The organism is Puia sp. (assembly GCF_035546395.1).
Taxonomy (GTDB): Bacteria; Bacteroidota; Bacteroidia; order Chitinophagales; family Chitinophagaceae; genus Puia.
Genome location: NZ_DASZXR010000005.1, coordinates 227,025 through 284,695 on the forward strand (window position 1 = coordinate 227,025; position 57,671 = coordinate 284,695).

A 57,671-nucleotide genomic window follows, 5' to 3' on the forward strand; every position below is an offset into this window, starting at 1 on the left:
GCGTCGATCTCTGGACCTACACCGACGCCCAACACGGCAGCATCCACGCTGCATTCAACTGGCTCCTCCCCTACGCCCTCGGTCAACAACCCTGGCAATACCAACAGATCGGCGGTTATAATAAGGAAGACCTCTACTCCCTCCTCCTACAGGCCTACCCCGTCTACTCCGACACCAACTACCTCACCGACGCTCGCCTCATCCACCCCAACGGTGGCAACCCCATCACCGAGATTACCTGGGGCCACTGAATTTGGAATTTTTGTCGTATCTTCTCTCTGCACTCCCAAATTCCAAATCAAAACACTGCTTTATGAAACGACCTCTACCCGGCCTTGCCGCCGTCCTTGTTCTATTCGCTCTTTCTTCCAACGCCCAGGTTCCCGGCGATCCTCCCTTCCCCGGAATAGCCGCCGGAACAGCCGTCTCAAAATCCTCTTCTACCCTCAGCCCCGACCTGCAAAAGCTCGCGGGCGCCACAACAACAACAACCACGGCCAGAACAAAAGCCGTCACGGCCCTTACGAAACCCACCCCGCCCGGCATCGGTGACTTCACCCGCTACATGCAGATCCGTGGGAACAATATCCTCATCGACGTCACCGCAAAAGAAGACATCGCCACCGCCTCCGCCGAACTTCGCCAACTCGGCGCCACCATCACGTCCACCTATGGCCGCGTCATCTCCGCCACCATTCCCATCAGCGCCCTGGCAAAGCTCGAAGGCAGCAGCACCATCCGCTTCGCCCGCCCTGCCTACAAGCCAATGCACGTCGGCCACGGCGTCAACGGAATAACCGCCGCGCCAAAACCCACACCCGTCTTCAGCCAGGGGGATACCGCACAACTCTCCTGGCTCGCAAGAAAAAAATACAAAGTGGACGGTGGCGGCGTAAAAGTCGGCATCCTCTCCGATAGCTATAACAACCTCGGCACCGCAGCCGCCGGCGTCGCCGGCGGCGAACTCCCCGGACCCAAAAATCCCTTCGGCTATAAGACACCCGTCCAAATACTCAGTGACCTCGACAGCGGCGGCACCGACGAAGGCCGCGCCATGATGGAGATCGTCCACGACGTCGCGCCGGCCTCTACCCTCGCCTTCCACACCGCCGACAACGGCCAGGCCGACTTCGCTAACGGCATCCTCCGGCTCGCCAACCATGGCTGCCAGGTGATCGGCGACGACGTCTTCTACTACGCCGAACCCTTCTTCCAGGACGGCATCATCGCCCAGGCCGTCGACGAGGTGAAAAGCCGCGGCGTGGCTTATTTCTCCGCCGCCGGTAACGAATCGATCCGCTCCTACGCGAGCCCCTACCGCGCGACAAGCTTCGCCCCACTCGGGGCCGACTTCGGCACCGCCCACAACTTCAGCGGCCCCGGCGACCCTCCCCGCTACTTCCAGCCCATCTATATCCCCCCAAACGGCATCTTCATCACCTCCTTTCAGTGGGATCAGTCCTCCTTCACCGCAAGTGGCGTCGGCGACAGCACCGACATGGACATCTACCTGCTCGACGCCTCCGGCAACGTCGTCGCGGCAGGCGCCTCCGACAACCTCGCCAGCGGCGACCCCATCGAGGTCTTCGGCTATTTCAACGACACGAAGAACGTCACCTTCTACCTGCTGATCGTGAAATACGCCGGCCCTGATCCGAACAACCTGAAATACATTCTGTACGACGATCCTCTCTTCTATCTCACCAACCCGGCCATTCCCGGGATCCTCGCGCCCACCGTCGTCGGCCACACGAAAGCGGAAGGCGCAATCTCGGTTGGTGCAGCCTTCTATCTCCAAACCCCACCCTATGGCCTCGACACCCCCGCCGTGGAAGGATTCTCCTCCGTCGGCGGCGTCCCCAACTATTACGACATCGCCGGCAATCGCATCGCACCCCTCATCCGTAACAAACCCGACATCGTCGCCCCCGACGGCGGCAACACCTCCTTCTTCGATCCATTCGGCAACGGGGACATCGCCGAAGACGCCGACACCTTCCCCAATTTCTTCGGCACCTCCGCCGCAACACCCCATGCCGCCGGCGTAGCCGCATTGATGATCGACGCCCAAAAGCTCCATACCATCACCCCCGCACAGATAAAAGGGGTCCTCGAATCCAACACCCGGGACATGGATAACCCCTACACCGCGGGCTTCGACAAAGGCTTCGATTTCGCCACGGGCTACGGCCTGATAAAGGCGACCGACGCCGTGGGCGAAGTGAAATTCCCTAACAACTTCGTGCAGCCGCTAAAGATCCAGCCGCTCTGCTCCACCAACCCGGCCACCACCCGCAACTGGCAGATCACCAACCCCAACCCCTTCGAGGTCCCCGTCACCTGGTTCATCGTCGGCAGCAACCAGCACGGCAACTTCACCGTGCAACCCGGCGACACCACCTTCTCGACACCGACACTCGCCATACACAATGTGCCACTCCCCATGGTCGCGGTCATCAGCTGGCAGGATAACTTCGACCTGCCCCGCCTCGACCTCGCCTACAGCTCAAAGGCCGTCTGCGGCAAGGACGCCGTCTCCGCGGCCAACAGCGACCAGCTCGACGCAACCACGGCGACCGCCAGGTCCCTTACGCCCGATGCAAAACCGGCCCTCGCCGAAGTCTTCCCCAACCCCTCCACCGGCGTCTTCCGGCTCTACCTGTCGTCGGATAAACCCCAGGACATCGTCCTCAACCTCCTGGGCGCCGATGGCCGCCAGTTGCAAACGCAGCGCGTATCCGCCGCCATGGGCGTTATCGATATCGATGCCTCGGCCTACCGCCCCGGCATCTACTTCCTGAAGGTGATCCAGGGTGGCGAGGTCAAGACCATCAAACTCATCAAACGCTAATCACCAAAACAAACATAGCCGGCCTCAGACGAGGCCGGCTTTTTTTTGACCATTCGAATTGCTAATGCGAACCTTTTGCTATATAAAAATCGTTAAAGAGCACCGTCTCATCCCGCAGATCCCCCGGGGTATTCAAGCTCCGGTAGATTCCCCACTTGGGCCGCACAAACGTCGTCCCATTCCGCCACATGTCGATATTCGTATTGCTGTACGACAGCAACACCGAATCATCACTCAGCCGTTTTATCGTCAGGCTGTATGAACCCGCCGTCGCATAAACGATATGCTCCTCCGCCCGCACCCAGGCGCCCTTGAACGGCGCCAGCGGCACCTGCAACACCGTCCCCAGGCTGGTCGCGCCGCTCGACCCGGTATGTATCACCTGCATCTTATCCGGCGTCCCCTTCCGCGGCGTCAATGTAATAATAGGCGCCCCGTCATCCCCATCCCCCGCCTTGATCTGGTGGATATGCGTAAAATTCTTCGAAGCCTGGAATCCCGGATCCAGCTTGAAGATCCACGCATGCGTTAGCGTGTCCCCAAGGAAGCCCTTCAGACTGTCCGGGGAAGGCCCATACGTCTTGATCTCATTGCGCTGCCGGTCAAAAGCCACACACCGGTCATTATCCGGCGTGACATGTATGTAAAAGGCAAATACATAGCAATGCAGCGTGCTGTCCCACACTTCCGCGATATGCCGGCCAAAGTCCGGATGCGAACAATCCGGCACCTCTTCGGCCGTTCCACCGAGCACGCTATCGATCAGCTCATACGTATTTCCCGGCCCATCGGCCCGCAATAACACGCCGTGTTTGGGTTTCAGCTCCATAAAGAATTTGCGGCACGAGAACACCACCGCCAGCAGGACCAGCGGCAGTCCATAGACAAGCATCTTTTTCATATTGAAAGGTTTGATTTACTTGGTATCCTTCCATCCCGGAACATCCCTCACCACCAACCCGGATACATCGTCCGTCACAAACGGCGGCCGCGCATCAGCACTCATTGCACTTACCTCCACCCCCCGCAGATGCAAACCTTTCACATGCCGGAAAAAAAATCCATACGCAGGCATCACTCCCCACCGGTACGGCTCAGGATAATCCTTCTCGAACTCCGGCACGGCACGCTTACCCATCTCCGCCGTCCCCCCACCCTTATAGTAAATCCGGATATCACTCATCCGCAGATCCTCGATCGGATGACCCGGCAATCCGCTGATGATCGACCCATGCCGCCAGTCGGCATTATACACGACAATATTGCTAAGGATGATGCGCCGGCAGACGCCAATTTTCATGCTGTCCGGCGCCCGCATCCTCGCCCCCAGCCGGATAAAGATCGGCGCATTCACGATATCCCGCATCGTGATATTGCTGATGGTCACATCCTCCAGCATCCCGCCATCCACCGTCTCCAATGCCAACCCCCGGGAATAATCAAATACACAATTAGTGATCGTCACATTCTTAAATCCTCCATTCGACTCCGTCCCCATCTTGATCCGCCCCGTCGTCGTGCTGTCCGAATATTTTTTGTAGGTACGGGTAAACGTCCCATCCAGCAGGCTCCCCAGATCATACCCGCTCACCTGGCAGTTGGTGATCGTCACATTCTCACATGCCCTGGCATACCCAAGCCCAAAAGAACTCTTCAGGCAGATGCCATCGTCAAAAGGCGAATTCACCGTACAGTTCGACACCCGGACATTCTTGCAGCAATCGATATCAAACCCGTCCCGGTCCGTATCGACCTTCATATTATCGATCGTCAGGTTGTCCACCCCCGTCGCAAGAATGGCGAAATGCCCCCCATGCAACACGGACACATCCCGGATGATCACATTATAACAAAGCTTCAGCGCGATCGCTTTATTGCCTCCTCCTTCAGGAACATTGGTGCTCCGCGTCAGCCCCCGCCCCCAGATCCTCCCAGGACCAAGAATGGAAATATCATGCAGCCCCTCACCATAGATCAGGCTGTTCATCCAGTGGCTATGCCCGAAATCCTGGTATTGAGAAAAAGCATTCGGCTCCGGCAGATCATAGCCCTTCCTGTTCACCGGCTCCGCGGCGATCAAAGTGGCGCCCTGCTCGAGGTACAACGAGATGTTGCTCTTCAGATGAATGGTATAAGAAAGATAGTTGCCCGCCGGAAAATACACCTGCCCCCCGCCCGAAGCCGTCGCCGCCTCGATCGCCCGCTCGATGGCATCCCGGTCGTTATGCACGCCATCCCCCGCCGCCCCGAATTCCCGGACATTATACACCGCAGTCCCCGACGGTTCGACAAACCGCGCCAGCCAGCCGCCCCCCGCCGCCAGGTCCAGCCCGATCACATCGGATGGCTCGTATGACACCTTCCGTCGCACCATCCCTTCGATCCCCCCCGAAGAATCCGTCCTTCCCCCTACCGAATCCATCGCCACAAACGCATCCATCCTCCCCTTCAAAAAGCTCAGCGGGATCTTCACCTTCCTCGCCGCCGCCCCATTCATCACCGCCACAAACCACTCCTTCCCCTTCCGTCGCGCAAATGCAGCCAATTCTCCAATCTCCGACCCCGGTAAAACCACCGTCTCATCATACGAAGAAGGAATAGCCCGAATAATATCCACCGCCGGGCTCGCCAGCAATTTCTCCGGGTTCGCCGCATAGGTCAGCATCGGCTCGCCGCCCAGCACAACGGCGCTCGCCAGTTGATGAACGACCGACGTATTCCTCCGCCGCTCCCCAAAATGCACCACCGTATACTCGGCCGGCCCCGCCAGCAGGCGTGTAAAAGGGATCGTCGTTTCATGCGTCGCCCGGTCCGCCAGTTTGCTCGACTCCATCCCCCGCACCGCCTCCCGCGTCATCTCGTTCGGCCAGGTGCGCGACAATCCCGTCGGCTTGTTGCTCCCATGAAAGTCCACCAACAGATGCAATGCCGCCGTCTCCTCGAGGATAGCATCATAGAGGTCGATCACCTCCTTCGCCTCGTGATCAAAGAAATCGATCTTTAACCCGGCAACCCCCAGGTCATGACAACGGGTAAATAACTCTCTCCGCACCACCGGATCATGCAACTCCTTACTATGCACCCAAACCCAAACTCCAACATGCCGCTCCCGCGAATACTCCACAACATCCTTTATCTGCTCGTCGGTCCACTTCCGCCAGAACCCTTCCAGGATAGTATACTCAAAGCCCAGCCGGGCCGCCTCGTCCGACCAATATTTCATCACCTCCGGCGTACCTTCCCCACCGCCATCCAAATATTTCCAGACGGCCCGGCCCGGCCGCAGCCACGCCTCATGAACCCCCGCGGGAAAAAGCTTCGCATCCGGCGCCGGACAAAGATCATGCACGATATCTGAATTCACCAGCTCATTCAGATCCCTCCCGATCATCATCACCCGCCAGGGCGTTGTAACAACACCCCTCACCACCGCCGGCTTAGCCAGCCGCGCCACATCCTCCGCCGAATACCGCAGCACAAAAGGATGGGAAGCCGGCTGGTGGTTCGCCAGTCTCACCACCAGGCCGTCTTTCCCGTCAGCTTGCAACACCATCCCGGGATAGCGTTCCAGATCAGCCTCCGTGATTGCCATATAAAACCCTGTAGCCGTTTTCAATGTCGCAGGCGGCGCAACCCATTCCCCTTCCGCCACCTCCGCCAATTTCTTTCGGACATGTGTGCCCTCGTAATGCCCGTTGATATCGTGATACCAGAGGGTCGCATCCCCCGGCAACCGGAAAACAGTCGCCTCATCCGGCACCCGCTCCACGCCCGCCGCCCCGGGGACAACCACCCGAAACGCCGCACCGTCATTGAAAACCCTTATTTCAACCGAGAAAAGGGCCTTACCCTTCGCCACATCGACCACCAGCCCATTGCAGTTGTTCACCGCCGGGGTGTGAACCCCCACCCAGTCATATTGCTCATGAATACCAAACTTCCGGCTCCCCTTCACCACCACCCCTTCGGTCAGCATCCGCCCATCCAGCAGGAACCTCAACGGCGAGGGTTCCACCAACGATTGCCCCCCCGCCTCCACCGAGAACTGCAGGTCCCCGCCCCCTGCCTTCAACCGAAAAGAAACCCGCCCGTCCGGGCTGCTCACGACCAATCCCTGTCCAATTACAGAAAAACAAACAAGATGAGCCACGATCATCGCGGCAAGCAATTTTTTCATAGTTGCAATTGAAGAAATTAACCAAAACCCCCGGCCCGCTCAATTGGCAAAGTATTCAACTATTCTGGCATACCTTTCCGTAAACGCCTAAAAAACCGGAAGTTTGACTAAAATAGACAGCCATGCATAAACTCCTTCTCATCGCCACCCTCCTCCTCACCGTCGCAGGCGTCAATGCGCAATCCGCCGCCAACGCCCAAAGCGACTCCGACCCCGCCACGCTCGTCCGCCGCGTTGCCGACCATATCCTCCAGACCACCACCTACCGCTTCGTCAACAGCAAAACAAAGGAAAGCTATCCAACCACAAAAGGTCTCACCTCGTCCCCGGACATAAAAGCCGAAAGCAAATACACCAAATGGCAATACGTCAACGGCGTCCTCGCCGTCGGCATGATGCAAACCGCCGCCGTCCTCAAAGACACCAAATACTCGGACTATGCCCGCAAAAACTACGACTTCATCTTCAGCAATCTCGATTACTTCAAAAAGCAATACGAATCAGGGACAAAGACCGTAGAATGGCGACCGGAAATAAACATCGGTTCCCTCGACGACTGCGGCTCCATGGCAGCGGGCCTCCTCGACGTCTATGCCCTCGACAAAAAACAGGAGTACATGGACTATCTCCAAAGAGTCGGCGATTATATAAAGAACAAACAGGTCCGATTCCCCGACGGTACCCTCGCCCGCAACAACCCCCGCAAAATGACCCTCTGGGCCGACGACCTCTACATGAGCGTCCCCTACCTCGCCCGCATGGGCAAGACCACCGGTGACAAGTCCTATTTCGATTTCGCCGTCCAGCAGGTCGAGGCCTTCAATCATTACATCTACGACAGCCTCACCGGCCTCTATTTCCACGTCTTTTACAACGACGAGAACACCAACGGCGTAGCCCGCTGGGGCCGCTGCAACGGCTGGGTAGCACTCGCCCAAACCGCCCTCCTCGACGGCCTACCCGACAACGATCCTCGCCGCCCCCATCTGCAAAAAATGCTCCTCCGCCAGATCCTCGGCTTCTCCCGCTACCAGGACAGCACCGGCATGTGGCACCAGCTGCTCGACAAACCCGACAGTTACCGGGAATCCTCCGTCACCGCCATGTTCATCTACACCGTCGCCCATGCGGTCAACAAAGGCTGGATCAACCCCCGTTACCTCTCCATCGCCCTCAACGGCTGGGACGGCCTCTCTCATTACGTTACCTCCGACGGTCAACTCACCGACATCTGCATCGGCACCAACGTCGAAGAGAACATCCGCTTCTACTATGCCCGCCCCCGTGAGACCAACGATACCCATGGCCTCGGCGCCTTCCTCCTCGCAGGCACCGAGCTCGTCCTCGCAAAAGAAAAGACCCATTAACGGGTCTTTTCTTTTAAAAGTATCGCTGCATCGCAGCTTCGTTGCGGCGCTAGTTCCACAACGGATCACTCATCGGCCCATACGCCGGCCCCGACGTCACGGCCTGTATCTGCGAAGTAGGTATCGGTCGCAACGTATCCTTCGGAACGATATTGAATCGCCCATCCGAATTATGCGCCTTCACCCGCACCAGCAGCTGGTGCGTCCGCACCAGGTCCCACCACCGCACCATCTGACCGCACAACTCCCGGCTCCGCTCGTCAAGAATAAAATCGGGCGTAACATCCGCCGCTGTGATATCCATCGCCGCCACATTCCCCGTCGGATACGCCGCCCGTTCGCGAACCGTGTTGATATACCCTACAGCCGCAGGCAGGTTACCCAGATTCATCGCCGCCTCCGCCGCAATCAGGTAAGTCTCAGACAGAGTCCAAACAATGACCGGCCGGATCGACGGCGCATTCATATCCGGCCGCCTCGTATCGACGTATTTCTTCATATAAGGCCCCATCTGGATATTGTATTTGCGCGGCGGCATCAGCAGATACCGGGTCGCAGCAATTTTCGCATCCGGCACATCGACACCCGGCATATAGCACGCCGTGTCCCCCAGGACAAATTTCGGCTTCCCCGCCAATGACGGGTCGACACCCGCGGGTACCGGGTTAGGCCACTTGGGAATGCCCGCCGCATTGTTACAATACCACACCGTCTGAAAGGTCTTGCTATAGCGCGTATCGTTCGTCCTCTCCCTGAACACCGTATCCGTCAGCCACCGCGTCGGCACCGCCCGGATATAAGGCCGCCCGTCGAGGATATCCCGCTGCATCCCCGGCACAAAGGTCTCGTACTTGGGTACCCACATATGCACCAGCACATTGTCGTTCCCGCTGCTGTTCTGCGTCGGCGATCCATTGTACGCCAGCGCCGCGGTATGCTGCACGGTCCACAACACCTCCTTATTGCCCTCATTCCCCTCCTGGTACACGGACGCAAAATCCGGCAGCAGCCCCAACCCCAGCGCAGCACTGCTGTTGATCAACCCCGAAGCCATCGAAAATGCATTCTGATAGTCATCCGAATGCGCCGCCGGCGAACTGGCCCGGGTCAGATACACCTTCGCCAATAAATGCCGCGCCGCAGCGGCCGTCGCCTTCCCCGGTAACACCCCGCCCTGCACCGGGCTGGACGGCAATCCCGCTATCGCGTCGGTCAGGTCCTGCACGATAAAATCATAGACATCCGATATCGGGTTGCGCTGCGCCGCCGTCGTCGGGGTCGACTGGAAATGCTTGTTCAACGTCACCGGCCCCCAGAACTGCACCAGCACAAAATAATAATTCGCCCGCAGGAACTTCGCCTCCGACACCATCTCCGTTACCTTCGCCGCATCGATGCCGGCGATCTTCGGTCCATAGTCCACCAGTCCATTGCAGTCATTGATAAATGTGTAACAGGAATTCCAGATGGGTGACAGCTTGCCGTCCGATGGCGTATACCCACTGCTGTAATAGTTGATATTGTTCCCCGTCCCGTCATTACCCGTAATGAATTCATCCGTTCCGATACAGGTGGTCGTAAAAAGGTTCTCCGTTCCCCACAGGTTCCGCATGCCCCCGTATGCCGCATCCAGCCCCGATTGAAAGCCCTGCGCCGTGGAAAAGAAGTCCGGGGTCACGACGGAATTCGGATGTTCATTCAGCTGTTTATTACAGGCCAGCAGCAACAACAGCGCCATCGAAAAAAATGCACCAGTATGTTTCATCGTAAAAAGATTTAATTGAATTAAAAACCGACATTCACCCCAAACAACATCGACCACGTGGAGGGAGTATTGAGATTATCCGTCGTGCCCGTCAATTCCGGATCGATGCCATGATACTTGTTCCGGTAAGGCGAGAAAAGGATGAAAGGGTCTTTCGCCGTGGCAAAGAATCTCACCGATCGCACGCCGATCGGCTTCACCAGACCCATCGGCAACGTATAGCCCAGCGTCATGCTTCGGATCTTCAAAAAACTCCCGTCGAAATAAGCAAAGGTCGAGTGATACGGCGGGTTCGTCTGCGCCGAATTCGCCGCCGACCAGCGATTGGTCGGGTTCTGCGGAGTCCAGTAGGATACGTTGACATTATTGTAATTCCCCTGCATCGTGCTGGCAAACCCCGCCCCAAACAAGGCCGACTCGATCGTCCCCCCCATCCGGGCAAAAACCACCACTGTCAGGTCGAATCCCCGGTAAGCAAACCGCTGCGTCATACCCCCTTCCCACCTGGGCTGCGGCGTACCGACCACCATCTGGTCGCCCGCATCGATCGCCCCGTTATGATTCCGGTCCAGGATCTTGGCCTGACCGATCACCGACTTATTTCCCGTGATCGTCTGCCCCAACGCCTTGGCATTCGCCGAATCCTGCGCCGTCGCCTGCCAGATACCCGCCCGTTGATAATCATAGAACGAACCGATCGGCTTTCCCACGAACCACTTGTTGGCCAGGTCGGCCGGCTTCCCATCCAGCGTCGTATTGATGCTCGGCAAAAGCCGCGTGATCTCCCCTCTGTTGATATAAAAGTTCACATCCGCCGACCAGCTGAACCCGTGGTTCGTATGCGCGGAGATGATCTCCCCCGCCAAATGGATCTCCACCCCCTTATTCTCACTCTTCCCGATATTGGTGAGTATCGTCGAAGGAATACCGGAGGACGCGGGCAAGCTCACCGGCATGATCATATCCCGCGTATAGGAATGATACAGATCGATCGACCCCGAAAGCCGGTTCTGGAAAAATCCGAAATCCACCCCCGCATTCGCCGTCGCCGTATATTCCCAGTTCAGGTTGGGATTGGGCGCCGCATTCGGATACAACCCCGTGGTATTCGTCGAGCCATAATTATAGGTCTGCGCCGTCAACGAGCCCAGCGTCTGGTAAGGATTGATCGCCGGGTTACCCACTTCCCCATAGCTCGCCCGCAGCCGTAAATTGCTGAGCAGGTTCTGACTCATCAGGAATTGCTCTTTGATCGCATTCCAGGCCACGGCCGCCGAGGGAAACACATGGTATTTGTTTCCGGGCGCCAGCTTGGATGACCCATCCGACCGCATAGTCAGGGTCACCAGGTACTTGTCGTTGAAGGTATAGTTCAACCGGCCCATATAGGAAATAAGCGTCCAGGGCAGCAGGTTGTTCTTATTGGCATCGCTGGTGCTGTTGGTGGCCTGGAAGTTCGCGCCAAGCGCCGGGTTGTAATACTGCGCCTGGTCCGAAAGCACCCCGGTATAGTCGAAGGTATTGTTCTGGATGCTGTATTTCTGAAAACTGTACAACCCGGTAAAATTGATCCGGTGCAGTTTAGCGATCGTCTTATCGTAGATAAGCAAATTCTCCAGCGTATAGCTCGTCGTTAAAGTCGTAGCATTCTCCGCCGACGACTGCACGCCCAGGTTGTTGGTGCTATACCGCCCGTGGAAATTCCCATACACATCGTTCCTTACCTCCGCTCCTCCATTGAACCGGTACTTAAGGCCCTTGACCGGGCTGAACTCCACATACACCGTCGAGAATGTTCCCAGCCGGTTCCGGTTCTCGACCGAATTTCCAGGCAAAAAGTCCGCCAGCGGATTCCACACCTGGTTGGCGCTGCCCGGCAGGAAATTGTTGATCAGCTTTCCCGTGCTGTCGTAAGGTGTCACCAACGGGCTGGCCCGCAATGCCTGCCCCATCGGGTTGACGCTCTCCCCCCGGGTGATCGTATAGGTGTTCAGCGAGCTAAGACCGATCTTGAAAAAATTCCCAAGTCGTTGATCCACACTCAGCTTCAGCGAATACCGGGTAAACTCCTGGCCCGGGTAGACACCCTTCTCGTCATAGTAACCGGCCCCAAGCGCATATTGCGTATTATCCGTGCCCCCCGAAACGCTCAGTTGATGGTTGGTGTTGATCCCCGTTCGATAGACCAGCTTCTGCCAGTCCGTACTGCGACCCAGCGCGATACCCTGACGCTCCTCGGGCGCCAGCGCGATCAGCGAACCATTGATCAGGTTCGGATCATTCGGGCCCGTATACACTCCCGGGTTACCGATAAATGTGGCCCACTTCTTCAGTTGCAGATACTGCGGACCGTTCATCATCGGGTACTCGCCAAGCCATTTGGAAAACCCCGCATAGCCGCTATAGCTGACCCGTGGCTTCTCCCCAGCCCGTCCTCGCTTCGTGGTCACAAGGATGACACCGTTGGCGCCGCGCGACCCATAGATGGCCGTGGAGGAGGCATCTTTCAAAACCTCCACCGACGCAACGTCGTCCTGGTTGATGTCGTCGATACTCCCCTGGAAAGGAATGCCGTCGACGACAAACAGCGGGTCGTTGCCGGCCTTGACCGAACGCGTGCCCCGGATAAGAATGGAAGGCGATTGCCCGGGATGGCTGTTTCCCTTGCTCTTCTGGATATCGATCCCCGCCGCCTGCCCCTGGATCGCCTGCGAGAGATTGGCCGAAGGGACATCCTGGATGGCCTTCTCGCTCACCGATGCGATCGAGCCGGTCACCTCCGATTTTCGCCGGGTACCATACCCGACGACGATCACCTGGTCGAGATCATTGCGGCTCTCCTCCAGCCGGACGGCCAACATCGGCCAATCGGCCGCACCAACCTTGATCTCGCGGTTCGCAAAGCCCGTGTGCGAAAGCACCAATGTGCTGTTGGCCGGCGCCGACAGTTGGAAACTGCCATCGGTTCCAGTCGTCGTGCCTCGTTTGGTCCCCTTGACGACAATCGAGACCCCTGTCAACGCCTCACCCCTGACACCGGTGACCGTTCCATGAATCGTGACCGAAGGAATCTGCGCAAAAAGGGAAAGGGAAAAAAACACCGTGAGCGTAAACACGGCAGCAGTCCTGAGAGGCTTCATACGAGCAGTTTTAATTGAAAAAAAGCAATCCGTTACTCCTGCAACTAAGCGATATTTCCGCATCGTTGCTTGCGCACAAATTGCTTTTTACTCAACTATTTTGGCAGCTCGACCTTGATTACCGTCGCCATCGCATCCGGCGCCGTAGCGGGAACGTCAATGACCAATCCATCGGCGCCGCTCTCCGTCTTCAGCACACTGCCGCCGGCCAGCAGGCTCGCCCTCTTCACGGGTCCGGTAACACCGGGCACCACCAGCTTCCCACCCGCCGGCCAATCAAAAACATGTAAGTAATACACACTTCCCTTTACCGTACACCGGCCCCATGGCAAGGGTTGCAATGGACTCTTCTGCGTTCCGTAGATCGCCTCCCCATTCACCTTCATCCACACCCCGATCGCCTTCAACGCATCGATGCTCGGCTGTGGGATCTCCCCCTCCGCCGTAGGACCCACGTTCAGGAGATAGTTGCCCCCTTTGGAAGCGATATCCACAAGATTATGCACGAGGGTCGAAGGCGTCTTCCAATTATGATCCGAAGCCTTGAACCCCCAGGTCCCATTCATCGTCATACAGGTCTCCCAATCCTTTCCATCCAGCTCGCTGAGATTGGGGATCTTCTGCTCGGGCGTCTTATAGTCGCCCGGAAAATCGGGCCGTTTCAACCGGTCGTTGGTGATTATTTTGGGTTGCAGCCTCAGTTGCGCCTGCAGTTTTTCCGCATACGCATCCGTCATCCCCGTCGGCGTATCCCACCACAGCACCGCAACATCGCCGTAGTTGGTCAGCAACTCTTTCACCTGCGGCACCGCGACCTTGTCGATATAATCGCCCATCGAATCCGTCGTCTGCGCCGGGTCCCAGTGTCCATTATGCGCCGCGGTATAGGCATCGATCGTCGCCGAATCGGGATTTGCCCAACCTTCCGAGGTCACCTTGCGCGAAGCCGCACCGCCCGGGTTGTTCCAGTCCTGCGCCTGCGAATAATAGAATCCCAGCCGGATCCCATACTTCTTACAGGCCGCCGCCAGCGGTTTCAAAAGATCCTTCCCATAGGGCGTCGCATCGACGACATTCCATCGGCTGGCCTTGCTGCCAAACAACGCAAACCCATCGTGATGCTTGGCCGTAATGACGATGTATTTCATCCCCGCATCCCGGGCCGTCCGGACCCACGCATCCGGATCGTATTTGACCGGATTGAACCGCTTCGCCGTCTTCTGATATTCCGCAACGGGGATCTTCCCCCGGTTCATGATCCACTCCGCCGCCTTCCCGATCGTATGCCCATCATATTCCCCCGCCAGAACGGCGTACACACCCCAGTGAATGAACATCCCGAACCGCGCCTCCCGCCACCACGCCATCCGCTCATCCCGCGTCAACCGCTGCGGGAACCCACTCGTCACCACCAATAAAAAACATCCGACAAACAAAAGTTTTTTCATATGAAGATCAATTTTTTGACACACTCCTTAATATAGCCTCCAGGTAATAGTAATCCGCATAGTTCAAGGGCACATCCACCTCCGTATTCGTCGGCTTCCCACCCGTACTATGCAAAAGAATAAACCCCTTGTCCGTCCCCACCGGCGCCCGGTAATATTTCGTCAGGTTGGACAAGATCGTATCCGCCGTCGCCCGGTACCAACGCCTGAACCCACTATACCGCGACAGCTCATACAATCCCGACGCCAGCACCGCAGCGGCCGAAGCATCCCTCGGCTCGGCATCGCCAGGCACAGCCCCCATCCCGCCCACCGGCTTCCCCGTTCGGGGGATACCCGGCGCATCATAATCCCAATAAGGCACCTTATCCACAGGCAACCGGGGATGATGCAAAATAAATTCGGCAATATGCTCCGCCTGCCGCAAATACCGCGGATCATGCGTATAGCGGTAACACATCGTATAACCATACAACCCCCAGGACTGTCCCCGCGCCCAGGCGGAAGAATCACTGTACCCCTGCCAGGTCATCTTCCGCCGCACCTGCGCCGTCACCGTATCATACTCCACCACATGATAGCTGCTGTAATCCTTCCGGAAATGATTTTTCATCGTCGTATTCGCATGGCTCACCGCGATCCGGTAAAAAGAAGAATCCCCCGTCAACCGCGTCGCCTCAAACAATAGTTCCAGGTTCATCATATTGTCGATGATCACCGGGTACTGCCATAACTCCCGGTGATGATCCCAACTGCGGATACACCCGATCTTTGGATTGAACCGCGTCGACAACACCCGGGCCCCGTCGATCATCACCTGCCGATATGTCGGATCCTTCGTATATCGATACCCCAGTCCAAAACTGCAATCGATCTTGAGTCCCATATCATGCGTCGCCCCGTTCGTCTTCTCCCGCTCCATCGGCGCCGTAAACTGCCGCGCCAGCCGCCCCCACTCCTCGCTGCCCGTATAATGATAAAGCATCCACAGCTCCCCCGGGAAATATCCGCTCGTCCAATCCCGCGACGCCACCAGTTTCAGCTTCCCATTCTCGATGGTCCGCGGCGAAAAAGGCAGATCCACACCCACAACCTTTACCGAATCAATTTCTTTAAGCATCACCCTCGTCTGCTTCTCCACATCATCCATCACTTTCAGTCTATCGATCCAAATCAGCGGATGCCGCACCGGCAGATTCCTTATCACCTCCGCATTCTCCGGCTGATGATCCAACCTTGCCCACGTCTCCAGCCAATCCTTACGACCAAACGCCTCTGCCCCGAACACCAACGCCGGCTGCGCCACCGGCCACTCCTCCCAGTACATCACATCATGCGCAAAGGGCCACCGGCCCTTATCGGCAATAAACGGATACATGAATTCGATCCCCTTTTCGATCGATCGCCCATCCGGCGTCGTAAACCTCCACAGATCATCCCCTGGTGTCGACAGCAATTGACAGATCGTCGCCATCGCATCCAGGTTGAACAAAGAATACCCATATGGTTTCGTTCGCTTCAACTCCAAAGGAAAGCTGCCATCCGCCGCCATCTGGTTCGGCAGCAACACCTTCTTATACCGCTCCCGGCAAAATTCCATCAACGAGTCATTCCCCGTAAATCGGGCAAAGGCCGCGACCTGCATCACCCAGCACGTAGAATGGTTGTTCAGCGTATTCATCTCCTGCACACCATAAGGATGCGTCGTCAGCCATCGCAGGTACCGGGCAAACCAGTCCTTGATCTTCGCCAACACCCCCGCATCCATAGCCCCCGATGCCTCCATCGCCTCCAACCCCTCCACCACTTCCATAAAATGGATCGAATCGATGATGCCAAAGTTCCTTCCCGTTACCCGCCCCTTGATGGCCTGCGAAAATTGCAGATCGGGATGCATCAGCGTCGCCGTATCCACAAACCAGGCCCGGCAGTGCAACAACGCCTGCCGGACATAACGGTCGTCATGCGTAAGCTTCCAGGCCGACGCCAGCGCCCCTACGATCCGGCTGAGCCGGATCATCGCCCGGCGATGATCATTGAAATTCTCCGGATTCGTCTGCCCATCCCGGTTGATATAGGGGCTGTCCGGCGATACCGGGTTCGGCCAGAAATAGTCGGCTTCCGAAAAGAAATCATGCCGTCCACCCGCACTCCGCGGCGAATGACTGGCCGTCACCGTTACCGGCCGCTCATTCATCGCCGCCGCAGCCTCCTTCAGCACAAAGGGCCGCAAAGTTTCGACAATATCCGGGTCCTGCGCCTTCACTTCCAAAAAAGCCGTCGGCATCCCCTCCGCCGAAACACTCACCACACTCTTCCCACCCCTCAGCACCACCCGGATCATCGACACCCCATTGAAGGCCTGCACCACTCTTGATCCTGTCGAAGTCCCCAGGTCATCCACCAGCCGCCCATCTCCCGCCTGTCCCCAATGCACAGTGGTAGCCGCATCAAGGCAAGGCACACCCTGGCCATCCAGCAATCGTACCCGCGCCAGCGCCGTATCTCCCCGCTGGTCCACTATATCCATCGCCATTCGGGCAGGTTTCCCCCATTTCTCCGTCTGATACGCAAGATCAAGCGAATCCCTTACAACCGCATCACCCCTCCGGGCAATCACCGTCAGGTGATTGCTCCCCCGATGAAACTTCACCGGCCACCGCAACCCTGCCGCCGGAAAATCCGCGGAATTGCGATGCCGCACCCCCGCACTCACGCCATTGACAAACAACTCCGCCTCGCCCGCATTCGAATACACCTTCACCATCCGCGTCTCCCCTTCCGCCCCCCAACGTACCGGCCAGCTATGCCCGTAGATATGCGCCATCAGCGCCGGAGCCCAATACGATTGAAATACATAGTATCCCTCCTTCGGCGTCCCATCCCGCTCCACAACGCCTTTCTGATTGACGTACGGCACGGGATTCTCCGGCCGCAACGGTGTCGAAAAGTCCTTGAAAACCCATTGCGCCGTCCCCGTCAGCCACGGCATTGTCGACTGCTCCTTCAGCGTCCAGTCAAAAAGATTACAGATATAGGTCTCGCTCCAGTCCCCATCCTTCGATACCCTCGCCGCTCCGCCGTACAAGGAAGCATCTCCCGCCCGCTCATCCGTTCCCTGCCCGCTCCGCACATCGGGCAACACCTTGTCGGGATTCTCCGAATGCCGCCCGGCATGACTGTCCCCACCCCACTCCATATGGATGAAATGCGGTACCTTCTTGAATTCCTCCTCCGTCGCAGCGGTATATTCGGTATAGATCCCCCGGTACCATCCCGCCCAGATCGACGGCGAATACACATCGGGAATATCCTTGCAAAAATCACAACGCCGGATCGCCGTCTTCCGCCCCGGATCGAGCCGGTGCGCGATCCCGTTCAACTCCGTCATGAATCCCCGGATTGCCGCCGTATCGAACCCCGGGAAATCCCCCGGCCAGTCATTCTCATTCCCCAATCCCCAAAGGATCACCGCCGGATGGTTATAATGCTGGCTGATCATATTGCGCATCATCCGCCGCGCCTGCTCCCTATACCGGTCTCCGCCAAGCCCACCCCGGCACCAGGGGATCTCCTCCCACACCAGGATGCCCAGGCTATCGCAGAGATGCAGGATGATCCGCGACTGCTGATAATGCGCCAACCGGACAAAATTTACACCCATCTCCTTCATTAGCACCATCTCCCGCCTCATCTCCTCCTCCGTCATCGCCGCGCCCTCCCCCGCCGCATCCTCATGCCGGCTCGTGCCCCGGATCAGCAGGCGCGAACCATTGAACAAAAAAGGCCCATGGTCCACAAAGGAATAACTCCTGAACCCGATATCCGTCGAATCCGTACACACCCCACCGTTAGCCCCATTCACCGTCACAAAAAGTCTATACAGTACCGGCCGGTCCGGCGACCACAGCCGGGGCGCCTGCACGGTCAACGTCCCCAACTCCGCCATTTCACTCACCACCTTCCCCTCAGCATCTTTCAACACCACCGAATACCCGACAACCGGCTCACCGGTTGGCCGGTACAGTTCAGCCCGGACCCCAACAAATCCATCCTTCCCCTTTACCCGCACATCCGCAAACAGCCCCGCAAACGACACCGCGGGAACATACACCAGGTCCACATACCGGTACAACCCTCCATACACCGAAAAGTCCGACATCGCCGACGGGATCCGCTCCAGGTCCCGGCTATTGTCCGTCCGGACCTCCACAGGGATCATCCCCCCAAAACGTCGCACAAAGGAACTGTCCCGCTCACAAGCCGCCACCGCATCCGTGATATCCACCGTCCACTCGTCATATCCACCTACATGGCCGCCCACCTTCGTCGTATACACATACACCTCTGTCGCCTGTCCCGCCCCCTCGAAACGCAACAACACCCTCCCCCCGGGATACGGCTGCCGTAATGCCAGCCGGGTCCGGTACCAGGCCGGCCCCTGGTAATAGTTGCCGTCCGGGTCCACCCCATCGCGCGCATTAACGCAATGCGGTAAACGCACCGCCCGCCAGGCAGGCACACTCTCCGGCCCCCCTTTAGGCACGGCCCGCACCGCCTCCCAAACCCCGCCCAGGTCCTGGCGGGTAAACTCCCAACCATCGATCAAACGTGTAGATTTCTGTGCCCGGACCCCGCTCAGGGCCACCGCAAAAAGGGCAAAAAGCAAAAAGCGAAGAGAATGGTTCACGTTGCAATAAAAGGATTTTAGCCAAAAAAACACTATCCCCAATTACCCATCTACTCCCCAATCTTACCATCCCGGCCCCGCAAGTGACCGATCCCCCTATTTTTACTCCACAAATTCCCGATCATATGCTCAACCGCATCCTCGTATTGCTGCTCGTCATCACAACCTCCGCGAACGCGCAAATGCCCGCCCGCGGCGACACCACGACGCCCTATATCCTCACCCCCGCTCCCGGACCCAACCCCCGCATCAACGGGGCAAAAGTCTTCGGCGTCCGGCCTAATCACCCCATCCTATTCACTATCCCCACTACCGGCGCCCGCCCCATCAAATTCTCCGCTGACCACCTCCCCAAAGGCGTCCACCTGGACGCTTCCACCGGCCGTCTCAGCGGCGCAGTCGCCAACCCCGGGAAATACACCATCACCCTCTCCGCCCAAAACAAGGCCGGCAAATACAAAAGAACCCTCGATCTCATCGTCGGCGAAACCATCGCCCTCACCCCACCCATGGGCTGGAACAGCTGGAACATCTACGCCACAAAGATCACCCAGGACCTCGTCGCCGCCAACGCAAAAGCCATGGTGACAAGCGGACTCATCGACCATGGCTGGAACTATATGAACATCGACGACTGCTGGCAGGGCGCCCGCGGCGGCATATATCATGCCATCCTCCCCGACTCCAGCATCTTCCCCGATATGAGCGCTCTCTGCAAACAGGTCCATGACCTCGGTCTGAAGATCGGCATCTATTCGACTCCCTGGGTCGAATCCTACGGCCACCACATCGGCGGCTCCGCCACAAACCCCGAAGGACGCTTCGAACGCACAAAGGAGAACATCCCCCGAAACAAGAAGCAGCTCCCCTATGCTATAGGCCCCTACTCCTTCCTCGACAACGACGTAAAGCAATACACCGCCTGGGGCATCGACTATCTGAAATACGATTGGAACCCGATCGAACTCCCCGAGGTCAAAGCCATGTACGAGGCGCTCCGCAACAGCAGCCGCGATGTCGTCCTCAGCCTCTCCAACAGCGCTCCCTTCGCCGGCGTCGCCCACTGGGCCCAATGGTCCAACTGCTGGCGCACCGGCGGGGACATCCGCGACAACTGGAAAAGCCTCAAAAGCCGGCTCTTCACCCAGGACAAATGGGCGCCCTACGCCGGACCTGGACATTGGAACGACCCCGATATGATGATCGTCGGCTGGGTTGGCTGGGGCAAAGGTCCCCGCCCCACTCTCTTATGGCCCGACGAGCAATACACCCATGTCAGCGCCTGGTGCCTGATGTCCGTACCCCTGCTCCTCGGCAACGACCTCACAAAGCTCGACTCGTTCACCACCAGCCTGCTCACCAACGACGAGGTCCTCGCCCTCAACCAGGACGCCCTCGGAAAACAGGCCACCGTCATCTCCCTCCAGGGCGATGCCGGCGTGATGGCCAAAGATCTCGAAGACGGCAGCAAAGCAGTTGGTCTCTTCTATCCCGGCGACAGCTCACCCACTCAACGGGTCACCGTCCGCTGGTCCGACCTGGGCATCACCGGCCCCCACACCGTCCGCGACCTATGGCGCCAGAAAGACCTCGGGGTCTTCGACGGGGAATTCACCGCCGACGTCCGCCGCCACGGCGTGGTGCTGATAAAAATAACCCCCCGTTAGGGGGGCTATCGCTTACTTCATCGCAACAACGGCAGTCACCGGTTTGGCCTTAGCCGCAACGGCAGGCGGGGCCTTAACAACCACCGCCTTCGCATCCCTGTGATGCAACGCCACCATCATCTCGTGCAACGGGCAGAACCGCGCATGATGCATGGCGACTCCCGCACCAAACACGGACACGACGCCAACAATAGCAAACTTGGAGCTCATGTTCGTCAGATTTAAAATGAAGAAATAAGGAACCTGTCTGCACGAAAATACCCGCCCGCACACCCGCAGGCAACCACAACCTCCCGAATGGATCAAAATAGAAGGGGAAATGACCATCCACCGTCCTCAGCTGCCGGCCAGCCACTCTAGAAAGGCCGGAACCTTCAATCGTCCCACCGTGATCTTATCCTCAAACGGCAACACCAAATTCACCAGTAATTTACGTCCAAAGTATTGAGAAACATCTTTAACTCCCTTCCGGTTCACCAAATACTGCCGGTTAACCCGAAAGAACCCCGCCCCCGCCAACCCCTCCAATTCTTCCAGCGACTTATTCACCACATACGCCTTTCCATCAAAACCCACGATCCGCACCACCTCCCTCTCCAAATAGAACAGCGCAATATCCCCGATCTTCACCGGCAGGATCTTCTCTTTATAATAAACCAGTATAGCCCCCGCAGCCGCAACCCTCGGCGCCGCCTTCAACGCCTTATATTTCTCTATCGCCCCCCTCACCGTCTTCTCCGTGAAGGGCTTCAGAAGATAATCGATCCCCGCCGCCCCGAACGCCTCCAACGCAAATTCATCATGGGCCGTACAAAAGATCACCGGCACCGTCCTCATCAGCTTCTCAAACACGGCAAAACTCTTCCCGTCGCCCAGCTGGATGTCGCTAAAAATGACATCCGGCAGGGCATTACCCCGAAACCAGGCATTCGCCTCGCCCACGGAACCCAGCGTCGCCACTATCTCCGCCGCCGGCTCTGCCGCCAGCACACACGACGCCAGATCCTTCGCCGTCAACGGCTCATCCTCGATGATCACGATTCTCATGCAAAACAGGTATTTCAACCGAAAAATCGATCTCCGTCTTCTCCACCACCACCTCGCCTCCCCCCAACGCCCGGTATCGCTCTCGCAAATTCGTCAACCCAAGTCCTCCTGCCTCCACTCCATCCCGCGACTGCAAATTGTTCACCACCCCGATCCGCCCCCCACGTCCCTCGACCCGTATCCACAACGGCCGCTCCTTCGTCAGCACATTGTGCTTGATCGCATTCTCGATCAGCCCCTGCAAAGCAAGCACCGGCAGGAAACCCTTCTCCTCCACCGCGATCAGGAATCGCAACGCCTCCCCAAATCTTATCCGCTGCATATCCAGGTAATCCCTGCACATCCCCAATTCCTCTTCCACCGTCACCAGCGTCGATGAATAGGCAGCCATCGAGCTCCGTAAGAAATTGGACAGCTTCACCACGTATTCCTCCGCGTCGGCCGGCGAGAACCGGATCAACGACTTCAGGGTACTCAGCGAATTGAATAAAAAATGCGGCTGCACCTGCTGCCTCAGCAACAAATTCGCGGCCTCGACATTCCGCATCCTCAGCTCCGCATTCTGCTCGCGGATCACCACCAGGTCCTGCACGATCAGCAATACCGTATCCACCGAAAAGAAAAGGATCAGGTGGAAATAAAAGCCATTCCGCGCCCCTCCAAACCCGCCCGTCCTCGGAAAAGCCAACCCATGCACCATCCCCACCGCCAACACCAGGGACACAAAATAGCTGAACAGATACCGCAACACATGCCGGTTCTTCAAAAAATAGAACAACGTAATATTGATCGCCCACATGCCAAGCGCCATCAGGATCGTAAAGAGCAACGCCCAGGGATAAAAGACAAACGACGCTCCCGTCAGCATAAAGACCGGTGTCGTCGTCAGCACACTGACGGCCAGCGAGCAATACACCGCCACGGCTATCTGTTTCCGTATCTTCATTACAACGATATCTTTTCCTGCACGCCCAAAAGCCCCTCGCCATTGACAGAGAACACCACAGGCCCCTTGCCTTCTACTATCACCTGGCACTTTCCGCCAAATAGATGTCTTTGCGGATCCTGGTCCGACTCATGACTGCTCGGATCACCATTGCCCACCCCAATGATCTTCGCTCCGCCGCTCACCGAAAAATGCAACAGGTTCGACGCATCCGGCACCTCCCTCCCCTGCTTATCCACAACGCTGCAGTTGTACACCACGACCCCACCGCCGCTGGAAGCCTTCACCGCGATCCGGTACGGCTCACCCGTCGTCTCCACAAAGGCCGCGATCTTCCTCCCCTTCTTATATCCCACCGCCTCCAGCTTGCCCGGCGCATAATTCACCATCCACTCCAGGTGCCCGTTCCTGGGCATGTCCTTCCGCCCCAAAGAATGCCCATTCAAAAACAACTCCACATTATCCGCATTGCTGTTGACCCACACCGCCACCGGCTTGCCCGCCTCCTTGCCGCCACCCGGGTTCCAGTTGGGCGCAATATGCAGCACGTCCTTATCCGTCCACCAGCTCTGGTAATAATAATATACGGTCTTCGGGAACCCGCACATATCCATGATGCCGAAATGCGAATTGATATCCGGCCACTGAAAAGGTGTCGGTTCGCCACGGTAGTCAAAACCCGTCCACGCAAACCCACCCATGAACCATTCCCGGTCCGCCGCAATCTTCCACCAGTATTCGGCCGTGCTCGCCCAAGGCGGCGCCACGCTGTCGTAATCCGGCACATAGGCGTTGACGGTATCTTTTACATAGATGCCCCGCGTCGACACCGTGCTGGCCACTTCGGTGCCCATGATCGGCTGATCGGGATGATCCCGCCGGTACCCGTCCAGCCCGCCAAGATTATAGTTGAATCCCCGCACCGGGATCACCTCGTTCACCCCGTGCCAAACATTGCCGACATTGGCCGCATACGTGCAGGTCCGCGTCGCATCGAGCAGCTTCTGCCGTTCGACCTGGTGCTGCGCAACCAGCTTCCCCGTCGTCGAGGTCTGGATCATCCATTCCTCGTTGCCGATGCTCCACATAAACACCGAAGGATGGTTCCGGTCCCGCAGGATCTGCCGCTCGAAGTCCGCCCCATATTCCTCGCCACTGTTCAGCAGTCTCGTCTCATCCAGCACCAGCATCCCCAGGCTGTCACAGGCATCCAGCAGCTCCGGCGTCGGCGCATTATGACTGCTCCGGTAAGCATTCACCCCCATCTCCTTTAATAACCCGATCCGGTAGTATTGCAGGTAGTCCGGCAACGCGCTTCCCACCCCCGCATGATCCTGGTGACAACAAACCCCATGGATCTTCACCGGCACGCCATTCAAAAAAAGTCCCTTGTCCTTATCGATCGTCACTGTCCGTATCCCAAACCGCACATTCACACTATCCACCACCCGGCCCCCGGTTCGCAAAAGCACCACCGCCCGGTACAGATAAGGATTGTCCAGCGACCACAGCACCGGCTTGTCGACCCTCAGCACCAATCCCACTCCCCCCACACTCCCCTCCCCTCGTGCCACAATGGCCCCGGCCCGGTCCACGATCGCCGCCGACACCATCCCAGTCCCCGCAACCCCAACCCCACTCTCCACTTTCGTCTCGATCGTCACCTGCCCATCCCGCGTATGAACGAACACACCCCCATTCAACGCAAAGTGCGTAGGCTCCACAACGTCTAACCACGAATGCCGGTAAATCCCCGCGCCCTCATAGAACCACCCCTCATACTGGCTCGCATCCACCCGCACCACCACCACATTCTTCTTCCCATAATGCAAAAAATCGGTGATATCATACGAAGACCCGCTATATCCGCTAAAATGCCCGCCCATATAACAGTTGTTCACCCAAACCTTGCTGTCCCGGAATACACCGTCGAACTGCAGCACAAACCGCTTCCCCGAGTCGGCCCGGTCGATCACAAAGCTCTTCCGGTACCAGCCGATACTGTTCTCGGGGAACAACGCCCCCACCGCGCGATACCCATGCGCATCCACGTCCCCATTCTTCACATGGGCAAACGGCAACCCCACCGCCCAGTCATGCGGCAGCCGCACATCCGCCCAATCCCGGTCATCAAACTCCATCTTGATACACGTATTGGCCGCATCCCCGGTCTTCGCAAGGATATTCCCGATGCCGTAATTGAAGTCCCGGTGCGCATCCGCCGCATGCCCCAAATGGAACTTCCATCCCTCGTCAAAATTGATCCGTTGTCCAAGAACGCCCAGCGGCAGCAAGGCCGCAATAAAGAAAAACCGTTTCATCTGAAATTGTTTTTTGAGTCTCCTATCAAATTGTTCGAGTCCAATTTACCTTAAAATTTTTTATATTTAATACTCTAATCATGGTCCATGAAACAACCCCTCATCCTCGCGCTGACCGTCCTTGTCCTCCAGGCACCAGGACAAACCCTTTTTTACTCCCAGCCCGAAACAAAAGACTTTGACCGTTTTCGCTTCCACACCATCACCCGGAAGGACAACCGGTTAGTAATATACAAAGCGGTGTCTTTCAACTCCGCGCTCAGTACAGGCCCCTTGCTTCTTCACTCCGCCCCCGGTGGCGCGATCGTTGAAAGTGACATCTCTGTCTATGACAGCCTAATGGGCCAAATCTCCGAGACCCGCCTCCCCCTCCCAAAAGAGATCTCCGGCGTCGACTTCATCGTGTACGACGATTTTTTCTATCTGATTTATCAATACCTGCGTGACCATTTAGTCTGTTGCATGGCGGTTAAGGTGGATTTCACCGGCCAATTCCTGGCCCCGCCTGTCTGCCTCGATTCTACCCGCAATCCGACGTCGCCCGCTTCGACTCCACCGGCATCGTCCAATGGTTTAACAGGATCACGATTCCCCAGCAGGACATCCATCACAATCGCGTCGGTTACACCAGCATCGTCACCGGCGACCGCCTCTATTTCCATCTATAACGAAACTATCCGGAACAAGCAATTCCTCAGCGGCCAGTGTATCGACGCTGGGGGCATGCTCAACCCGGACTCTCGCTTCCGGGAAGACCAGCCGCTCGACGGCCAAAACGATCTCTACACTTACTATCCCCGGCTCGCCGAACAGGTCGGCGCCGATGAGCTCATCATCCCCTGCCGGAAAGGCCGCCAGGTCTGCCTGGCCAAACTCCGCCTGTAACGCCGTAACCCCTACAACAGCACTACAACCGGGAATACTCCACCATCCGAGGGGAGAAAAGGAGAATTTCCCTATCTTCATTTGCAAAATATTTGCAACATCACAAACTGTTCGCTTGAAAAGATTGATTGCCCCCGCCCATCTCCTTCCCCTCGTCCTGGCAGCCGCCCTATCCCAATGCAACACCCCGGGAAAAGAGTCCGGTCGGCAAAAACCGCTTCCCGATGGCGACAAGAATAACGCCGGCCTCATCCTGCCCGGCGGCTTCGAGGCCGTCGCCGTCGCCGACAGCCTCGGCCGGGCACGCCACCTCGCCGTCAATGACAACGGAGACATCTACGTCAAGCTCACCTATAACGAGACCATGCACGGAAAAGGCGGCACCGTCGCCCTCCGCGACGAATCCGGCGACGGCAAAGCCGATATCATCGCCTACTTTGGCGCCAACAAGGACGAAGGCGGCCTCCCCGCCGGAATGTCCATCTATGACGGCTACCTGTATACGTCCACGGTAAAATATGTCATCCGTAATAGGCTTATCCCCGGGCAGCTTCTGCCGGATACCAAAACAGACACCATCTTCATCGACACCGACAGCGGCCTCTTCCGCCACTGGCATAGCCAGAAGCCCCTCGCCTTCGACAATGCCGGCCATATGTACATCCCCTTCGGCGCGCCCGATGACGGCGGCCAGGACATGAAGACGGTCGGCCCCGCGGGCATGCCCGGCGGCAAAGGCCTCGATCCCTCCCCAGACCTCGAATGGCACGCAGGCATCTGGCAGTTCGATGCATCGAAACCCCGTCAGACGCAAAAGGACGGCGTCAAATATGCCACCGGCCTCCGCAGCGTCCTCGGCATCGCCTGGAACCCGGATGACAACTCCCTCTATTCCGTTGTGAACGGCATGGATAACTTCCACACCCGATACCCCAACACCTTCTCGGACTGGCAGGCCGCCGTACTCCCCGGCGAGGCCTTCGTAAAGGTTACAAAAGGATCCGATTACGGCTGGCCCTACGCGTATTACGACCAGATGCAGGACAAGAACATCCTTTCGCCGGCCTATGGCGGCGATGGAAAGATTACCGGCCGCGCCGAAAAATTCGATAAACCGATCATGGCCTTCCCCGGTCACTGGGCCCCCATGGACCTGCTATTCTACCAGGGCAACCAATTCCCCGCCCGATATAAGAAAGGCGCCTTTGTCGCCTTCCATGGCTCCACCGATCGCTCCCCCTATCCGCAGGCCGGCTATGTCGTCTGCTTCATCCCATTCGACAACGGCAAATTCTCCGGCAAATACGAGCTCTTCGCAGACGGCTTCACCGTTGTCGACACAGTCTACAACACCAGCGACGCAGTGTATCGCCCAATGGGTCTGGCGGAAGGCCCCGATGGTTCGCTCTATATCTGCGAATCCAACAAAGGAAAGATCTGGCGCGTCATGTATAAAGGCGATCCCAATAAGTTCCGCGATGCCGACCTCGCACGGATGGATACCCTCGCAGCCACCCGCACCTATGTCAAGACCCCCGATTCGACAAAAGATAATTCGGGCAGAGGCGGCGATATGGCCGGCCATATCCTCTATGGCTCCTACTGCGTCAGCTGCCACCAGCGCAACGGCATGGGGGATAACAATCGGTATCCACCTCTCGTCGGCTCCGACTGGGTCGCAGGCCCGCATGACCGTCTCATCAAAGTCCTGCTCAACGGCCTGCAGGGCGAAATAAAAGTGAGTGGAAAGACCTTCAACGGCGTAATGCCCGCACACGGCCCCTTCCTCGACGATCATGCGATCGCCTCTATCCTCACCTTCGTAAAAAAGAGCTTTAATAAGGACAATAACCCCGTGCTGACGGAAGAAGTGAAAAAGGCGCGCGTCTCATTGGCCACGGGTCACCCATAACCTGCCCGTCGCATGAAACCGCCAATAGCCGCCCCACCGCGCGGCCCTAAAGCCCCACACCCCGGCCATACCCGATCCCGCGGCCCCCGGCCAGGACCTAAAACCTGATCTTCGCCGGCAGATACTTCGCCACCAGATCCTCGTAATAAGGCCGCAGCTCAGTCCAATTCGGCGGCGTCGGGTTCTTGGAATAAAGATCGTAAGGATTGAAGAGATTCACCCACTTGAACATCTCCCGGTCATGATCGTCCATCAGGTGATCATACGCATGTTCCCGGTGCTGCGAATAAAAGGAGTGATAACGCAGCATGTATAACGCGGGCTCAGGCAGATAGTCCTTCAGCATGTGATAGACATATTCGTCATGCCCCCACGACAGATGGACATTGCGCAACCCGCAATTGGGGCTGTAGACCCCGTATTTCGTTTGATATTGCTCGTTATCCTTGTCCGGATTCAGCTGGAAGTACTCCGGGTAAACGATCTTGTCCGACCAGGCACAGCCTACCGGGAACGTATCCCCGACAACAGCCCATTGCGCCTCGCCGAAAAGACAGAGAACCTTGCCCATATCATGGAATAACCCCGCCAGCACCATCCAATCAGGATGGCCATCCCGGCGGATCGCCTCTGAAGTCTGTAATAAATGCTGCTTCTGATCGAGGTCCGTATCGGGATCGCTGTCGTCAACCAATTGATTCAAAAAATCGAATGCGTCCCAAACCGACATCTCTTTCCTGTCAAACCCCAGGAACTCCGCCTTCTTCTGCTGCACGAAGTCATAGGTCTGGTAGGCATGATTCAACCGGTAGAACTCCCGCACCGTATCACGGCCCGGCGTCTCATAATTTCGATACTCTTCCGTCGTCTTTCCCGTACCCTTGGCGACAATCGACTCCGGATCGGGATAACGTTCCAACAAATCGTCCTCCCACATATCGAGTGAGGATAGCGGATTCTTTTCGGCTGAATTAAGCGGCTCCATTATTAGCAGATTTTAGCATCAATTTACGACAAAAATTCTGCATTTCGAAGCTCCCGCGACCGCAAATATAAAAAGGAGGATCATCGGCAACGCCTCGTACCGGAATACACTGGGCGAAGCAAAGACGCCGAAGAATGCATTCGCCAGCAAAAATGCGCAGGCCAGCCGGAAAGACCCGGTAAATACCGGTTCGCGCTCCCGCAGCGCCCGGAACGGAAGTAACAACAGCGCCACGACGACGAACACCCCGTTCAACAAAAGATATAGCCAGGGCGCCGCCGCCAGCAGCGTTCTCTGCATCGTTATCGAATAGACCTTCAATTGGACGCTCCGGTAATGGAACCAGTCCTTCGCCAGCACGTCCACATCCGGCTTCCCTTCATTATACAACGCGACATTGTCCAGGTCCGGCATAAAGAAGGTCTTCGTGCTGGGCCAGACATAATAGCAGAGATAGGCCCGGGGATGCTTGCGTGCAACCCAATAACCATATTGCGCGAATACGACCCCGACCCGGTTCCAGGCCGTAAAATACGCCAGCCCATTCCGTTGCCTATAGGCAAGCAAATACCGATGCAGCGGACTCGATCGCTGCCACATGTATGCCGTCGTCACCGTTGGCGCCTTCCGGGTCTCCGCAGCCCCGGCCTTCCACGCCGTGGTATCATCCAATGCCGGTCCTTTCTGCCCGCTGAAATAATCCCGTACATAACCCGCCAGTTCCCGGCTCTCCGGCGAAGGCAGACCTGCGGTATCCACAGGAAGCCGCGTATAAAGGTTCAGGGCATTATTCGCCATTTGCCAGCCGCTGAAGGCCGAGAACAGATCGGCCCCCGTCTCCCGCTTCGTGATCGCTTTGATCCAGATCATCCCGGCGATCACCACCCCGACACTCGCCGCTACCCCCACAATACTCATTACCCAGCCCCGCCTCGCAAGCAACACCGCCAGCGCCGCCACGGCCGGGTAGAACAACGCCGTATATCGCAGGTTGAAGATCACAAACAACAGCACCAGCTGCAGCCCCAGCCGCCACCATCCCGGGTCTCTCAGCCATCCCATCAGTACCGTCAGCCACAGGAGTGTTAGCCCGATAAACAAGGCGTCGCTGGAAATATAGTTGCACATATACGGAACCAGCGGGTTCAACACGAGAAATGCCATCAGGATCGCGACCGCCCGGTCCCGGAGCCCACACCATCGCCGCAGCCACAACACCATCCAAAGACTGGCCCCCTGCACCACCAAATATTGTAAGCTCACCACAAACGTATCGGACGCGGCAATCGCATGTGCCAGCCGCAGGAACACGGAATACCCGATCGGCCGGTAGCTGATCGCATCCTGCTGCGCCGCCGCCTGGATATAGCTGTAGGAATCGGTGAAATAGTCGGCGAAGGGATACAGGCATTTGAAACAGATCCACTCCACCGCCATAATGGGAAGGACAACCTTTAATATTTTCATTGATATCAGGTTGCGCCAAAAATAACACAAACGGCCCACTCAAAACTCCGGAAATTACACATCCCACTTCATCCTCTTTTAACTCTTCTTTGGCAATTAGGATATATAACTTTCCATAAGATTTTCGTTCTTACAATCGCAAGCCGCCCGCAATAAATGATTTCTTTCTACCCGACCAAATAGCCCACTTTCATTCGTAAAACCTACTTTATGTCTATCCCCGTCGGTCGGAGAAGCAATCTCCTGCTCATAACCCTATTAATAGCCATTTCCATTTTATTGGAACAATTCTTCATCGCACCCATTTTTCCCTGGTTGGGAAATTTCGGCAGCATCCGGCCGATGATCGTATTCCTCGATATCCCCCTCGAACTGCCGGCGATCGACCTGGTCCCTGCCAGCATCCTCTTCGCGCTGTTCTACCAGATCGCCCCCTCGGCCGGCCTCAGCCGCGAACACCCCTCGATCTCCAGCGGCGCAAGGGTCTGGAAAGCCCTCACCGGCTGGTGGACCCTGCTCGCCCTCCTTCTCGCCGGCGGCGGTTGCTTCCATCTCGCCCAGGACTATCTGCCCAGATCCGTCAGCAACGGTATCGACTCCTTCGGGATTCGCGCCGATCTCACCCTCCCCTATCCATCCGGAGGCCTGATCCACCTCCATGGATCGGTGGTAATGCTGCTCACCACAGCGCTCGGCATTTTCATCCTCAACCGGCGCACCATAACCCCCATCGAACAACCCCAACCCGCCGCATCAGAACCGCAGCCGCTATCTTCCTCCATAGTCTCCAACACCGGCACACTCCTTATGCCGACGAAGGAGGCATGTCCGAAGGACAGACATAAGCGCTTTGCCGGAAATACCCTAAATTCTGAAGAGGGCATTTCAGGCACATTCTCTCCCACAATAAATGAAGTCCTCGCCGCCCAAAGACAACCACAGCCGCAACAAGCGCAACCCCAACACGGCCGCTACCAACCGCAACCGCAGGTCGCGGAAGTCGCCGTCGCTACGGCAGTCGCAACAGCGCCCGAAAAAAAGTATAAGCCGGTAACCATCCTTCCCCGCGATACCACCATCATCACCCCCGAACCCCCACCCACCTGTCGCCTCACCACCCCACCCCCCATTGCCGTCGTCATGCCCAAACCCGCCCCCGGCATCGGAAAAATGCACCCCTGCTACGTCATCGGCAGCCTCAGGCCGGTAAAAGTTCCGTAGGGTAGGTTCATGAGAAAACTCTTGCTTATCCTAACTGCTGCGACCCTGGCCGCCCACACCACCCCACCCGCGCCTTCTAGCCGCGGCGGCATGCTATTCATCGGGTAAACCCTGCCAATCAGCGAAGAACCAGCCACCCCAAAACCAAAAAACCTATCTTTATCCCAACCGGCCAAAACCGGCTCCGGCTTGGCAGACACAACCCTCCATACCATCCCCGCGGAAGTCTCGGCGCAACTCGCCTCCGACGTCCGCAACACCCGCCTGCTCAAGATCCGCTGGCTCTACCACTTCCTGTATTGGTTCCTCTACTACAGCCTCACCATCGCCCTCTATAGCGGTCTTCATGAACCCATCAGGAAAGGCACCTTCGCAACCACCGCGATCATGGTCGCCATCCAGGCCGGCTTCTTCTGTATCAACACCTACCTCCTCATCCCCCGGCTGCTCTTTACCCGCAAATATGGCTGGTATGCCCTGTCCCTTGCCCTCCTGCTGATCATCTGCCCCTTCGTCATCCAAAGCTTCCAGTTCCTCTACGGCTTCTGGGCAGACCCTGTCCGGATGAAGACAATAAGATGGTTCTCCATGGGCAACTGGATCGTCGAGGTCATCATCTGCATCTACGCCATCGGCCTCGCCACCGGGGTAAAATTCGCAAAAGACACCCTCATCAATCAACACCTCCAGGAACAACGGGAAAAACATTACCTCGAAACCGAACTGAAATTCCTCCGCGCCCAGATCCAACCGCATTTCTTCTTTAACACCCTCAATAATATCTATTCCCTCACCCTCAAAAAATCCGATCAGGCGCCCGAGATCGTACTCAAGCTCTCCGATCTAATGAGCTACATGCTCTACGAATCCACCGCGCCACTCGTCCCACTGACAAAAGAGATCGATTACCTCCGCAACTATCTCGACGTCGAGCAGCTCCGCTTCGGCAGCCGCCTCACCATATCTTTCACCATGGAAGGCGATATCTCCTCAGTCCAGATCCCCCCGATGATCCTCATCCTCTTCCTCGAGAACAGCTTCAAACACGGCGTAAAGAACAATATCAGCGATATCCTCCTGACCATCCACCTCAAAGTCGAAGCCGGCTACCTCTTCTTCCACGTCGAAAACCCCGCCCCCGAAGAAGATAAGGTCGCCGACACAAAGGGCATCGGCCTGAAAAATGTCCGCCGCCGCCTCGACCTCCTCTACGGCGACCGCCATACCCTCGATATCCGCGAAGAGAACCATCTCTTCATCGTTACCCTCAAAATGCCCCTATGTTAAAAGATCTCCATTATATGATCGTGGATGACGAGCCCCTCGCGATCGACGTCATCGAGAACTATCTCCAGCGCCTCGAAACCGCACATATCACCCGCTGCGGAAATGCCGTCGAAGCCTTCCAGCTCCTGCAAAAGAAAGTCATTGACTGTATCTTCCTCGACATCGAAATGCCTCTCCTCTCGGGACTCGACCTGCTCAAGTCCCTCAAAGAACCCCCGGCCATCATCATCACCACCGCCTACCGCGACTACGCCGTCGAAGGTTTCGAGCTGGAGGTCACCGATTATCTCGTAAAACCCATCTCCTTCCCCCGGTTCATGAAAGCCCTCGAGAAGATCGCGAAAACAAGCCGTCCGCAAAAGGAAGAAGAACCACCCGTCTCCGGCAAAGACCATCTCTTCCTCAAAGTCGACAAAAAATTCATCAAAGTCCTCATCACCGACATCCTCTTCATAGAAAGTCTCAAAGACTATGTCCGCGTCCACACCCGCGATGGCGCGTATATCACCTACCAATCGCTCACCGAGATCACCGACAAGCTCCCCACCGGCAACTTCGCCCGTGTCCATCGCAGTTACACCATCGCCCTCGACAAAATAAACGGCATCGACGGCAACTGCGTCGACATCGCCGGCAAACTGATCCCCGTCTCCCGCGAAAACCGCCCCGACGTCTTCCGGAAACTCCGCAAATGATCGTCCCAAAAAGTCACTCATCGTGTAAACACGACCCTTCAGCGAAATCCCCGTCGCTCGGCGAATAACCACGATCTCCGCAAAAACGCAGGATTAGCTTTACCGTAACAAAGCTAATCTCATGCAACAATTGATCATCACCATTACCATCCTGCTGCTCGCTCTCAACTGCATCCTGCAGCCCATCACCGTCCACGGCCAGAACGCCAACGCCACCGATCGCGGCAGCCACCTCTCTTCAGAAAAAAAAGCCGATAGCCTCAAGGCCATCACCGTCAACGGCCGTAAACCGCCGGTGGAAGTAAAGGCCGATCGCACCATCGTCAACGTCGAAGGCACCATCAACTCCGTCGGCCAGGACGCCCTCGAACTCCTGCGCAAATCCCCCGGCGTCATGGTCGACAAGGATAATAATATCAGCCTCAGTGGGAAGAACGGCGTAAAGCTTTACGTCGACGGCCGCCAGGTCCCCCTCAACGGGTCCGATCTCGCCGACTATCTGAAGACCCTCCAATCCTCCCAGATCGAGTCCATCGAGCTCATCTCCAATCCCTCCGCCAAATACGATGCTTCCGGCAATGCCGGCATCATCAATATCCGCCTCAAAAGGAACAGGTCATTCGGCAATAACGGCTCCATCACCGGCGGCTATCACGTTGGCGCCCACTCCAATTACAATGGCGGGCTCTCCCTCAACCACCGCGACGCCCGCTTCAACTGGTTTGGTAATTATGATTACAACAACACGGTCAACACGACCAACATCAATCTCTATCGCATCCAGCTCGACACGTTGTTCGATCAGCATTCCGCCATCACCCCCCACCTCACCAGCCACACCTTCAAGACCGGTCTTGACTATTATTGGGATAAATACAACACCCTCGGTATCATGGTCGATGGCTCGATCTCCAATTTCAGCAACCCGACCAACAGCAACACCCGTATCAACTACCTGCCCGACGGCACAACCGGCCAGCTACAGCTGAACCGCATCCTGCAGGCCGACAACAACGCCCGGGGGCATCGCAACAACGGCAATCTCGACCTCAACTATCACCACACCGACTCCACCGGCCGCGACCTCAGCATGGACGCCGACTATGGCATCTATCGCATCCGCAGCGATCAATACCAGCCGAATATCTACCTCGACCCCACCCAAACAACCCTGCTCTACAGCGATATCTTCGATATCGTCGCACCCACCAATATCGATATCTATACGTTCAAGACCGACTACGAACAACCCTTCAGGAAAGGGCGCCTGGGCCTCGGCGTCAAGACATCCTACGTCACAAGCGGCAACGACTTCCGCCAATACGACGTCGTGTCCAACGCGAAACGCCCCGACACGCTCAACAGCAGCAATTTCAACTATAAGGAGAACGTCAATGCCGTATACGCCGACTATAGCCGGCCCTTCAAAGGCTGGGCCCTGCAGGCCGGACTCCGGGTCGAGAACACCAATGCAAAAGGAACAAGCAACGGCTATCACGAAGGCCCCGACCGGTATCAGCCCTTCGACTCGACCTTCGATCGCCATTATACCGGCTTCTTCCCCAGCGGATCCGTCACCTACAATATGACCAAAACGCAAATGTTCACCCTCACCTACAGCCGCCGCATCGATCGCCCGGCCTACCAGGATCTCAATCCCTTCGAGTTCAAGCTGGACGAATACACCTATATGAAAGGTAATACCGGTCTCCGCCCCCAATATACCAACAGCTTCGGCCTCACTCACGTATACAAGGGCAAACTGGTCACCACCCTCAACTATAGCCACGTAAACGATGTCTTCACCCAGCTGGTGGATACAACGGGCCGCTCAAAGGCCTTCCTGACAAAGAAGAATCTCGCGACCCAGGACATCACCAGCCTGAACATCAGCTATCCCTGGTCCATCGGCCGCTATAGCCTCTTCGCCAACGTCAACACATATTATTCGAAGTACAATGCCAACTTCGGCGCGGGCCGCACCGTCGACCTCGACGTATTTGCCGTGAACGTCTTCGCCCAACAAAGCTTCCGCCTGGGCAAGGATTACTCCGCCGATCTGTCCGGTTTCTATTCCTCCCCCTCCATCTGGCAGGGCACGTTCAAGACCCATGCCATCGGTAATCTCGACGCCGGTGTCCAAAAAGCCATCTGGAACAAAAAAGGGTTGATAAAACTCTCCGTAAGCGATGTGTTCAGAACCCTGCACTTCACCGCCACCAGCGACTTCGCCGGTCAGTACCTCCGGGCCACCGGCCATAACGAAAGCCGCCAGCTAAAACTGTATTTCACCTATAAATTCGGGAACTCCCAGGTCAAGGCGGCCCGCACCCGCAAGTCCGCCGCCGAAGAAGAAAGCAAACGCTCCAACAGCCAGGGCGGGATCATATCGAACTAAAAGAACAGAGCCTGCAGGTCTCCCCTGCGGGCTCTCACCAAATGGACAACATCACCCCGTAATTCAATTCCTTGATCATCCACCGGTCCGTCGTATTCACCTTCACCCGCGTCAGCGGCTGCTGTGAAAAATACACCGCCGTCATCACCGTCAATCCCCCGTCCGCAAATACCTCCAGCGAACTGCGGTCCATCACGAACTGCACCTTCAGCTCCTTGTCCTTACTGATCCTTGGCGCCGTATAGATCCCGCCAAAACCCGGATGAAAATCCGTCTTCCCCGCCGCAGTTCGGTCGATATAATATTCCTGCTTCACATTATTATACCCGAACACCATCCGCTCCCCGGCCTTATTATAGAAGACAAAGGCTACACTCTGATCCGCTGCCCCCCGCACCTCCAGCAGGTACCGCCCTGCATCGTCCTTCAGCAGCGAAGAAACATCGTTGCTGCTGTCCACCGCGATCCGGCGAAGCGTGATCTTGCGCTTGGCCAGGCTCAACACCTCGGGCGCCGGCAGCGAAGCCAGGTAAGGCTTCCCATTCGCATCCAGCAGGAACACATTCCGCGGCACAGTCATCGCATTCCGCCAGGTCGACGTCGGCACCTGCGTCGCATAGTCCCAGTTGCTCATCCAGCCAAGGAAGATGCGCCGCCGGCCGGCATTGTTCCAAAGCACCCCCGCATAGTCGTCCGGCCCATAATCTATCCACCGCGTCGACCGGTCAAGCGGCTTGAAGACATGCCCATCCCAGTCACCGATAAAATATTGCGTCCCCGATCCGCCGTTCGGCCCTCCGGGATTGTTGCTCACCAACAGGATCCAATAGGTCCGCTCCTTGTCCCCCTCCTTGCGCGTAAAGGAGAAAAGATCGGGACACTCCCACACCCCGCCATGCGCGCCGATGCCTTCCCCAAATTCGCTCTCCTTGGTCCAGCTCTTCAGGTCCGGCGAGGAATAGAAGCTGATCCGGTCCTTCGTCGCCAGCGTCATGATCCATTTCTTCACCTTGGCATGCCAGCTGACATTTGGGTCCCGGAAGTCCGTGATCCCCGGGTTCTTCAGCACGGGATTGCCTTCGTATTTCGTCCAGGTCGCTCCCTTGTCGAGACTATAGGCGAGGCTCTGGTTTTGAAAGGTGTTGGTATGCTGTTTTTCGCCGACGGGATCGTGGTGCGTAAAAATGGCCACCAGCGGCGTCTTCCCCGGCTGGCCAAAACCGCTGGTATTGGCCGAATCCACCACGGCGCTACCCGAAAAGATATAGCCCAGGCTGTCGGGATAGAGCGCGATCGGCTGCTGCTGCCAGTGAACCAGGTCCTTGCTCGTCGCATGCCCCCAATGCATCGGCCCCCAGACGATATCGTTGGGATAATATTGGAAGAAAAGATGATAGACCCCGTCGAACCGGACCATCCCATTGGGATCGTTCATCCATTTCTCCTTCGGCGAGAAGTGAAAGGCCGGCCGATAAAGCTCATGATAATCCTGGGACCTACCCAAAAACGGGATCAGGACAATCCCTAAATATAGAATTCTCTTCATATATAAATATAAATCTTCCTATCACAAAAACGTCCGCTTAACCAAAATATTACAACTAAATTTGCCTATCCATGACGCTCCATATCGCATCGCTAAACTCGGGCAGCAACGGCAACTGCTATTACATCGGTAACGACCGGGAGGCCGTCCTCATCGACGCAGGCCTGTCCTGCCGGGAGACCGAAAAGCGCATGCGCCGCCTGGGGCTGCCCCTCGATCGCGTAAAAGCCATCTTTATCTCCCATGAGCACGACGATCATATCCGCGGCCTCGAGGTCCTGTCCCGCCGCTACCGGCTGCCCGTCTACATCACGGACCCTACCCTCGAACAATGCCGCTTTCCCCCCGATCCGGAAATGGTGAAAAGCTTCCAGGCCGGCGAAGCGGTCTCCATCGGCGGACTCAGCATCCTGGCCTTCTCCAAAGCCCACGATGCTTCCGATCCCTACAGCTTTGTCGTCTCCTCCCCCACGGTTCGCGTCGGGGTCTTTACCGATATCGGTGTCGTCTGTGACAACCTGGTCGCCCATTTTGCTCAATGCCATGCCGCCTTCCTCGAGACCAACTACGACGAGGAGATGCTCGAAAAAGGCCGCTATCCCTGGCCGCTGAAACATCGCATCCGCGGAGGGCACGGCCATTTGTCCAACCGTCAGGCTCTTGAGCTCTTTACCGCCTACCGTCCGCCCTTTATGAGCCATCTTCTGCTGGCACATCTCTCGCAGGACAACAACAGCCCCGAGCTCGCACAAGCCCTCTTCGAAGCGCAGGCCGGCGGCGCCACGATCATCGTCGCCTCCCGCCACAACGAATCCGAAGTATACGCCATCGACGGCTCCTACCGCGGCGCCCCCGGCCCCGACTGGAACCCCGCAGGCAAACGCCGCCCCGTCCCCGAACCACCGGCCGCCCTCGAACCCGGGATCGCTCCATCCGCCGCGAGCCGCCGCAAAGCCCTCAACCCCGCAAAACCAAAACCCACCGCCATCCAGACATCATTATTCTAGCAACATGCTAACAGCCCAACTCGTCAGTACCGAAAAACAGATCGAACAGATTGCCGCCCTGTCCAACGCCAACCTCTCCGCAAACATCTCCGCCGAAACAAAAGCAAAGGAAGGCTTCGTAAGCTGGAAATATACACCCGAGATCCTCGAAACCCTCCACGCCGTCGCCCCCTCTGTCATCGTCATGGACGACAGCGCCCTCGCCGGCTACGCCATCACCCTGACACCCGATTCCCTCGACACCTACCCGGCCGCCATCCCAACCTACGAGCACGCCTCCACGCTGATCCACAACGGCCGGCCCCTCGGCCGGCAACGCTTTTATCTCATGGGCCAGATCTGCGTCGACGAGCGGTATCGCGGCCAGGGTCTGGTCGGCATTCTATACGAAGGCCATCAAAGATTCTATCGCCATCAATACGACCTCCTCCTCACCGAGATCTCCATCGCCAACCCTCGCTCCCTGAAAGCTCACCAAAAGGTCGGATTCCAGGTCATCGACACCCACCACGACCCACAGGGGATATGGGATGTCGTCCTCTGGGACTGGACCAAATAAAATGGGACCAAATAAAAGGTACGACTATGAATCCCACCATCCACATCAAACGCATCTACGCCGGCGCCGCCAAATCCGACGGCATCCGCATCCTCATCGACCGCCTCTGGCCACGCGGAATAAAAAAGGAGGCCGCCCGCCTCGCCGAATGGGCCAAAGACATCGCCCCCTCTACGGAACTCCGCGAATGGTATGGCCACGACCCCGACCGCTGGCCCGAATTCAAAAAAAGATACAAGGCGGAACTGAAGAACAATGAAGCCGCAAACACCTTCATCGAAAAACACCAACAGGAAAAGACTCTCACCCTCCTGTATGCGACAAAGGACGAAGAGCACGCCCATGCGATCGTCCTGAAGGAATGGCTGGACCACGAATTCACGCAACGCTGATACCTCGGCCGGCTATAAAAGGAATTCGATGGTCAGCCGGCACCCGTGTCCGGGACTGCTGTCGATCGTCACAGACCCGTTGTATATCTCTGCCCGGTGTTCGATGTTGGTGAACCCAACGCCGCTTCTTCGCTTGTGCATGTCGAACCCCTTACCGTCGTCATTGATCGAAAGCCGCACCACATCCCCGTCCTGTCTCAGCTTTACTTCGACCCGCCTGGCCCCGGAATGCTTGATGACATTATTCAGCAGCTCTTGCACAATACGATAGATATTTATCTTCAGACCTTCGGGAACACGATCCTCCTGGATACCCATCACAAGGTCTATCCGCAGATTGTTCTGTGCCATATGGGCGATGATCCCCTCGATGGACTCCTTCAAATTCAGATCCTTGAGCGGCGGCGGCACCAGGAACCACGATAATTGCCGGATCTCGGCAATAGCCTGGTTGGTTATCTCGATGCTCTTGTCGATCAATTCCCGGTTGCAAGGGGACCCTTCCCGGGCATGCTTGAGGTAAAGATTCGAAGCCGCAAGCAGCTGGTTGATATTGTCATGTAGCTCCCTCCCGATCTCCGCCCGATTCCGCTCCTGCGCCTCCAGTGTCGCCCTGTTGATCTGTTGCTGATGCAATACCCTCTCCTGCAGCAGTTGCTCTTCCAGCTTCAGTTTTTCTGTGAGGTTGTTCACCGTGATCAGCAAGGCCGGCTTGCCCTTGTAGTTGATCTCCGTAAAATGCGGTTCCACATAGATCAGCTCCCCATTCTTCTTTTTATGCGCCCGGATCCCGGTATCCTTGAGGTAACTCCCAAGCCGCAGCTGCGCGTCGATCCTCTCCCGCTCCTCCGGCAGCCGCATATCGAACGCCGTAAGACCCAGAAACTGTTTCCGTGAATAGCCGTATAGCCGGATGGCCGCTCGATTCACTTCGAGGAAGGCCATGCTCTCTTTCGCCACAATACCCTGGGGAAAGGGAGACCGGTTGAAAAGGCTCTTATACAACGTCTCCGATTCCCTCAATATCTCATCCGTTCTCTTTTTTTCGGTTATGTCCTGTACGATACCGATCGTTCCATCACCCGGGCCATCCAACCGGGAATCCCCGGTGGCCCGCTCACTGACCCATTTTTCCCTCCGCCCGGTAACGATCCGGTGTTCGATCTTGCACCGGCCGCTCCGCGCTACCTCCTCCCAGCATTGCTTGACCCGTTGACGGTCATCGGGATGTACTCTTGCAAGCAGCCGGTCATAGCTCATCGGCGCCCCGGTGGGTATCTCGAAGATCCGGTAGGCCTCATCGGAAAATTCCAGCCGCTGGGATGCCCTGTGCAGAACCCAGCTGCCCGTCTTTGCTACCCGCTGCGCCTCCTTCAGCTGCTCCTCCCGCTTGACCAACTCTTGCTTCATCTGGGAAAGCCTCATCTCATTCTCCTTTTGCCCGGTAATAAGATTACGTATGGAGAGAAATTGAACGATCTGATTGTTCTCGCCAAAAACCGGCGCTATCACCGTATCCACCCAATAATAGCTGCCGTCTCTCGCCCTGTTCCTGATCTCGCCGCGCCATGGCTTCCCCGAGAGTATCGTCGCCCACATGACCTTGAAAAATTCCTTCGGATGCCACCGGCTGTTGATCAGGGAATGCGTCTTGCCGATCAGCTCTTCGGCCGCATACTGGGAGATCTCGACAAACTTGTCATTGACGTAAAGGATCTTCCCCTCAACATCGGTTATCGATACAATAGCCGCTTCATTGACAGCAGACTGGTACGCTTCAAACGTCCTGCCCGCCGGCCCCAACCCGCTCTTAGAGGATATTTTCGCCATGAGCTCAAATTACCCTTCGGCCCCGGGAATCCGGGTGACCGTCCTCACTTCAGCGACTGACGGTCGTCACTGCCTCCGGCTCCGGCCGCAGCACGTTCCGCAAAAGGGCTTGCGGGATCATCAGTCGCCCGGGATCGCGCCGCAGATAGCCGTTAAAGACGCCCATCGCCCGCTGCACAAGGAAATAATTCAGCAACGTCGCAAAATCCTCGCTGCTCGCAGGCATCAATGCACCCACAACCGTAGACGCCCCCGCCGCCCGCTCCTTATACGCCTGAATGAAAAATCCGCTCATATAATGGGCCCATAAGCCCGCCATCGGCAGCAGCCGCTGCACACCCTCTTCGTGGATCTGCTGATTGTTCAAGACTCCCTCGAACGCCACGTTATAAATGCTCATCACCATCGACGCCAGGTCGGTAAAAGGCGACCGGCGCAGCCGCCGTTCACTGTAGGACATAGAAGGATCACCACTCAGATCGTTTATCGCAATATCCTTCCCCGTCAACAGGATCTGTGCCAGGTGATAGTTGCCATGTATACGCGTCTTTAACGTATCCAGCTTCCTGGCATAGATCTTCTGCAACGCCGCAAGCAATTCGGGTCGGAACGCCGCGATCCGGTCCATCCGCTCCCGCATATCCTTTGGCAACACCGCCGCATTCCTCGCCAGGTTCTGGTAGGTCTCCCGCACCAACGACTGCATCGCCGAAAAAAGGCTCCGCTGATAGTGCAGCGAAAAAGGCTCCGGCTTCAGGTCCCGGCCCGTCCCGGCCGCCAACGCGAGGTGCAGCTCCGCCGTCCGCACCCCGATCTGTCGCATCTGCTCGGCCGCATGCGCCCCCAACAGATTTTGCAAATCCTCCGGCAATGCCCCGAAACCTATCGGTTCCGCCAGAGTACCCAAACGCTCGATCGGAAGGGGAGCCCCCTTGTCCGCCGCCAGGATCCGCTCGACATAATTATTCATCCGCTCCAAAAAGAACCCATACCCATCCCCGTGGTTCTCGATCATCTCCTGCAATAACCCCAGCACAATACACCCGTTCTTGTCCTTCCACTCGATCCCCCCGATAAAGGCCGGAACATAGGGGAAATGCACCTCCTTCGACAGATACCGCGTCAGCTCCTGGTCGGAATTGACCGCCCGGTCCACCTTCCGGTAGAACTTCAAAACGAACACCCCGTCATACGCGATCGATGTATTGTAAAGATCCGATACATGCACCTTCGCCAGCGATGCCGAACAAATGTCCTTCGCCCCCGCCAAAAATTGATTCACCTTCCCGCTCCCCTCGAATTGCAACGGGCCGCTATGCCCATTCCTGTGCCCGCCTTCCAACCGCTGCAACAACGCCATCTGCCACTCACAGCTAAAGAAGGCGTCCACCAGCATCCCCTCCCCCTCTTCCGACCGCACCGCCGCGATCAACGCCTCGGGATAACCCTCGCCAAGCCGCCGCCCCGTATCACCATCTACGACCCACACTGGCAGCTGGTAAATTCCCGGTACCCCGTCATCCCCGGTTATCTCCAGCAGCAGCCAGAACACTTTTCGATGCCCAACCTCCAAAACGGTATGCTCGGCGATCGCCACGACATAGGTATTCCGCTCCCTGGGGATAAACCATTTGGCCCGCACCAGGTATCGCGGCAGGATCACATTCTCCAACTGCCGCCGCGCAGCCCCGTCCAACACCTCATCCCGGTGACGCAGCAGCAGCAACGGCAACGGCTTGTCCTCATCCATGTCCGGATGCGCCTTCTCCAACACGAACCACTGGTAAGAATGCGGCGCCAGCGTAAAGAAATACAGGCCATCCTCCCGGATAACGGGGAACCGGTTCTTGCTGAATACGTCCACCGGCACAAATCCCTTATACATCGCCAGGTCAACCTCCGCCGCCTGCGAAAACTTCGAAAGGTTCACCACCACCAGCAACGTCTCATCCTCGTAGGTCCTCGTAAACGTCAGCACCTTCGGATTCTCCGTATTGACAAATTTCAGGTTCCCCCGCCCGAACGTCCGGAACTTCTTCCGCACGGCAATAAGCCGCTTCATGAACCAGAACAGCGAGGAGGTATTGGCCCGTTGCGTTTCCACATTGACCGACTCATAATGATATTCCGGGTCGAGTATCAACGGCAGATACAGCTTCTGCGGATTGGCCGTCGAAAAACCCGCATTCCGGTCCGGCGACCACTGCATCGGGGTCCGCACCCCATCCCGGTCCCCCAGGTAGAAATTATCCCCCATCCCGATCTCATCCCCATAGTAGATCACCGGCGTCCCCGGTAACGCAAAAAGCAACGAGTTGAGCAATTCGATCTTCCGCCGGTTATTATCCAGCAACGGCGCAAGCCGGTGCCGGATACCGAGGTTGATCCGGGCCTTCGGATCGCGGGCATACACCTTGTACATATAGTCGCGCTCCTCGTCCGTCACCATCTCCAGCGTCAGCTCGTCGTGGTTGCGCAAAAAGATCGCCCACTGGCAATTCTCCGGAATGTCCGGCGTCTGATCGAAAATATCGGTGATCGGATACCGGTCCTCCATCTGCAGCGCCATGAACATCCGCGGCATCACCGGGAAATGATAGTTCATATGACACTCATCACCCTTGCCGAAATAGGAAGCGGAATCTTCCGGCCACATATTCGCCTCGGCAAGCAGCACCGTCCCGGGAAAATGCTCGTCGAGGTGCTTGCGAAGCCGCTTCAAAAAGGCGTGCGTCTCCGGCAGATTCTCGCCATTGGTGCCCTCCCGTTCGAACAAATAAGGCACCGCATCCAGCCGGAACCCGTCCACCCCCATCCGGCACCAATAGTCCAGGATACGGAACACCTCATCCTGCACCGCAGGATTGTCGTAGTTCAGATCGGGCTGATGATGAAAGAACCGGTGCCAGTAATATTGCTCCGCCACCGGGTCCCAGGTCCAGTTGCTTTTCTCGAAATCCTGGAAGATAATTCGTACGTCTTTGTATTTCCCGGGATCGTCGGTCCATACATAGAAGTCCCGCTCCTTCGATCCCTTCGGCGCCATCCGCGCCCGCTGGAACCAGGCATGCTGATCCGAGGTATGGTTCACCACCAGTTCGGTGATCACCTTCAGGTTCCGCCGGTGCGCCTCCTTTAACAAATGTTTGAAGCGGGAAACATCCCCGTATGAGGGATTGATCGTGTAATAATCGGCAATATCATACCCGTCGTCCCGCAACGGCGAGGGATAAAAAGGCAACAGCCAGATGGCCGTCACGCCCAGGTCCTGCAGGTAATCCAGCTTGGTCATCAGGCCCTGGAAATCCCCCACCCCATCCGCGTCGCCATCGCAAAAAGCCTTGATATGCAGTTCGTATATGACCGCGTCTTTATACCAGTGTAACTCATCGTCAAGCATACCCAAACAATGGCAAATGCCATGCGCAGGCGCCCGGGGAAAGAATTCCCCACTATTCGCTCCGCAACGCGCTGACCGGATTCATCAACGCAGCGCGAACCGCCTGGAAGCTCACCGTCACTAACGTCACTACCAACGCCGCCGCACCCGCCCCCACAAACACCCACGGACTGATAGCGATCCGGTAGTCGTACTGCTGCAGCCACCCCCGCAAAAAATACAGACTCACCGGTGTGGCCACCACAACCCCAATCACCACCATCACCACAAAATCGGTTGACAACAACATCCACACCTGCCCCACCGAAGCCCCCAGCACCTTCCGCACACCAATCTCTTTGATCCGTTGCTCGGCGACATAGGCCGCGAGTCCAAACAATCCGAGACAGGAGATAAAGATCGCAAGAAACGCAAAGATGCCGGCCAGCTTACCGATCAGGGTCTCCAACCCGAACTTCGCTTCATAGCTTTTATCGACAAAGGCATAGAGATAAGGAAAGGAAGGATTGTATTTGGAAAAGATCCCCGATAACACAGAAATAGCTTTCGCCGTCGGCACCCCATCGGCAAGCCGATAGGTCATCACATACGACCAACCGGGGTCATAGATAAACATTGTCGGGATCGCCGGCGAAAAAGGCGAACCCATCAACGCATTCTTCACCACCCCGATCACCTTTACCCGCTTGGTCTCCGCCCAGGTGATGGTTTGTCCCAGCGGTTCCTTCAGCCGCATCCGTTTTACCGCAGCCTCATTCAAAACAACCGATAAGGTATCTGCCCCCAGGTTCGCGGTGAAATTCACCCCCGAAACCAAGCCCATACCCATCGTTTTGAAATAATCTCCGTCGGATACCGCCACCGTACACATCCCAAGCGTCTCACCGGGCATCTTCCCCGGCCAGGCATCGATATCGTCGTAAACGCCGTCTGTCGTCACCCGGCTATTCGATTTCGTTACGCTGGACACGACTCCGCTGCTCAGCATCTCTGCCTTCAGGGCCGCATAGTTCTTCTGAACATCCGGGCTGACATCGGACATAACAAGCCGTTGCAGGTTATACCCCATCGGCCGGTCCTTTGCATATTGGATCTGTTGATACACGACTACCGTAGCGATGATCAGCCCCACCGATGCGGCAAATTGCAAGGTCACCAATACCCGCCGCGGCCATGCAGCTCTGCGCCCCGCCTTCAAAGTTCCTTTCAATACTTTCGTCGGATTGAACCCGGAAAGATAAAACGCCGGCCGGCTCCCTGCCAACAGGCCCGTCAGCAAGATATAGACGATCATCACCGCCCAGAAAACAAGACTCGTATAGGGGATATGAACAGGGGCGCCCGTCAATTCATTAAAGAACGGCAACAACCCCTGCACCATCACCAGCGACAGCCCAAAGGCCAAAACCGTCAGCACGAGCGACTCGATCAGGAACTGCATCACCAGGTCCCTGCGCAACGATCCGGCCACCTTTCGGATCCCTACCTCCCGCGCCCGCTTTTCGCTTCGCGCCGTAGAAAGATTCACGAAATTGATGCCCGCGATCACCAGCACGAGCAATCCGATAACGGCAAATAAGCGGACCGTGTCGATATAGCCGCTGGTCGCAACGCCATCGACAAATCCACTGCGCAGATGCCAGTCCTTTAAGGGATGAAGAAAGACCTCGTATTTGTTCGTCCGGTAATCCTCGGGATCATATCGTTTGATCAATGGCCGCAATAAGGGCTCTACCTGTGCATACGAGACACCGGGCCGCAACCGGACAAAGGTTTGTACATTGTTATTGCCCCAGTGTTCCCCAAAGCCCGCCGATTCCCGGAAGAACTCGTAGGGAAGGACGTATTGAAAGCTCAGCGATGCATTCGGCGGCACATCCTTCAACACACCCGTTACGGTAAGATCATGATAGTTATCGATCCGCACGGTCTTCCCCATCGCATCGGCATTCCCGAACAACGCCTTCGCGGTCGACTCCGTCAGCACGATGGAATACCGGTCGGTCAACGCCCGCCCGGCACTCCCTTGAAGCAACGGATATTCAAAGGCATTCAGAAAATCAGCCCCCGCCATCAAACCCGGCAGATACACCTTGCTGGCCCCACTCACGAGCCCATGATAATTATTCCAATCGGTCTGTACCACATACTCCACACCCGGAACATCCTTCCTGATCACCTCCGCCAGAGGATAGCTCACCGAGGTCTGCGTCCCCACAACGCCGTTCGAGACGCTCCGATACTCGGCCTGGTAGACCCGCTTATAATTCGGCAGCCACCGGTCAAACGAATATTGGTACGACACCCAAAGGCCGATCAGCAACGCCACGGCCATTCCGGTCGCAAGACCCAAAATATTCAGCACACTGAAAACGCGATTATTGAGCAGCCCGCGCCAGGCGGTCTTGAAGTAGTTTTTAAACATGCAAAAATGCCCACGAACACAGTGCCGAACTCCCAACGGTATTTATATCAACAATTTATCGCAAAACCGCACCCTCCACCTGTCCGGTGGTGATACACCCGGTGTCCGCGCCGCCACAAAGCCGCCCCCCTTATTTCCCCCTCCACTGCACCCCCGCAAAATAGCTCGCCCGCACCTCCTGCCGCATCACCGTGATCCGGTCCGCCCGCTCTTGCCCCGGCAGGAACCCACTCGCAAGATCCGGGTTCGCCCGAAGCAGATCCACGGTGGTCGCGGTGCCAAACAGGTTATCCGTCTTCACAAACACCCTCCACCCATGCCCCAGCTCGCGCCCAAAGCTCGCATCCATCACCGTATACCCCCGCTGCCAGTAGTCCAACCCATACCATCCCGACACCGAATAGATCCTCCGCCCCGTATACATCGCCGACACCCGCGCGTCCCAACCCTTCGCCCGGTACATCAGGCTCAGGTTCCCAAGATGCGCCGACTGTCCCTGCAACGGCCGCGACTCCATCCGCGTCACCGTCACCAGGTCACTGGAAGCATCCCCCGGCACCGCCCTCGTCACAAACTTGGTGGCCTGCGTCAACCGCGAATAGGTATAGGTATACTGACCCTGTACACCCCACCGGCCAATATACCGGGTCGCCAACAACTCCCCGCCATAGTCATGCGCCGTCCCCGCATTGCGCATCTGCGCCGTCAGCTCTCCCGCAGGAGTATAGGACAATCCCTGACTCGGGAGCGGATACAGCTCGTCGTTGCCATTCAGCAAGGTTCGCTCGTAAGGGTCCCGCACCCGTTTATAAAAGATCCCAAGCTGCAGCTGGTCCAGCTCGCCGGGATACCATTCATAGCGCAGATCGAAATTGTCGGCATGCGAACGCCGCAGAAAAGGATTGCCCACCTCGCGGAAATCCTCGTATTGCAGGGAATAGAAGGTCACATCATAAAGCGCCGGCCGCGAAAGGCTCCGGAACCAACCCAGCCGCAATGCCTGCTTGTCCGTCAGCCGCCATTTCATCGCCACCGACGGCAGCCAGTCGTCATACCGGATACTCCCCTCTTTACCATAACTTACCGCAGGGTCCACCGACGACACAAAATGCTGCCGGGTATTCTCATACCGAAGCCCGACGGTCCAATCCGCCCGCTTCCCCTTCCATTGCAACGAAACATAACCCGCGCCAATGTCCTCGCCCGCATGATACGTATTGGGATTGTTGACCGCTCCCAGCGGATTTTGAGGACCGTCGCCATTTGCCCACACGGCATGATAAATGTCCGTGAACGGCTGTCCCTGGTTGGTCGTTATGGCGGGCTGGAAGATATAATTGTTGTAAAAATTATCCCGTTGCTTGTCCCGGTACATGCCACCCACACCGACGATCAACTGGTGATCCCGCACCCGGCGATGATAGTCGCCATGGACATAGGAGGAAAGATCCCGCTCCCGGTTTCGCAGCCAGCTGCGCGTCATCCCATCCAGCAGCAACGGGGTCTGCGTGACCGCCCCGCCCGGACCTTCCAGCCGGGCCGTACTCGCGGATAGCTCGCTCCAGTCGGGATAAAGCCCCGTCGCCACCGACCAGGCCGTAGCCCATCGCACAGTAAACGCAGCGCCAGGCCGGTCCTCTCCCCGCAGGCTGGCGCTGTACAAATGTTGAAGATGAACCCGGCTCCGGTCCGAAAGAGTGATCCGCCCCGTACCCGGTCCCGTCCTCCCAAGGCTGAGACTGGTATCCACACGGCTCCTGCTCTCGATATCCTGCTGGCTGGCATACAGCTGGTAAAAAGCGATCGAATGCCGGGGATTGAATACATAGTCCACCTTCGAATGAAGGCCCTCCCGGATAAGGGTAGACGAATACTGGCTGCGGTAAAGATCCGTCAATCCCGGCGTATTGTTCTCCCCCGGCTGGTTATTGGGCGGAATGAACCAACTGGACACACCTCTCTTGACGTCCTGGTAGTCGGCGGCGACCAGCACCCCCAACCGGCTTCGGACCCACCGCTGTCCCCACACAAGACTTCCCAGTATATCCGGCGCCGGATGCCGGTTATAAAAATTCAGATTAGCCTTGCTGAAATCGCCCGCCGTTGCCGAATAGCCGGCCCCATGCACCTCGTACGGACTCCGCCGCCGGACCACATGCCGGTCAAAGGCCAGGTACGACCCGTCAAAAAAGGTTTGATTGTACCCGCTCGTCAGCCGCAGCTTCAGCATCGGCTCCTCCGGCGCATTCCGCAACACCATATTCACCACCCCGCCGATCGCGTCGCCCTCCATATCGGGGCTTAAGTTCTTATACACCTCCACCCGTTGCACCAGGTCCGCAGGAAACATCGACAACGGAACATACCGGCTCCGGTCCCCCGGACTCGGGATCTTGATCCCATCCACCAGCGTATAGTTATAGCGCGGGTCCATCCCCCGGATGATCGTATGCTCCGACTGACCCGAATGATCCGTCGTCACCGAAAGCCCATTCACCCGGCGCGTGACATCGGCAATCGAAAGATCCGTGCTTCGCTCGATCGTCTCCTCCGGCACCACCTCCACGATCACCCCGGCAGCCTTCTGCAATCGCAAAGCATGACGCAACGATCCGGGATCCAGGTACCCCTTGATCGTCACCTCCGGCAGCGAATCTCCCTTTTGTCCCTTTACACCCCCAAAAACCAACAACAACGCCGCCAACCACAAATATCTAATGTTGATTCCCACTTCCATCACTTTGGAAAGCCCCGATATCCTTCCCCGGCGGAGTGATCTCCGTCACTCCAAACACCGCATCCTTCCTGACGGCAGCCGCAGGCGAGAATCCCGTAAACCCTTTGCCGAGAGCCGGCGATCCACTCGCAAGCCGGAAATTGAAGGAACCCACATAATCCGCCGCACTGAAATTGATGCCCGCCGCCGCAGGCAGCGGATAGTTCACGAATTTAGGCGGATTCGCTCCCGGCGTCGTAGCATTACCCCCGTTGATATCCGTGGCCTGCTGCACCGTGATAAAGCCCACCGGCAAAAATTGCGTCGTAAATTCAGCAAGGTCCCCATAATTGTAGGTATTGCCATACCGGATATTGGCCGTATCCGCAATCGGCACCGAACCACCGCCTCCGCGAATCCCAAGGCCATAAGCACAGTTGACAAGAAGGTTATTATAGGCGAGCCCCCTGCCGGCCTGCTCGAAATCTATCGAGCCGCCCTCGCCCGCCTTCGCCTGCCGGTAACCGGTCGTAATAACGGTGTTGTTATAACAGACCATGCTCGCCTGCGGCGAAAGCCCGCCGGCATTCGCCGCCTTGAACGCATTGCCCGTCCCACCGACGACAAGATTGTACCCGATATCCCCGACACTCCCACTCTTCACATTGACGCATTCCCCCGCCGTCAGCCCGATCTTCTCGAAAGTATTCCGGAAGATAGCATATTTCCCGCCCGCCGGCCGCAACATATCGTTGGCGCAGCCATACAGCCAGCTGTCCTCCACCACAAGACTGGCCGCCGGATTTTGAATAAAGACCCCATATCGTTTTGAACCGGGCTTGGGTCCGTTCAAGGGCGCCAACCCACCCGTATATTCAAGATGCGTCCACTTGATGACGATATCCCCCCCGCCGGCGCCACCCTGGATACCACCCCAATAACCCTTGAAGGCAGGATCGGTGGAAGGAGACTGCGGATCGTTCGCAGGGTTGCTCTTCAGCGAGGCGTCCGCCACCGTGAACCAGTTGGGCTTATCCTTGGTGCCCAGGCAGAGAAAGGTCCCGTTCACGATGATCCCCGGCGCATGGTCCTGCGTCCCGATAGCCCCGGCGCCCGTCGCTGGCCCAACCACCAATACGCTTACCCCGCTCTGCACCACCACGGTATCCCCGGAATTTATCGTCGCATCCGCATAAAGACTGCATAGATAATAGGTCTTGCCTGACTGTAAGGTCCCCTTGATGCTCCGGCCATTGCTGCCGTTCTTGGAGTTCAGGGTGTCCCCGGCCTGCACAAAGTCGCCGGCCCGAAACTGCTGATCGGAGATCGTCACATCCCCATCATGATGCTTGCCACAGGAAAAAAGCGACACCGCGCCCGCCAAAGCCATGACCACAAACCGAAATATCTTCATACCAAGTTGATTTAAAATGGGCCGTAAGATACATCCTCCCCCGATGCGGGGTATTAATTCTGTATTAAACCCTGTAGAAAAACTGGATTTTTTTCCACATAATGGGTCCTCCCTAGTTTTTTTACGTACAACTACTTGTTCGTGAGGTCGGAATTTTTGTATTTTTATCGGGATGGCGCGTGAAATATCCTTTTTAAGGCCGTCGGGACTACCCATCCTGGCTGTCATCCTCTTTTTATTCCATCCAACCTATGGGAGCCCTCCTCCCGACCCGGTGGGTCAGCGTCTCGCACTCCAACCGGTTTTCACCGCCCTTGAAGATAAAAAAGGCGCCGCCACCGCAGACGACCTCATCCACCGCCCCGGAGACTTCACGCCTCTCGCCTCCCTCCCGAAAGGGGATCCGGTCAGCTACTACTGGCTTCGCGCCACTATTCACACCGGTGACAGGAACGATCCGGGGAAGATCCTCTCCTTCAGCCACCTCACGTTCGTGGACGTCTATCTCTATAACGATACGTCGCTCATCACCCATCGGGCGGCCGGCGCCTTCCAGCCGGGAAGCAAATTTGCCGACGGCGACGGCCGGTTCTTCTGCTCACTGCCGCTGGAAAAGAACCACGCCTACACCTTGCTCATCCGGGTCCACCACACAAAATATTACCAGCCCCAATTCGACTTCGTACTCCAGCCCGCGCGGCAATTCTTCGCCTCCGCACATACAAAGGAATCCATCGACATCGCCCTCTTCGGCGCCATCTGTATCCTCTTCATATACGCTTTACTGTCCTGGATCGTCAGTCGCTTCCGGCCCTATCTCTGGTTGCTGCTTAGCATCGGCGGTATCGGCTGCTACGCGCTTAGCAACAACGGCTACTGGATCGAATGGTTTGCTCCCGAACACCCCGCCTCCGCCTGGCTCCTGAACCCCCATTTTCTCTACCTCGGCCTGTTGGGTCTCTACCTGCTGGTCGTCGACTTCTGGCAGCTGCGCACCGACTTCCCGAAAGTGTACGCCTGGATGCGCTGGGTACCCATCCTGCTGGTCCTCAGGTCCCTCTCGGCCTTCAGCATCGACTACTTTACGGGCAACTACTTTGTCTCGGGCCTGATCGATCGCGCAACCCATCCTTTTATGCTCCTCGTCGTCGGCTATACGCTATACATCTGCTGGCCCCGGCTAAACCCCGCCCGCCGGTATCTCGCCTATGGCCTCGTCCTGCTTTGCGTGTCGGGCCTCTACCTCACCATCGCCATCCTCGTAAGCAAAGAACAGTCGCTCAACACCGTGAGCACCGTCGGTAACTTCTTCAACATCGCCATCTTCCTCATTTTCGCAACAGGCCTGAAGGAAGAGATGCGCCGCCACGAGCTGGCCAAACAGGCGGCGCTGGAAGAGCTCAACCGCCTCCAGCAATACCAAAACACCATCCTCGAAAGACGCGTGGAAGAACGTACCGAAGCCCTCCGCGTCAGCAACAAACGCCTGCAGAATCAGAAATACCAGTTGGCCGAACGCAATACAAAGATCGAAACCCTCATCAACGAACTCCATCATCGCGTCAAGAACAACCTCCAGTTGCTCTACAGCCTCCTCAGCCTGCAATTACCCATCGTCAAGGACGGCGTCTCCCGCGATATCCTCAAAGGCAACATCGGCAAGATCAGGGCCATGATGCTCGTTAATGAAAAACTGTTCAATTTCGAGAAAGGCCGCAACATCGGCCTCTGCGAATTCATCACCGAGCTCGCCGTCCACCTGCAGAAAATTTACGACATCCGCGAACGAACCCGCATCCTGCAGGACATCCCCGCCGGCATCAGCCTCAGCGACAAACACACCCTCTCCTTTGGCCTCATACTCTCCGAGTTGTTCACCAACACCTTCAAGCACGCCTTCAGGGATCATCCCGATCCCTGTATAAGCGTACGCGCGATCCAGGTGAACGAACACCGGCTGGAATTCTACTACTCCGACAATGGGATCGGCATTCCCGCGGGTGATTCGACCGAAAAGTTCACGATGGGTATTCCCCTCATCAAGGACCTGACCCGCCAGATGAACGGACAAATGAGTATCTCCGGAGAAAAGGGATTACACTATTCTTTCACGATTCCAGTCTGAGAACCCAATGGTACGCATCCTTATCATCGAAGATGAGATCATCATCGCCCGCTTTATCGAACAGCAACTCCGGAACAATTTCAACTGCGAGACCCGCGTGGCCGTCAGCCGGTCCGAAGCAGAGACCGCCATGGCCGAAATGCTGCCCCACCTTCTGCTTTGTGATATCCAGCTCGAAGCGGAACTCTCCGGGATCCATCTGGTGACCAACCTCCGCCGCCGCTACGCCTTCGAGGTCATTTATATCACCTCCTACGAGACCAGGTCCATCATCGAAAAGGCGGCCGCCACCCAACCCGCCAATTATCTCATAAAACCCATCGACGATAGCCAGCTCTTCGCCGGCGTCCAGCTCGTCATCAGCCGCCTCAACGCCGAAGACCGCATCGGCAAACCCATGCTCCCCACAAGCACCCTTTTCTCCGAGACCGAACTCCGCATCCTCCGCCTCATCCGCGAGAAAAAGACGACCATGGAAATCGCCGAAACCCTCCATCTCAGCCGCTTTACCATAAAGAATCATCGGCACAACATCTGCCGCAAACTGGAGCTCGCCGACGAGAACAACGCGCTGCTGAAATGGGTGGTCCAGAACGGACACCTGCTCAAATGACTATTTTCCAAATACACCCGCCAAAAAGGTGGTCATCGCCTGCCAGCTCGCCGTATCGGCCTTGCCGTTATACGCAATAGGCATATGGAACTTCTCCCCCGTCGCTGTCGATGCAGGATTGGTAAAAGCATGCGTGGCGCTGTCATAACCGATAAAAGTATAATTCGCCCCGATCGAATCCATCTGTTTCTTGAATTTCGCCACATCCGCCGGCGAAACGAATTTGTCGGCATTGCCATGACAAACCAGGATCTTCGTGCGCAGCAGGTCCTTCCTCGCCGGCGTGCCGATCAGCGATCCATGAAAGCTTACAACGGCCTTCAGGTCGTCACCCAGCCGCGCCGTATTCAGCAGGACGCCGCCGCCAAAGCAATAACCGATCGCCCCGATATTCTCCGGGTCCACATTATCGTATTTCCGCAGCCGTGCAATGGCCGAGTCGATCCGTATCTTTGCCTTCATTGGGTTCATATAAAAAGGAGTTGCATACGCCTTGGCGCTATCCGGGTTGTCGGCCACCTTGCCATCGCCATAAATATCCAGCGCCATCGCCACATAGCCCAGCTTCGCCAACATCCTCGCCCGCATCTTGGGATAATCGTTCAAGCCCCACCATTCGGGGATCACGATCACCGCGGGCCGCCTTCCCTTTACGGAGTCATTGTAGACGACAAAAGCATTCAGATTCGCCGAATCCGCCGGGAACGAAATGGTTTCTTCCTTGATACCGGATGAATCCGCGGCCGGAGCCGCCACAACCGGCTTCGCCTCTTGATTATTGCACGCAACGAAAACACCGGCCGACAGCAAAATGCCAAACAAAATTTTAAAATGTTTCATTGTTAACTATTTTTTGGTTGTAAACGCAAAAACAATACTGACGGATGCCTCTTACTCCGGCAGCGCAAACGCCACATACGAATCCCCCGATTTCTTATGCAATTTCCCTCCTCCACACGCAATCACCACGTATTGCCGCCCACCCGACGCATACACCGCCGGCGTCGCAAAACCCGCCGCGGGCAGATCGCCCTCCCAGAGCAATTGCCCCGTACGCTTGTTGAACGCCCGGATCTTCGCATCGCTCGTCGCCGCAATAAACAACACCCCGCCCGCCGTCACCACCGGCCCGCCATAATTTTCCGTCCCCGTATGGATACCCTTCGCCTTGAATTCCGGGTAGTCCCCCAGGGTATCCTTCCAGGCAATGGCGCCGGCATTCAGGTCGATCGCCGTCAGCGTCCCCCACGGCGGCGCCACCGCCGGGTAACCTTCCTTCGTCAGGAACTTATTGTAGCCCGTTGCCGCATATGGCAAGGTAAAGTAAGGATCTTCCGGTTTAGCGCCCGTATTCACGAACCGCTTTCCCAATTCATCTCCCTTCTCCAGCACATACGCCGCCAGCGCCTTCTTCTCTCCCTCGCTAAGCTGCTTAAAAGCCGGCATCATCCTCCGTCCCCCGGCAATCAACGTCACAAAAGACCCCGTCGTATATTTTTTATTAACCCCGACCAACGTCGGAAAATTTCCCCCACCCTGCCGGTTCGCCCCATGACAAACCGCACAGTTCGTCGCATACAAGGCCTTCGCCGCCGCCCCGACCGTCACAACTTTTCCCGTCGCCTCCTTGTCGTTCACCACCGCGTTGGCCTTTTTCGCATCGATCATGGTAAGCACCCACGGCATCTCGTTGGCATTGACATACAGCAATCCCGTCCCCGGATCATACGCCGGCCCGCCCCACTCGGCGCCCCCATCGAATCCCGGAAAAATAACCGTCCCCTGCCGCGTCGGCGGAAGGAACATCCGCCCCGTCCGATAACTGGCCAGCTGCCGCTTCAACGTATCCAGTGAAGAATCGGGAACCAGTCGGTTCAGATCCGCTTCGGTCAGCGATTGCCGCGCAAATACCGGCATCCCCGTCGGGTAAGGTTGCGTCGGCGACAGCTTTTCGCCCGGCAACGCAGAATCCGTCGGCACCGGCCGCTCTTCCACCGGCGACAACGGCTGCCCCGTCATCCGGTCCAGCAGGAATACAAACCCGCTCTTCGTCACCTGCGCCACCGCAGGAATAGGTTTCCCCTCTTTTATCACCGTCACCAGCACCGGCGCAGTGGGCGGATCCCGGTCCCAGATATCATGATGCACCGTTTGGAAATGCCAGAGCAGTTTGCCCGTGTTCGCATCCAGCGCCAGTACGCAATTGGCAAACAGATCGTCCCCTAGCCGTTTCCCGCCATAGAAATCATAAGAAGCCGACCCCACCGGGGCAAACAGCATCCCCCGTTGTTGGTCGAGACTGAACCCCGACCAGCTATTCACCCCACCGATATGCCGGTACGCCGCCGTATCCATCCAACTCTCATAACCCTTCTCCCCCGGGTAAGGAATGGTATGGAAGATCCATCGCAACTTCCCCGTATGCACGTCATAGGCCCGGATATGCCCCGGCGCAGCCGCCGCCTCCTCCGCCACCCGGTCCCCGATAATGATCATGTCTTTATAGATCATCCCCGGCGTCGTCGACGCGACGAAAAGATCGCCCACATCCCGTCCCAGGTCATGATGAAGATCGATCCGCCCGCCCTCCCCAAATCCCATCGCCGGCTTCCCCGTCTGCGCATCGATACAATACAGCCAGGATCCAGCCCCATAAAAAAGGCGCTGATCCCTCCCGCTGTCGGCCGTATAAAAAGCCACTCCCCGGCAAGCGTTGATAGCAATCTTAGGCGTATCCCCATCCACCGGCGCGATCGGATCGAATACCCACTTCGCCTTCCCCGTCGCCGCATCCAACGCAAACAGCCGCAATTTCGGGCTCACCCCATACAACACCCCTTCGATCACCAACGGATTCACCTGGATCTGCGAAAGGCTATCCCCATCCCCCGTATGATATTCCCACGCCGGTTGCAGCTTCGCAACATTGGCCGTATCGATCAGGCTCAACGCAGAATAATGGATATTTTCCGGCCCCCCGCCATAAACAGCCCAGGAAACATTCCCTTCCTTCGAAGAATGACAGCCCGTAAGCAAAAGCAATAAAAGGCAACGACGCATAATTATGTTTTGTGCCGGGAATATACACAAAAGCGCCGAAGGCGCAACCGGACATCGTCCGTATCATATCCGTACACCTCAAAAGGGCCATGCCGTCTAAATCCCTGACGTCCAGGCGAACACAAAATGGCACAAATGCTGTTGCACACCCGGAATGCGACACTGTTTCCTCACTGCCATCACCATCGTCCTCTTCAGCTGGCCCTCCCTCTGTCCTGCCCAGTCAACCATCCATGACTCGCTATATTCCTCCGCCCTGCAGGAAGAAAGGCACATCGACATCATTCTTCCCAAAGACTACGACCCGGCAAAACC

Annotated in this window: 36 protein-coding genes (2 of these 36 cut by a window edge); 16 read left to right on the forward strand and 20 right to left on the reverse strand. The window is 57.0% G+C overall.

The features are described from left to right. A protein-coding gene (locus tag VHE34_RS05895; RefSeq protein ID WP_325585633.1) for an alginate lyase family protein crosses the window boundary here: on the forward strand, positions 1-251 show its 3' portion. Its footprint begins 1,765 nt before the window's first position; only the last 251 of its 2,016 coding nucleotides appear in the window; the start codon falls outside the window, past its left edge; its stop codon occupies positions 249-251. A 62-nt stretch (positions 252-313) separates the two neighbouring features. Beyond that, the gene (locus tag VHE34_RS05900; RefSeq protein ID WP_325585635.1) at positions 314-2,851 is read left to right on the forward strand and encodes a S8 family serine peptidase; all 2,538 of its coding nucleotides are present in this window, start codon (positions 314-316) and stop codon (positions 2,849-2,851) included. Between the two features lie 61 nt (positions 2,852-2,912). On the opposite strand, the gene VHE34_RS05905 is transcribed toward VHE34_RS05900, so the two are convergent. Then, positions 2,913-3,752, reverse strand: a complete 840-nt coding sequence (locus VHE34_RS05905) for a hypothetical protein (RefSeq protein WP_325585637.1) — start codon at positions 3,750-3,752, stop codon at positions 2,913-2,915. Positions 3,753-3,767: 15 nt separating this feature from the next. Continuing rightward, a complete protein-coding gene (locus VHE34_RS05910; protein WP_325585639.1) occupies positions 3,768-7,028 on the reverse strand; it encodes a rhamnogalacturonidase in 3,261 nt (1,086 codons plus the stop codon). Positions 7,029-7,150: 122 nt separating this feature from the next. Here VHE34_RS05910 and VHE34_RS05915 point away from each other — a divergent pair, with 122 nt between their 5' ends. Then, positions 7,151-8,395, forward strand: a complete 1,245-nt coding sequence (locus VHE34_RS05915; RefSeq protein WP_325585642.1) for a glycoside hydrolase family 88/105 protein — start codon at positions 7,151-7,153, stop codon at positions 8,393-8,395. Positions 8,396-8,444: 49 nt separating this feature from the next. On the opposite strand, the gene VHE34_RS05920 is transcribed toward VHE34_RS05915, so the two are convergent. The 4 genes from VHE34_RS05920 to VHE34_RS05935 form a co-directional block, all read right to left on the reverse strand. Continuing rightward, on the reverse strand, positions 8,445-10,160 hold the full coding sequence (locus VHE34_RS05920) for a RagB/SusD family nutrient uptake outer membrane protein (protein ID WP_325585644.1): 1,716 nt from the start codon (positions 10,158-10,160) through the stop codon (positions 8,445-8,447). Between the two features lie 20 nt (positions 10,161-10,180). After that, complete coding sequence (locus VHE34_RS05925) at positions 10,181-13,300, reverse strand: TonB-dependent receptor (RefSeq protein WP_325585646.1); 3,120 nt, start codon at positions 13,298-13,300, stop codon at positions 10,181-10,183. 95 nt (positions 13,301-13,395) lie between these two features. Next, positions 13,396-14,748 carry an alpha-L-fucosidase gene (locus VHE34_RS05930; RefSeq protein WP_325585648.1) on the reverse strand — a complete coding sequence of 451 codons (1,353 nt, stop codon included), beginning with the start codon at positions 14,746-14,748 and terminating at the stop codon, positions 13,396-13,398. Positions 14,749-14,755: 7 nt separating this feature from the next. Continuing rightward, positions 14,756-19,438: an alginate lyase family protein gene (locus VHE34_RS05935; protein WP_325585650.1), complete on the reverse strand. Its 4,683-nt coding sequence runs from the start codon at positions 19,436-19,438 to the stop codon at positions 14,756-14,758. A gap of 125 nt (positions 19,439-19,563) precedes the next feature. Here VHE34_RS05935 and VHE34_RS05940 point away from each other — a divergent pair, with 125 nt between their 5' ends. Next, a complete protein-coding gene (locus VHE34_RS05940; RefSeq protein WP_325585652.1) occupies positions 19,564-21,105 on the forward strand; it encodes a putative Ig domain-containing protein in 1,542 nt (513 codons plus the stop codon). A gap of 12 nt (positions 21,106-21,117) precedes the next feature. On the opposite strand, the gene VHE34_RS05945 is transcribed toward VHE34_RS05940, so the two are convergent. From VHE34_RS05945 to galA, 4 genes are all read right to left on the reverse strand, one after another. Then, positions 21,118-21,315 (reverse strand): hypothetical protein, encoded by a 198-nt coding sequence (locus VHE34_RS05945; RefSeq protein ID WP_325585654.1) that lies wholly within the window; start codon positions 21,313-21,315, stop codon positions 21,118-21,120. A 126-nt stretch (positions 21,316-21,441) separates the two neighbouring features. Then, positions 21,442-22,152, reverse strand: a complete 711-nt coding sequence (locus tag VHE34_RS05950) for a LytTR family DNA-binding domain-containing protein (RefSeq protein WP_325585656.1) — start codon at positions 22,150-22,152, stop codon at positions 21,442-21,444. Next, positions 22,127-23,098, reverse strand: coding sequence for a sensor histidine kinase (locus tag VHE34_RS05955; protein WP_325585658.1), 972 nt, complete (start codon positions 23,096-23,098; stop codon positions 22,127-22,129). The genes VHE34_RS05950 and VHE34_RS05955 overlap by 26 nt, the downstream gene beginning before the upstream one ends. Then, the gene (gene galA, locus VHE34_RS05960) at positions 23,098-25,419 is read right to left on the reverse strand and encodes a beta-galactosidase GalA (protein ID WP_325585660.1); all 2,322 of its coding nucleotides are present in this window, start codon (positions 25,417-25,419) and stop codon (positions 23,098-23,100) included. The genes VHE34_RS05955 and galA overlap by 1 nt, the downstream gene beginning before the upstream one ends. Before the next feature lie 87 nt (positions 25,420-25,506). Here galA and VHE34_RS05965 point away from each other — a divergent pair, with 87 nt between their 5' ends. Together VHE34_RS05965 and VHE34_RS05970 are read left to right on the forward strand one after the other, a co-directional pair. After that, a complete protein-coding gene (locus VHE34_RS05965; protein ID WP_325585662.1) occupies positions 25,507-26,304 on the forward strand; it encodes a hypothetical protein in 798 nt (265 codons plus the stop codon). A 115-nt stretch (positions 26,305-26,419) separates the two neighbouring features. Beyond that, a complete protein-coding gene (locus VHE34_RS05970) occupies positions 26,420-28,216 on the forward strand; it encodes a c-type cytochrome (protein WP_325585663.1) in 1,797 nt (598 codons plus the stop codon). A 97-nt stretch (positions 28,217-28,313) separates the two neighbouring features. Here the strand turns inward: VHE34_RS05970 and VHE34_RS05975 are convergent, their stop codons facing one another. Further along, a complete protein-coding gene (locus VHE34_RS05975; protein ID WP_325585665.1) occupies positions 28,314-29,201 on the reverse strand; it encodes an inositol oxygenase family protein in 888 nt (295 codons plus the stop codon). Positions 29,202-29,219: 18 nt separating this feature from the next. After that, a complete protein-coding gene (locus tag VHE34_RS05980; RefSeq protein WP_325585667.1) occupies positions 29,220-30,668 on the reverse strand; it encodes a hypothetical protein in 1,449 nt (482 codons plus the stop codon). Between the two features lie 210 nt (positions 30,669-30,878). On the opposite strand from VHE34_RS05980, the gene VHE34_RS05985 reads away from it, so the two are divergent. The 4 genes from VHE34_RS05985 to VHE34_RS06000 all read left to right on the forward strand — a co-directional run bounded on the left by VHE34_RS05985 (position 30,879) and on the right by VHE34_RS06000 (position 36,269). Then, positions 30,879-31,889: a hypothetical protein gene (locus VHE34_RS05985; RefSeq protein ID WP_325585669.1), complete on the forward strand. Its 1,011-nt coding sequence runs from the start codon at positions 30,879-30,881 to the stop codon at positions 31,887-31,889. A gap of 189 nt (positions 31,890-32,078) precedes the next feature. After that, positions 32,079-33,176, forward strand: coding sequence for a sensor histidine kinase (locus tag VHE34_RS05990; RefSeq protein ID WP_325585672.1), 1,098 nt, complete (start codon positions 32,079-32,081; stop codon positions 33,174-33,176). After that, positions 33,170-33,871, forward strand: coding sequence for a LytTR family DNA-binding domain-containing protein (locus tag VHE34_RS05995; RefSeq protein ID WP_325585675.1), 702 nt, complete (start codon positions 33,170-33,172; stop codon positions 33,869-33,871). The genes VHE34_RS05990 and VHE34_RS05995 overlap by 7 nt, the downstream gene beginning before the upstream one ends. A gap of 121 nt (positions 33,872-33,992) precedes the next feature. After that, a complete protein-coding gene (locus VHE34_RS06000) occupies positions 33,993-36,269 on the forward strand; it encodes an outer membrane beta-barrel family protein (RefSeq protein ID WP_325585678.1) in 2,277 nt (758 codons plus the stop codon). A gap of 34 nt (positions 36,270-36,303) precedes the next feature. On the opposite strand, the gene VHE34_RS06005 is transcribed toward VHE34_RS06000, so the two are convergent. Beyond that, the gene (locus VHE34_RS06005) at positions 36,304-37,815 is read right to left on the reverse strand and encodes a glycoside hydrolase family 32 protein (protein ID WP_325585680.1); all 1,512 of its coding nucleotides are present in this window, start codon (positions 37,813-37,815) and stop codon (positions 36,304-36,306) included. Positions 37,816-37,886: 71 nt separating this feature from the next. Between VHE34_RS06005 and VHE34_RS06010 the strand changes: the two genes are divergently transcribed. From VHE34_RS06010 to VHE34_RS06020, 3 genes are read left to right on the forward strand one after another with little or no spacing between them, the layout of a single operon-like run. Continuing rightward, complete coding sequence (locus VHE34_RS06010) at positions 37,887-38,822, forward strand: MBL fold metallo-hydrolase (RefSeq protein ID WP_325585682.1); 936 nt, start codon at positions 37,887-37,889, stop codon at positions 38,820-38,822. A gap of 4 nt (positions 38,823-38,826) precedes the next feature. After that, positions 38,827-39,381, forward strand: a complete 555-nt coding sequence (locus VHE34_RS06015) for a GNAT family N-acetyltransferase (RefSeq protein ID WP_325585684.1) — start codon at positions 38,827-38,829, stop codon at positions 39,379-39,381. Between the two features lie 26 nt (positions 39,382-39,407). Next, positions 39,408-39,773 (forward strand): DUF488 domain-containing protein, encoded by a 366-nt coding sequence (locus VHE34_RS06020; protein ID WP_325585686.1) that lies wholly within the window; start codon positions 39,408-39,410, stop codon positions 39,771-39,773. Between the two features lie 12 nt (positions 39,774-39,785). On the opposite strand, the gene VHE34_RS06025 is transcribed toward VHE34_RS06020, so the two are convergent. The 5 genes from VHE34_RS06025 to VHE34_RS06045 form a co-directional block, all read right to left on the reverse strand. Continuing rightward, a complete protein-coding gene (locus VHE34_RS06025; protein ID WP_325585688.1) occupies positions 39,786-41,603 on the reverse strand; it encodes a PAS domain S-box protein in 1,818 nt (605 codons plus the stop codon). A 49-nt stretch (positions 41,604-41,652) separates the two neighbouring features. Continuing rightward, complete coding sequence (treS, locus tag VHE34_RS06030) at positions 41,653-45,003, reverse strand: maltose alpha-D-glucosyltransferase (RefSeq protein WP_325585690.1); 3,351 nt, start codon at positions 45,001-45,003, stop codon at positions 41,653-41,655. Between the two features lie 52 nt (positions 45,004-45,055). Further along, positions 45,056-47,428 carry an ABC transporter permease gene (locus tag VHE34_RS06035; protein ID WP_325585692.1) on the reverse strand — a complete coding sequence of 791 codons (2,373 nt, stop codon included), beginning with the start codon at positions 47,426-47,428 and terminating at the stop codon, positions 45,056-45,058. A gap of 130 nt (positions 47,429-47,558) precedes the next feature. Continuing rightward, entirely contained in the window at positions 47,559-50,159 is a 2,601-nt protein-coding gene (locus tag VHE34_RS06040) for a TonB-dependent receptor domain-containing protein (RefSeq protein WP_325585694.1), read from the reverse strand. Then, positions 50,143-51,558: a hypothetical protein gene (locus VHE34_RS06045; protein WP_325585696.1), complete on the reverse strand. Its 1,416-nt coding sequence runs from the start codon at positions 51,556-51,558 to the stop codon at positions 50,143-50,145. Before VHE34_RS06045 ends, VHE34_RS06040 begins: the two co-directional genes overlap by 17 nt. A 172-nt stretch (positions 51,559-51,730) precedes the next feature. Between VHE34_RS06045 and VHE34_RS06050 the strand changes: the two genes are divergently transcribed. Continuing rightward, a complete protein-coding gene (locus VHE34_RS06050) occupies positions 51,731-53,683 on the forward strand; it encodes a histidine kinase dimerization/phosphoacceptor domain -containing protein (RefSeq protein ID WP_325585698.1) in 1,953 nt (650 codons plus the stop codon). A 7-nt stretch (positions 53,684-53,690) separates the two neighbouring features. Then, the gene (locus VHE34_RS06055; protein ID WP_325585700.1) at positions 53,691-54,296 is read left to right on the forward strand and encodes a DNA-binding response regulator; all 606 of its coding nucleotides are present in this window, start codon (positions 53,691-53,693) and stop codon (positions 54,294-54,296) included. Here the strand turns inward: VHE34_RS06055 and VHE34_RS06060 are convergent, their stop codons facing one another. Together VHE34_RS06060 and VHE34_RS06065 are read right to left on the reverse strand one after the other, a co-directional pair. Then, positions 54,297-55,136: a dienelactone hydrolase family protein gene (locus VHE34_RS06060; protein ID WP_325585702.1), complete on the reverse strand. Its 840-nt coding sequence runs from the start codon at positions 55,134-55,136 to the stop codon at positions 54,297-54,299. It lies immediately after the preceding gene. 51 nt (positions 55,137-55,187) lie between these two features. Continuing rightward, positions 55,188-57,356 (reverse strand): PQQ-binding-like beta-propeller repeat protein, encoded by a 2,169-nt coding sequence (locus VHE34_RS06065; RefSeq protein ID WP_325585704.1) that lies wholly within the window; start codon positions 57,354-57,356, stop codon positions 55,188-55,190. A 154-nt stretch (positions 57,357-57,510) separates the two neighbouring features. Here VHE34_RS06065 and VHE34_RS06070 point away from each other — a divergent pair, with 154 nt between their 5' ends. Continuing rightward, positions 57,511-57,671, forward strand: partial view of an alpha/beta hydrolase-fold protein gene (locus VHE34_RS06070; protein WP_325585706.1) — the beginning only. It continues 1,366 nt past the right edge of the window; only the first 161 of its 1,527 coding nucleotides appear in the window; its start codon is at positions 57,511-57,513; the stop codon falls past the right edge of the window.

Coding starts and splice junctions, on each gene's coding strand:
- VHE34_RS06035 (WP_325585692.1), bottom strand. CDS start 47,428: ATGTTTAAAAACTACTTCAAGACCGCCTGGCGCGGGCTGCTCAATAAT.
- VHE34_RS06000 (WP_325585678.1), top strand. CDS start 33,993: ATGCAACAATTGATCATCACCATTACCATCCTGCTGCTCGCTCTCAAC.
- VHE34_RS05915 (WP_325585642.1), top strand. CDS start 7,151: ATGCATAAACTCCTTCTCATCGCCACCCTCCTCCTCACCGTCGCAGGC.
- VHE34_RS06005 (WP_325585680.1), bottom strand. CDS start 37,815: ATGAAGAGAATTCTATATTTAGGGATTGTCCTGATCCCGTTTTTGGGT.
- VHE34_RS06065 (WP_325585704.1), bottom strand. CDS start 57,356: ATGCGTCGTTGCCTTTTATTGCTTTTGCTTACGGGCTGTCATTCTTCG.
- VHE34_RS05905 (WP_325585637.1), bottom strand. CDS start 3,752: ATGAAAAAGATGCTTGTCTATGGACTGCCGCTGGTCCTGCTGGCGGTG.
- VHE34_RS05985 (WP_325585669.1), top strand. CDS start 30,879: ATGTCTATCCCCGTCGGTCGGAGAAGCAATCTCCTGCTCATAACCCTA.
- VHE34_RS05925 (WP_325585646.1), bottom strand. CDS start 13,300: ATGAAGCCTCTCAGGACTGCTGCCGTGTTTACGCTCACGGTGTTTTTT.
- galA (WP_325585660.1), bottom strand. CDS start 25,419: ATGAAACGGTTTTTCTTTATTGCGGCCTTGCTGCCGCTGGGCGTTCTT.
- VHE34_RS05900 (WP_325585635.1), top strand. CDS start 314: ATGAAACGACCTCTACCCGGCCTTGCCGCCGTCCTTGTTCTATTCGCT.
- VHE34_RS05950 (WP_325585656.1), bottom strand. CDS start 22,152: ATGAGAATCGTGATCATCGAGGATGAGCCGTTGACGGCGAAGGATCTG.
- VHE34_RS05920 (WP_325585644.1), bottom strand. CDS start 10,160: ATGAAACATACTGGTGCATTTTTTTCGATGGCGCTGTTGTTGCTGCTG.
- VHE34_RS05980 (WP_325585667.1), bottom strand. CDS start 30,668: ATGAAAATATTAAAGGTTGTCCTTCCCATTATGGCGGTGGAGTGGATC.
- VHE34_RS05995 (WP_325585675.1), top strand. CDS start 33,170: ATGTTAAAAGATCTCCATTATATGATCGTGGATGACGAGCCCCTCGCG.
- VHE34_RS05965 (WP_325585662.1), top strand. CDS start 25,507: ATGAAACAACCCCTCATCCTCGCGCTGACCGTCCTTGTCCTCCAGGCA.
- VHE34_RS06015 (WP_325585684.1), top strand. CDS start 38,827: ATGCTAACAGCCCAACTCGTCAGTACCGAAAAACAGATCGAACAGATT.
- VHE34_RS05945 (WP_325585654.1), bottom strand. CDS start 21,315: ATGAGCTCCAAGTTTGCTATTGTTGGCGTCGTGTCCGTGTTTGGTGCG.
- VHE34_RS06020 (WP_325585686.1), top strand. CDS start 39,408: ATGAATCCCACCATCCACATCAAACGCATCTACGCCGGCGCCGCCAAA.
- VHE34_RS06010 (WP_325585682.1), top strand. CDS start 37,887: ATGACGCTCCATATCGCATCGCTAAACTCGGGCAGCAACGGCAACTGC.
- VHE34_RS05940 (WP_325585652.1), top strand. CDS start 19,564: ATGCTCAACCGCATCCTCGTATTGCTGCTCGTCATCACAACCTCCGCG.
- VHE34_RS06045 (WP_325585696.1), bottom strand. CDS start 51,558: ATGAAGATATTTCGGTTTGTGGTCATGGCTTTGGCGGGCGCGGTGTCG.
- VHE34_RS05910 (WP_325585639.1), bottom strand. CDS start 7,028: ATGAAAAAATTGCTTGCCGCGATGATCGTGGCTCATCTTGTTTGTTTT.
- VHE34_RS05975 (WP_325585665.1), bottom strand. CDS start 29,201: ATGGAGCCGCTTAATTCAGCCGAAAAGAATCCGCTATCCTCACTCGAT.
- VHE34_RS05955 (WP_325585658.1), bottom strand. CDS start 23,098: ATGAAGATACGGAAACAGATAGCCGTGGCGGTGTATTGCTCGCTGGCC.
- VHE34_RS06025 (WP_325585688.1), bottom strand. CDS start 41,603: ATGGCGAAAATATCCTCTAAGAGCGGGTTGGGGCCGGCGGGCAGGACG.
- VHE34_RS06055 (WP_325585700.1), top strand. CDS start 53,691: ATGGTACGCATCCTTATCATCGAAGATGAGATCATCATCGCCCGCTTT.
- VHE34_RS06060 (WP_325585702.1), bottom strand. CDS start 55,136: ATGAAACATTTTAAAATTTTGTTTGGCATTTTGCTGTCGGCCGGTGTT.
- VHE34_RS06050 (WP_325585698.1), top strand. CDS start 51,731: ATGGCGCGTGAAATATCCTTTTTAAGGCCGTCGGGACTACCCATCCTG.
- VHE34_RS05930 (WP_325585648.1), bottom strand. CDS start 14,748: ATGAAAAAACTTTTGTTTGTCGGATGTTTTTTATTGGTGGTGACGAGT.
- treS (WP_325585690.1), bottom strand. CDS start 45,003: ATGCTTGACGATGAGTTACACTGGTATAAAGACGCGGTCATATACGAA.